At 70.2% G+C, this 50,026-nt stretch carries 43 protein-coding genes and 1 pseudogene; 25 read left to right on the top strand and 19 right to left on the bottom strand.

Annotated elements, in window-relative coordinates; translation table 11 throughout:
* Window positions 1-194: 194 nt before the first annotated feature.
* A complete protein-coding gene (locus KVA01_RS11160; protein WP_141270322.1) occupies window positions 195-1,727 on the bottom strand; it encodes a SulP family inorganic anion transporter in 1,533 nt (510 codons plus the stop codon).
* A gap of 253 nt (window positions 1,728-1,980) precedes the next feature.
* Between KVA01_RS11160 and KVA01_RS11155 the strand changes: the two genes are divergently transcribed.
* Entirely contained in the window at window positions 1,981-2,349 is a 369-nt protein-coding gene (locus KVA01_RS11155; RefSeq protein WP_141270320.1) for a MerR family transcriptional regulator, read from the top strand.
* A 308-nt stretch (window positions 2,350-2,657) separates the two neighbouring features.
* Window positions 2,658-3,847: pseudogene (locus KVA01_RS11145) on the top strand (IS3 family transposase).
* Between the two features lie 153 nt (window positions 3,848-4,000).
* On the opposite strand, the gene KVA01_RS11140 reads toward KVA01_RS11145, so the two are convergent.
* Window positions 4,001-4,615 carry a malonic semialdehyde reductase gene (locus KVA01_RS11140; protein ID WP_068469822.1) on the bottom strand — a complete coding sequence of 205 codons (615 nt, stop codon included), beginning with the start codon at window positions 4,613-4,615 and terminating at the stop codon, window positions 4,001-4,003.
* Window positions 4,616-4,737: 122 nt separating this feature from the next.
* On the opposite strand from KVA01_RS11140, the gene KVA01_RS11135 reads away from it, so the two are divergent.
* Both KVA01_RS11135 and KVA01_RS11130 read left to right on the top strand, forming a co-directional pair.
* Window positions 4,738-5,349 (top strand): LysE/ArgO family amino acid transporter, encoded by a 612-nt coding sequence (locus KVA01_RS11135; RefSeq protein ID WP_082810389.1) that lies wholly within the window; start codon window positions 4,738-4,740, stop codon window positions 5,347-5,349.
* Window positions 5,350-5,390: 41 nt separating this feature from the next.
* On the top strand, window positions 5,391-6,467 hold the full coding sequence (locus tag KVA01_RS11130; protein ID WP_141270318.1) for a polyprenyl synthetase family protein: 1,077 nt from the start codon (window positions 5,391-5,393) through the stop codon (window positions 6,465-6,467).
* Window positions 6,468-6,542: 75 nt separating this feature from the next.
* Here KVA01_RS11130 and KVA01_RS11125 read toward each other — a convergent pair whose 3' ends face one another.
* The 3 genes from KVA01_RS11125 to KVA01_RS11115 are packed head-to-tail and all read right to left on the bottom strand — an operon-like array spanning window position 6,543 to window position 10,378.
* Window positions 6,543-8,165 (bottom strand): dihydrolipoamide acetyltransferase family protein, encoded by a 1,623-nt coding sequence (locus tag KVA01_RS11125; RefSeq protein WP_141270316.1) that lies wholly within the window; start codon window positions 8,163-8,165, stop codon window positions 6,543-6,545.
* A gap of 3 nt (window positions 8,166-8,168) precedes the next feature.
* Window positions 8,169-9,179: an alpha-ketoacid dehydrogenase subunit beta gene (locus tag KVA01_RS11120; protein ID WP_141270314.1), complete on the bottom strand. Its 1,011-nt coding sequence runs from the start codon at window positions 9,177-9,179 to the stop codon at window positions 8,169-8,171.
* Window positions 9,179-10,378 (bottom strand): thiamine pyrophosphate-dependent dehydrogenase E1 component subunit alpha, encoded by a 1,200-nt coding sequence (locus KVA01_RS11115; protein ID WP_068469832.1) that lies wholly within the window; start codon window positions 10,376-10,378, stop codon window positions 9,179-9,181. Before KVA01_RS11115 ends, KVA01_RS11120 begins: the two co-directional genes overlap by 1 nt.
* 346 nt (window positions 10,379-10,724) lie before the next feature.
* Between KVA01_RS11115 and KVA01_RS11110 the strand changes: the two genes are divergently transcribed.
* The 3 genes from KVA01_RS11110 (at window position 10,725) to KVA01_RS11100 (ending at window position 13,619) form a co-directional block, all read left to right on the top strand.
* Entirely contained in the window at window positions 10,725-11,180 is a 456-nt protein-coding gene (locus tag KVA01_RS11110; protein WP_068469834.1) for an Lrp/AsnC family transcriptional regulator, read from the top strand.
* Window positions 11,181-11,412: 232 nt separating this feature from the next.
* Window positions 11,413-12,870: a tryptophan-rich sensory protein gene (locus tag KVA01_RS11105; protein WP_068469835.1), complete on the top strand. Its 1,458-nt coding sequence runs from the start codon at window positions 11,413-11,415 to the stop codon at window positions 12,868-12,870.
* A gap of 86 nt (window positions 12,871-12,956) precedes the next feature.
* Window positions 12,957-13,619, top strand: a complete 663-nt coding sequence (locus KVA01_RS11100) for a CPBP family intramembrane glutamic endopeptidase (RefSeq protein WP_233438867.1) — start codon at window positions 12,957-12,959, stop codon at window positions 13,617-13,619.
* A gap of 130 nt (window positions 13,620-13,749) precedes the next feature.
* Here KVA01_RS11100 and KVA01_RS11095 read toward each other — a convergent pair whose 3' ends face one another.
* On the bottom strand, window positions 13,750-14,445 hold the full coding sequence (locus KVA01_RS11095) for a TetR/AcrR family transcriptional regulator (RefSeq protein ID WP_068469839.1): 696 nt from the start codon (window positions 14,443-14,445) through the stop codon (window positions 13,750-13,752).
* A gap of 180 nt (window positions 14,446-14,625) precedes the next feature.
* Between KVA01_RS11095 and KVA01_RS11090 the strand changes: the two genes are divergently transcribed.
* From KVA01_RS11090 to KVA01_RS11075, 4 genes are all read left to right on the top strand, one after another.
* Window positions 14,626-16,128, top strand: a complete 1,503-nt coding sequence (locus KVA01_RS11090; RefSeq protein WP_231860658.1) for a DUF3533 domain-containing protein — start codon at window positions 14,626-14,628, stop codon at window positions 16,126-16,128.
* Between the two features lie 63 nt (window positions 16,129-16,191).
* Window positions 16,192-16,668 (top strand): DUF4870 domain-containing protein, encoded by a 477-nt coding sequence (locus KVA01_RS11085; protein WP_068469841.1) that lies wholly within the window; start codon window positions 16,192-16,194, stop codon window positions 16,666-16,668.
* A gap of 190 nt (window positions 16,669-16,858) precedes the next feature.
* Window positions 16,859-18,082: an NRAMP family divalent metal transporter gene (locus KVA01_RS11080; protein WP_141270308.1), complete on the top strand. Its 1,224-nt coding sequence runs from the start codon at window positions 16,859-16,861 to the stop codon at window positions 18,080-18,082.
* Window positions 18,079-18,870 (top strand): putative hydro-lyase, encoded by a 792-nt coding sequence (locus KVA01_RS11075; protein ID WP_231860659.1) that lies wholly within the window; start codon window positions 18,079-18,081, stop codon window positions 18,868-18,870. The genes KVA01_RS11080 and KVA01_RS11075 overlap by 4 nt, the downstream gene beginning before the upstream one ends.
* 49 nt (window positions 18,871-18,919) lie before the next feature.
* Here KVA01_RS11075 and KVA01_RS11070 read toward each other — a convergent pair whose 3' ends face one another.
* The 4 genes from KVA01_RS11070 to KVA01_RS11055 are packed head-to-tail and all read right to left on the bottom strand — an operon-like array spanning window position 18,920 to window position 23,773.
* Window positions 18,920-19,597 carry a GntR family transcriptional regulator gene (locus tag KVA01_RS11070; protein ID WP_068469845.1) on the bottom strand — a complete coding sequence of 226 codons (678 nt, stop codon included), beginning with the start codon at window positions 19,595-19,597 and terminating at the stop codon, window positions 18,920-18,922.
* Window positions 19,594-21,333: an acetyl/propionyl/methylcrotonyl-CoA carboxylase subunit alpha gene (locus tag KVA01_RS11065; RefSeq protein ID WP_068469848.1), complete on the bottom strand. Its 1,740-nt coding sequence runs from the start codon at window positions 21,331-21,333 to the stop codon at window positions 19,594-19,596. The genes KVA01_RS11070 and KVA01_RS11065 overlap by 4 nt, the downstream gene beginning before the upstream one ends.
* Window positions 21,330-23,018, bottom strand: a complete 1,689-nt coding sequence (locus KVA01_RS11060) for a 5-oxoprolinase subunit B/C family protein (RefSeq protein WP_141270306.1) — start codon at window positions 23,016-23,018, stop codon at window positions 21,330-21,332. Before KVA01_RS11060 ends, KVA01_RS11065 begins: the two co-directional genes overlap by 4 nt.
* A complete protein-coding gene (locus KVA01_RS11055; RefSeq protein WP_141270304.1) occupies window positions 23,015-23,773 on the bottom strand; it encodes a LamB/YcsF family protein in 759 nt (252 codons plus the stop codon). The genes KVA01_RS11060 and KVA01_RS11055 overlap by 4 nt, the downstream gene beginning before the upstream one ends.
* Before the next feature lie 167 nt (window positions 23,774-23,940).
* On the opposite strand from KVA01_RS11055, the gene KVA01_RS11050 reads away from it, so the two are divergent.
* Genes KVA01_RS11050 through KVA01_RS11035 form a run of 4 tightly spaced genes read left to right on the top strand, consistent with a single transcriptional unit; the run spans window position 23,941 to window position 27,094 of the window.
* A complete protein-coding gene (locus KVA01_RS11050) occupies window positions 23,941-25,119 on the top strand; it encodes an LLM class flavin-dependent oxidoreductase (RefSeq protein ID WP_055082078.1) in 1,179 nt (392 codons plus the stop codon).
* Window positions 25,120-25,173: 54 nt separating this feature from the next.
* On the top strand, window positions 25,174-25,920 hold the full coding sequence (locus KVA01_RS11045) for a CE1759 family FMN reductase (protein ID WP_055082081.1): 747 nt from the start codon (window positions 25,174-25,176) through the stop codon (window positions 25,918-25,920).
* A 5-nt stretch (window positions 25,921-25,925) separates the two neighbouring features.
* The gene (locus tag KVA01_RS11040) at window positions 25,926-26,447 is read left to right on the top strand and encodes a MarR family winged helix-turn-helix transcriptional regulator (protein ID WP_231860660.1); all 522 of its coding nucleotides are present in this window, start codon (window positions 25,926-25,928) and stop codon (window positions 26,445-26,447) included.
* A gap of 26 nt (window positions 26,448-26,473) precedes the next feature.
* Window positions 26,474-27,094 carry a GNAT family N-acetyltransferase gene (locus KVA01_RS11035; protein WP_068469874.1) on the top strand — a complete coding sequence of 207 codons (621 nt, stop codon included), beginning with the start codon at window positions 26,474-26,476 and terminating at the stop codon, window positions 27,092-27,094.
* Here the strand turns inward: KVA01_RS11035 and KVA01_RS11030 are convergent.
* A complete protein-coding gene (locus KVA01_RS11030; protein ID WP_055082106.1) occupies window positions 27,079-27,576 on the bottom strand; it encodes a GNAT family N-acetyltransferase in 498 nt (165 codons plus the stop codon). The two genes, KVA01_RS11035 and KVA01_RS11030, sit on opposite strands and share 16 nt — an antisense overlap.
* A gap of 104 nt (window positions 27,577-27,680) precedes the next feature.
* Between KVA01_RS11030 and KVA01_RS11025 the strand changes: the two genes are divergently transcribed.
* Window positions 27,681-28,004, top strand: a complete 324-nt coding sequence (locus tag KVA01_RS11025) for a YdeI/OmpD-associated family protein (RefSeq protein ID WP_141270300.1) — start codon at window positions 27,681-27,683, stop codon at window positions 28,002-28,004.
* Between the two features lie 12 nt (window positions 28,005-28,016).
* On the opposite strand, the gene KVA01_RS11020 is transcribed toward KVA01_RS11025, so the two are convergent.
* Window positions 28,017-29,285, bottom strand: coding sequence for an MFS transporter (locus KVA01_RS11020; RefSeq protein WP_141270298.1), 1,269 nt, complete (start codon window positions 29,283-29,285; stop codon window positions 28,017-28,019).
* Between the two features lie 77 nt (window positions 29,286-29,362).
* On the opposite strand from KVA01_RS11020, the gene KVA01_RS11015 reads away from it, so the two are divergent.
* Both KVA01_RS11015 and KVA01_RS11010 read left to right on the top strand, forming a co-directional pair.
* Complete coding sequence (locus KVA01_RS11015; protein ID WP_082810385.1) at window positions 29,363-29,812, top strand: acyl-CoA thioesterase; 450 nt, start codon at window positions 29,363-29,365, stop codon at window positions 29,810-29,812.
* A complete protein-coding gene (locus tag KVA01_RS11010) occupies window positions 29,809-30,723 on the top strand; it encodes an SMP-30/gluconolactonase/LRE family protein (protein ID WP_141270296.1) in 915 nt (304 codons plus the stop codon). Before KVA01_RS11015 ends, KVA01_RS11010 begins: the two co-directional genes overlap by 4 nt.
* Window positions 30,724-30,824: 101 nt before the next feature.
* Here KVA01_RS11010 and galK read toward each other — a convergent pair whose 3' ends face one another.
* From galK to KVA01_RS10995, 3 genes are read right to left on the bottom strand one after another with little or no spacing between them, the layout of a single operon-like run.
* Window positions 30,825-32,147: a galactokinase gene (gene galK / locus KVA01_RS11005; RefSeq protein WP_141270294.1), complete on the bottom strand. Its 1,323-nt coding sequence runs from the start codon at window positions 32,145-32,147 to the stop codon at window positions 30,825-30,827.
* On the bottom strand, window positions 32,144-33,298 hold the full coding sequence (gene galT, locus KVA01_RS11000; protein ID WP_068469858.1) for a galactose-1-phosphate uridylyltransferase: 1,155 nt from the start codon (window positions 33,296-33,298) through the stop codon (window positions 32,144-32,146). Before galT ends, galK begins: the two co-directional genes overlap by 4 nt.
* Window positions 33,295-34,098: a DeoR/GlpR family DNA-binding transcription regulator gene (locus KVA01_RS10995; RefSeq protein WP_055084508.1), complete on the bottom strand. Its 804-nt coding sequence runs from the start codon at window positions 34,096-34,098 to the stop codon at window positions 33,295-33,297. Before KVA01_RS10995 ends, galT begins: the two co-directional genes overlap by 4 nt.
* A gap of 281 nt (window positions 34,099-34,379) precedes the next feature.
* On the opposite strand from KVA01_RS10995, the gene KVA01_RS10990 reads away from it, so the two are divergent.
* The 3 genes from KVA01_RS10990 (at window position 34,380) to KVA01_RS10980 (ending at window position 37,546) form a co-directional block, all read left to right on the top strand.
* Entirely contained in the window at window positions 34,380-36,059 is a 1,680-nt protein-coding gene (locus KVA01_RS10990) for a sodium:solute symporter family protein (RefSeq protein WP_141270293.1), read from the top strand.
* 163 nt (window positions 36,060-36,222) lie between these two features.
* A complete protein-coding gene (locus KVA01_RS10985) occupies window positions 36,223-36,576 on the top strand; it encodes a hypothetical protein (RefSeq protein WP_141270291.1) in 354 nt (117 codons plus the stop codon).
* Complete coding sequence (locus KVA01_RS10980) at window positions 36,566-37,546, top strand: aldose epimerase family protein (protein WP_170221158.1); 981 nt, start codon at window positions 36,566-36,568, stop codon at window positions 37,544-37,546. The genes KVA01_RS10985 and KVA01_RS10980 overlap by 11 nt, the downstream gene beginning before the upstream one ends.
* Window positions 37,547-37,705: 159 nt before the next feature.
* On the opposite strand, the gene KVA01_RS10975 is transcribed toward KVA01_RS10980, so the two are convergent.
* The 4 genes from KVA01_RS10975 to KVA01_RS10960 form a co-directional block, all read right to left on the bottom strand.
* A complete protein-coding gene (locus KVA01_RS10975; RefSeq protein ID WP_055084502.1) occupies window positions 37,706-39,391 on the bottom strand; it encodes a dipeptide ABC transporter ATP-binding protein in 1,686 nt (561 codons plus the stop codon).
* A complete protein-coding gene (locus KVA01_RS10970) occupies window positions 39,391-40,491 on the bottom strand; it encodes an ABC transporter permease (RefSeq protein ID WP_055084500.1) in 1,101 nt (366 codons plus the stop codon). The genes KVA01_RS10975 and KVA01_RS10970 overlap by 1 nt, the downstream gene beginning before the upstream one ends.
* Window positions 40,484-41,410: an ABC transporter permease gene (locus KVA01_RS10965; RefSeq protein WP_141270286.1), complete on the bottom strand. Its 927-nt coding sequence runs from the start codon at window positions 41,408-41,410 to the stop codon at window positions 40,484-40,486. Before KVA01_RS10965 ends, KVA01_RS10970 begins: the two co-directional genes overlap by 8 nt.
* An 87-nt stretch (window positions 41,411-41,497) precedes the next feature.
* Window positions 41,498-43,135, bottom strand: coding sequence for a peptide ABC transporter substrate-binding protein (locus KVA01_RS10960; protein WP_055084496.1), 1,638 nt, complete (start codon window positions 43,133-43,135; stop codon window positions 41,498-41,500).
* Window positions 43,136-43,420: 285 nt separating this feature from the next.
* Between KVA01_RS10960 and KVA01_RS10955 the strand changes: the two genes are divergently transcribed.
* From KVA01_RS10955 to KVA01_RS10935, 4 genes are all read left to right on the top strand, one after another.
* Complete coding sequence (locus KVA01_RS10955; RefSeq protein ID WP_068469865.1) at window positions 43,421-44,194, top strand: TetR/AcrR family transcriptional regulator; 774 nt, start codon at window positions 43,421-43,423, stop codon at window positions 44,192-44,194.
* Between the two features lie 233 nt (window positions 44,195-44,427).
* Window positions 44,428-46,527, top strand: a complete 2,100-nt coding sequence (locus KVA01_RS10950) for a 3-hydroxyacyl-CoA dehydrogenase NAD-binding domain-containing protein (RefSeq protein ID WP_141270284.1) — start codon at window positions 44,428-44,430, stop codon at window positions 46,525-46,527.
* 25 nt (window positions 46,528-46,552) lie between these two features.
* Entirely contained in the window at window positions 46,553-47,794 is a 1,242-nt protein-coding gene (locus KVA01_RS10945) for an acyl-CoA dehydrogenase family protein (protein WP_068469868.1), read from the top strand.
* A gap of 75 nt (window positions 47,795-47,869) precedes the next feature.
* Entirely contained in the window at window positions 47,870-49,768 is a 1,899-nt protein-coding gene (locus tag KVA01_RS10935) for an AMP-binding protein (protein ID WP_233438866.1), read from the top strand.
* Window positions 49,769-50,026: the final 258 nt, after the last annotated feature.

Below are 50,026 nucleotides of genomic sequence, written 5' to 3'. Positions count from 1 at the left end.
AGTTTCATGAGCCTGACGCGGCGATCGAGATCGCCCAGCGGGTGCCCCGTGCTCTGGATATTGCGGGACATGAGGCTGTTGACGATCGATCTGGGCGTTGGCAGAGCCGGAGACGATTAAAGGCGTCGTGGGCACCGTCTGGTAGTGAGGTGACGCCTACGACGGACTACCTGGGACCGTGATGGTTTCCGGGGTCAGTGCCCGCCGGAGTTGAGCATCCCGGACATGCGCACGCGCATCCGGCGGCTGGGTTCGTTCAGCCCGACAATGCGCACGGTCTTGCCGTAGTGGCCGTACTTGTCGGTCACGGAGTCCACCGAAGCGACGGCGGAGGCGTCCCAGAGGTGGGAGTTGGTGAAGTCGATGACGATCGACTCCGGGTCTCCGTGGTAGTCGAACATCGTGTAGAGGTCGTTGGAGGAAGCGAAGAAAAGCTCCCCGTGCACAGTGTAGACGGCGGTGTCCTTCCCGTTGCGCTGCTCGATCGCGCGGTCGACGCTCACCAGGTGGGCGACCCGGCGGGCGAAGGCGACCAGCGCCACCAGCACCCCCACGATGACACCCAGGGCGAGGTTGTGGGTGGCCACGGTGACCACCACAGTGGAGAGCATCACCAGGGTCTCCGGGACCGGCATTCGCTTGAGGGTGGTGGGGCGGATGGAGTGCCAATCAAAGGTGGCCCAGGACACGAAGATCATGATCGCCACCAGTGCGGCCATCGGGATTAACCCCACGACGTTGCCGAGAGCGACCACCAGGATCAGCAGGAACACACCGGCCAGGAACGTGGAGATCCGGGTGCGGGCCCCGGAGGCGCGCACGTTGATCATGGTCTGACCAATCATCGCGCACCCGCCCATGCCCCCGAAGAACCCGGAGACGGTGTTGGCCACGCCCTGGGCCCAGGACTCGCGGGTCTTGTTCGAATGGGTGTCGGTGATGTCGTCGACCAGCTTGGCCGTCATCAGCGACTCCAGCAGCCCCACCAGCGCCATGGTCAGGGCAAACGGGGCGATGATCTGGAACGTCTCCAGGGTGAAGGGCACGTCGGGGAAAAACAGGGAGGGCAGGGACTCGGGCAACTCGCCCTTGTCGCCCACGTTGGGCACATCCATGCCCATGAGCACCACGATCGCGGTGATCACGATGATCGCCACCAGCGGTGCTGGCACCACGGTGGTGAGTTTGGGGAGCAGAAAGACGATGGCCAGCCCCAGGATGGTGAGGGGGTAGACGGCCCAGGGCACTCCGATGAACTCGGGCACTTGGGACATGAAGATCAGAATGGCCAGAGCGTTGACGAACCCGACCATCACCGACCGCGGGATGAAGCGCATCAACCGGGCGGCCCCGGCCAGGGCCAGGACGATCTGGAAGACCCCGGCGAGGATCACGGCAGCGATGAGGTAGTCCAGCCCGTGGGAGGCTACCAGCGGGGCGATGACCAGGGCCACTGCCCCGGTGGCGGCCGAGACCATGGCCGGTCGACCACCCAGGATGGAGGTGGTCATGGCCATGGTGAAGGCCGCGAACAACCCCACCCTCGGGTCGACCCCGGCAATGATCGAGAAGGCGATCGCCTCCGGGATCAGGGCCAAGGCGACCACGAGACCTGCCAGGACCTCGGTCTTGAGCCAGCGGGGGTTCTTGAGCGTGAGCCGGACGGATTGACGTTCCTCCGGCGTCGGGGCGGCGGCCGTGCCGGCCGCGGTGGTAACAGGGGGCATGAAACGACTCCTGGAGTGATGGGGGCGAGGACAAGGCGGGCTACGGGCGCCGCGCAGCATGTCGCACAAAATGACGAATTGACCGGGTACGACCAAAAGTCGGCTGGGCAGGCTTGGGCCGGAAGCCTCGCGGCAACCAAACTTGACGTCGCGGCAAGGTTCGCCCCAACCCTAACGCCGCGTTAGGGTTGGGGCAAAAGCGAACAGCATCGCTGTGACTGACGCCATGACAGACCAAGAAGGAGAGCCACGGATGCACATCGGGGAGATGGCGGAGAAGTCCGGGGTTTCTTCTCGTACCCTGCGCCACTACGAGGCCATCGGGCTGTTGCCCCCCACCGGGCGCAGCGAGGGGGGGTTTCGGATCTACACCGAAGAGGACCTGCGCCGCTTCCTCACGATCCGGCGGATGAAAGCCTTGAACTACTCAACTGCTGAAATGGGTCGGCTACTGGAGCTACTCGACATCGCCGAGGGTGATGCCCCGGAGGCCGAGCGGAGCAACGCCCGCGCCGAACTGGACGCGATGCGCGCCGACGCCCAAGCTCGTCGGGAGAAGTTGGCTCGCCAGGTCGAGCGTGCCGATGAGTTCTTAGGCATCCTCGACAACCGCCTCGGGTAGGTACGGCCGGTGCACCGAACCCAACGGCCTTTCAACGGGAGGTCATCGTCTTCGCTGTGCCCGCTCCCGGAGTAGTTGGCGCCTCATCGACCTCTTTCGTGGTCAGGAACTTGTTCATGGTTCATCGCAATACCCCACTGAGCGTGAAAGGACGGCACCAACTCATCGAGCGGTGCCGCACCCGCCCCATCCCCCACGTGGCCGCAGGGGTGGGCATCAGCCGGGCCTGCGCCTCGATGGGACTGCTGCACGGAGAGGTGTCACATCATCTGTGGTGCCTCAGAGCGCTGCAGGGAAGGATGTGGACCATGCCCGCTCCCTACCCTCAAGAGTTCCGTGATGACGTCGTGCGAGTCGCGAGGAACCGTGAACCTGGCCAGAGGCTCTCGGCGATCGCGAAGGACTTCGGGATCTCCGAGTCGTGCCTGACGAACTGGATGCGCCAAGCTGATGTCGAGGACGGTGCCCGTCCCGGCAAGACCCGTGACGAATCCTCCGAGCTGCGTGATGCTCGCAAGAGGATCCGGTTGCTGGAGCAGGAGAACGAGGTCCTGCGGCGCGCGGCCGCCTACCTCTCACAGGCGAATCTGCCGGGAAAAGGTTCTTCCCCCGCAAGCGGGAGGTGCCCTCACCGCTCGTGAGCGAGCTCGCCGGTGACGGGATCCCCGTCGCGGTGTCCTTGCGGGTCTTGAAGCTCTCCCGTCAGCCGTACTACCGGTGGCGCAAACACCGGGTCACAGCCTCGGAACTCCGGGCGGCGTATCGGGCGAACGCCCTGTTCGACGCCCACCGGGATGACCCGGAGTTCGGATCGCGGTTCTTGACCGTCGAGGCCCACGCGGCCGGCGAGGTGATGTGCGAGCGGACGGCGTGGCGGATCTGCCGCGACAACCAGTGGTGGTCGGTCTTCGGCAAGAAGCGTGGGAAGAACGGGAAGCGCCCCGGTCCCCCGGTCCACGAGGACCTCGTGAAACGCGATTTCGCCGCAGATGACGTCAACGAGCTCTGGCTCACCGACATTACGGAGCACTCCACGGAGGAGGGAAAGCTCTATCTCTGTGCGATCAAGGATGTCTTCTCCGGGCGGATCGTGGGCTACTCGATGGACTCCCGAATGAAGGCTCGTCTCGCGGTGAACGCGCTGGTCAGCGCGGTCACGCGTCGGGGTGAAGTGGCCGGTTGCATCGTGCACTCGGACCGGGGATCGCAGTTCCGCGCCAGGTCATTCGTGCACGCCCTGAACGAGCACCACCTGCTCGGATCGATGGGCCAGGTCGGGGCCGCGGGTGATAACGCAGCGATGGAGTCCTTCTTCGCGCTGCTGCAGAAGAACGTCCTGGACCGCCGCCGCTGGCGAACCCGCGATGAGCTGCGCATCGCGATCATCACCTGGATCGAACGGACCTACCACCGGCGCCGGCGGCAGGCCCGCCTGGGCCGGTTGACCCCCATCGAATACGAGACCATCATGAACCCGACCGTCACCCTGGCGGCCTAACCGCAACTGACACCTCTCCGTGCAGCAGTCCCCGGGGAAGTACAACTAGGCCGCGGCGTCGTCGTCCGAAGCGCGAGGAAGGCGAAAGAGAAGGGGCCCGGTGGCGAGCGATCTGCTCACCACCGGGCCCCTTCTGCTGGGCGCGTGTCCGCGTCAGAGGGTCTCGGCGACATCCTCGATGGCGAAACGCGGGTTGCGGTCGTACGCCGGGGCCACCGGGTGACCCACGTTGACCACCACGATGGAGTGCTTGCCGGTGCCGGCGAAGAACTCGGCGTCCACGGCCTGCGGGTCGAAACCGGTCATGGGCCCGGCGGCCAGGCCCACGGAGCGCACGGCCATGATGAAGTAGCCCACCTGGATGTGGGAGTTGGCCTTGCCGCTGGTCAGGCGCAGGTCCTCGTTCTCGTCGAACATGCCCTGCATCTTCGCGGCCTGCGGGCTGAACTCGGGGAAGTGCTCGTGCCAGTTCTCGTCGTAGGCGAGGATCGCGGTCAGGGGCGCCACGCGGGTCTTGTCCTGGTTTCCCGGGGCCATGTGCTGCACGAGGCGCTCGCGGGCCTCGGGGGACTCCACCCAGGTGATGCGCAGGGGCTGCGAGTTGAAGGCCGTGGGGCCCATCTTGGTGAGGTCGTAGATCGCGCGCTTCTGGTCCTCGGTCACGGCCTCGTCCGTGAAGTGGTTCGCGGTGCGCGCGCCGAGGAACAGGCGCTCGGCGTCCTCCGTGGAGATCGCCAGGGGCAGATCTTGCGTGGTCACGGTGGTCATGGGAATCCTTCCGTCGGGCCGGGTAAGTGTGTCACCCGAAATCTTTTCGTCGGAAACTATACCGACGTTGTGGCCCGTGGGGGACGGAATGTCGGCAAGCTCACGCCCGCCTGTACATTGCTCTGGTGACTTCTGCCTTCCTGCCCGGGCTCGTGACCGGCCTGGCGCTCATCGTGGCCATCGGCGCACAGAACGCCTTCATCCTCCGTCAGGGGATCCGCCGCCAGCACGTGGGGGTCGTGGTGGCCATCTGCATCGTCTCGGACGTGGTGCTGATCAGTCTGGGCACTGCGGGGATCGGCTTCGTGATCGAGCGGGTGCCGTGGTTGCTGGACGCCCTGCGCTGGGTCGGGGTGGTCTACCTCGCGGTCTTCGCGCTGATGTCCTTCCGGTCCGCGTTCCGCTCGCAGGTCATCGACACCACCGCCGACGACGCGCGGTCCCTGCGCGGCGTCGTCCTCGCCACCCTGGCCTTCACGTGGCTCAACCCGCACACCTACCTGGATGCGGTCCTCATCCTGGGGAACCTGGCCAACCAGCACGGCGGGCAGCGCTGGATCTTCACCGCCGGCGCGATCCTGGGCTCGGTGATCTGGTTCTGCACCCTGGGCGCCGGGGCGCGGGCGCTGTCCCACGTGCTCAACACCCCGCTGACCTGGCGGATCGTGGACGCCCTCGTGGGTGTGGTGATGCTGTTCATCGCGGTGCAGCTCGCGCTGATGCCGCCCGTCTGAGCGCTCACGACGCGGCGTGACGGGTGTGCTGGAATGGAACCATGACTCCCATCTCCTCCTACACCAGCAGCGGCACCGGGCGCAGGTCCCAGGAGTTCACCCCGGCCTCGGCCCTGCGGGGGTTCCTGGCGCACTCGGGGCGCAAGGCCGCGGAACTGAGCCCCGGCTACGAGCGCGTGTGGGAGCGCATCGCGCGCACCACGGAGGCCGGCCGCGGCCTGCAGCAGGAGCTGGTGATGACCTCGGTGGAGGCCTACCCCGCTCGCCCCACGCGGCCCGTGCTCAACGCCGTGGCCGCCGCGTTCGAGCTGCTGCACACCGCCATGGTGCTGCGCGCGGAGGCCGGAGGGCTGCGGGGTGTCGCCCGTGCGGCCAACGCCGTGGATGCTGAGTCTGCGGACCCCACGGACCGTGACGGCTCCCGCGCGGACCTCACGGCGGCCGCCGGCGACCTCGCCCTGACGGGTGCCTACCGCCTGATCGCCACCTCCCGCGCCCCGGAGACGCGCATGCTCAAGCTGCTCGAGATCCTGGACGAGTCCGTGTTCCACGCGGCCGCGGGGGAACGGCTCGTGGCCGAGCTCTCCCGGCGCACGGAGCCGGTGCCGCACGACAAGGCCCTGGACGCGATCCGCCTGGCGATCGCCGTTCCCTGCTACGAGGCGCCGCTGCGAGCCGGTGCAGTCCTGGGTGGCGCGCCCACCGCGCACGTGATCGCCCTGGGCAGCATCGGCCGTTCCCTGGGCATGGCCCACGAACTCAGCGGCGAGCTGCGGGCCGCCGCCGGCACTCGGGACGAGGCGGAGTACGAAGGCTCGGTCTCCTCCTCGCCCGTACTGCACCCGGACCGCTGCACCGTGACGGGCGTCCTCGTGGAGGCCGGAGAGCACGGCCCGGCGTGGCAGAACCTGCGCGAACGTGCGGCGCGGGGCCCCCTCGACGCCGACGACGTCGCCCGGGCCCGCGACCTTCTCGACCGCTCCGGCGCCGCCCGCTCGGTGGCCCGGATCGTCGACACCTCCGTGCGTCGCGCCAAGGACACGATGGCCGCGACCGAGCTGCCCGCGATCCTCGAGGACGGCCTGCTGGCATGGCTCGAGCGGGAGACCGCGGTCTGAGACGTATTCCCCTGCGGTAATGCAGGGCGGATGGCGGCCGGGCATCCAACGCCCCGGTCGCCGCCCCCAGCCATCTCAGATCTGCGTGAGCGCCCGCATGGGGTTCTCGATGCAGTCCGCCACGAAGCGGATGAAGCCGCCCGCAGCACCCCCGTCGCACACGCGGTGGTCGAAGGCGATGGTGATCGTGGTGACCTTGCAGACCGCGAGCTCGCCGTCCACGACCCACGGCTTGTCGATGATCCGTCCGATGCCCAGGATCGCGGCCTCGGGGTGGTTGATGATCGGGGTCGCACCGTCGGTGCCGAACACGCCGTAGTTGTTGAGCGTGAACGTGGAGCCACTGAGCTGGGCCGGGCTGGCCTGGCCGGAGCGGGCGACGTCGATCACCTCGCGCATGGCGGCCGTGAGCTCCACGGCGCTGAGCCGGTCCGCGTTGCGCAGGTTCGGCACCATGAGCCCGCGCTCGGACTCCACCGCGATGCCCAGGTTCACGCCGTCGAAGCGCGCGATGGTGCGCGAGCCGTCCTCGGCGGTGTCCAGGCGGGTGTTCAGCTGCGGGTACTTCCGCAGCCCGGCGAGCGTGAACCGTGCGATCAGCGCGAGCAGGCTCGGCGTGCTCTGCGGCTCCTTCGCCTTGAGCTCGGAGCGTAGGTTCAGCAGCTCGGTCGCGTCCACGTCCACCCACACGGTGGCCTCGGGGATCTCCGTGCGCGAGCGGGTCATGGCGTCCGCGATGTGCTTGCGCACGCCCTTGACGGGTTCGCGGGACGCCAGGGCCAGCCCGGTGCGGGAGTCCACCTCTCCGGAGGACGACGACGCCGCGGTGCCATCCGAGCCCTGCCCGGCTCCACCCTGCCCGGCACCACCCTGCGCGGCACACTCCTGGGTCGCCCCGCCCTGAACGGCCGAGGCCGTCGAGGCAGCGGAGACCCCGGTGCCAACGGGTGCACCCGTCGTCTCGGGACCCGGCGCCGTGGGCGCCGCAGCGGCCAGCCCCGTGGGGGCCGGCCCGGCGGCGTCGGCGCGCATCCGCTGGTCGTCCACCTGGTTGATGGCGGCCAGCACGTCCTTGCGCATGATCAGTCCGCCCGGCCCGCTGCCGGGGACGGCGGCGATGTCCAGGCCGTGCTCGCGCGCGAGCTTGCGCACGAGTGGCGAGATGACGGTGGGCGCGAGCCGCGGGGAAGCGGTGAGGGCGTCGTGGGTGTGCGCCGCGGCCCCCGTAGGGGTGGCACCGGAGGCTTCGGCACCCGCGCCGCGCTTGCGGCGGCGTCGTCGTGAGGAGGACGCCGCGGAGGTGCCGTAGCCGATCAGCACGTTGCCGGAGGACTCCTCGGCCTCGTCCACGGACTCCTCCGCCGACGGCGTGGTGCCTGCGAGCTCCTCCTCGCGGTAGCTCGCCGCGTGCTCGGAGCCGGTGGCTGCGGAATCCGCGGGGCCGTTCGGGGCCTCGACGCCGTCCGACACCGAGACCAGAGGCTGCCCCACGAGCAGGGTGTCGCCCTCGGCGCCGTGCAGCGTGTGGACCACGCCCTCGAACGGGGTGGGCACCTCCACGGCGGACTTGGCGGTCTCCACCTCCACGATGGGCTGGTCCATGGTGACGGTGTCGCCCTCGGCCACGAGCCAGCGCAGGATGTCCGCCTCGGTGAGGCCTTCGCCCAGGTCGGGCAGGTTGAACACGTTGATGCTCACGGGTCAGTCCTCCCACTGCAGGTCGTCCAGCGCGTCCAGGATGCGCTCGGAACTCGGGATGTGGTGGTGCTCGAAGGACGGAGAGGGGTAGGGGATGTCGAACCCCGTGGCTCGCAGCACCGGCGCGGCGAGCGAGTGGAAGCAGCGTTCCTGGGTGCGCGCGGCGATCTCCGAGGCCACGGACGCGAAGCCCTGGGCCTCGGCGACGACGACGGCGCGCCCGGTCTTGCGCACGGACGCCGCCACGGTCTCGTCGTCGTAAGGGACCACGGAACCGAGGTCCACGACCTCCACGGACATCCCGTCCTGCGCGGCCTCCTCGGCCGCGGCGAGGCACACCGGGACGGACGGGCCGTAGCTGATGAGGGTGGCGTCCGTGCCCTCGCGGGCGACGACGGCGTGGCCCTCCCGGGTGGGCAGGCTCCCGTTCTCGTACTGCTCGCGCAGCTCGTCCAGGTCCACCTGGGCGGTGGACCAGTACAGCCGCTTGGGCTCGAAGAACACCACGGGGTCCGGCGAGTCGATCGCCTCGCGCAGCATCACGTACGCGTCCCGCACGGAGGCCGGGGTGAAGACCTTCAGCCCGGGGGTGTGCGCGTAGTAGGACTCGGAGGAGTCGCAGTGGTGCTCCACGCCGCCCACACCGCCGCCGTAGGGGATGCGGATGACCAGGGGCATCGTGAGCCTGCCGCGCGTGCGGTTGTGCATCTTGGCCACGTGCGAGGCCACCTGCTCGAACGCCGGGTAGGCGAACGCGTCGAACTGCATCTCCGCCACCGGGCGCATGCCGTTCATGGCCATGCCCACGGCGGTGCCGATGATCCCGGACTCCGCGAGCGGGGTGTCGAAGCAGCGCTCACGGCCGAAGCGGGCGGTCAGCCCGTCCGTGATGCGGAAGACGCCGCCCAGCGTGCCCACGTCCTCGCCGAAGACCACGACCTCCGGGGAGGCCTTCATGGCGTCCGCGAGCGCGGTGTTCAGCGCCTTGGCAAAACTGACTTTCGAGACGCTCATCACGCCTCCTCTCGGGAGAGTTCGTCGGCCAGCCGCGCACCCTGTTCGCGCAGCTGGGGGGTGGGCTCGTGGAACACGAAGCGGAAGAGGTCCTGCGGGTCCAGCTCGGGCTTGTCCGCCATGGCCTCGCGCAGCCGCTTGGCCATGGCCTCGGCGTGGTCTGAGATCCGCTCGGAGGCGTCGTCGTCCAGCGCGCCCTGGTCCGTGAGGTAGCGCTGCATGCGGGTGATCGGGTCCTTGGCCACCCACTCGCTGACCTCGTCCCGCTCGCGGTAGCGGGTGTCGTCGTCCGCGTTGGTGTGCGCCTGCATGCGATACGTCATGGCCTCCACGAGCAGGGGGCCGCCGCCCTGGCGGCACAGCTCGATGCCGCGGCCCAGCACGGAGAGCAGTGCCGCGAGGTCGTTGCCGTCCACGCGTTCGCTCGCCATGCCGTAGCCCACGCCCTTGTGGGCCAGCGACGGCGCGCGGGTCTGCGAGGACAGTGGCACGGAGATCGCATAGCCGTTGTTCTGCACCAGGAACAGCACGGGAAGCTGGAACACGGCCGCGAAGTTCAGGGCCTCGTGGAAGTCCCCCTCCGACGTCGCCCCGTCACCGCACATGGCCAGCGTCACCGTGTTCTCCCCGCGCAGCTTCGCGGCGTGGGCGACGCCCACGGCGTGCAGCAGCTGGGTGGTCAGCGGGGTGGCCTGGACGGAGACCTTGTACTTCTTGGGGTCGTAGCCGCCGTGCCAGTCTCCGCGGTAGGTGCTCATGACCTCGAGCGGGTCCACCCCGCGGGACATCACGGCCACGGAGTCGCGGTAGGTGGGGAACAGCCAGTCGTCGTCCTCGAGGCACAGGGCGGCCGCCACCTGGCAGGCCTCCTGGCCGTGGCTCGAGGGGTACACGGCCATGCGGCCCTGCCGCACGAGCGCCATGTTCTGGTCATTGATGCGCCGGCCCACCACGAGCTTCTCGTAGGCGTCCAGCAGGCGGGCGTCGTCCGGCATGGGGTACTCGTGACCGGGCTCCTGGCCCTGCTCCGACTTCGGCACGGCGGTGCCGTCCGGGTTCAGCAGCCGGATCTCGGAGCTCGCGGGCAGCATGTACTGCTCGGGGGTGATCCCGAAGTTCTTGGAGGCCTCCACCGCAGGGTTCACGGGTGAGGACTTCTCCCGGGCGGCGGACTCGCCGGTGGGGGTGGGCTCGCTCATGGGGCGTCCCTTTCTTCTGTGGGTGGAACTCGGTGGCGTCCGCCGTGGATGCCGGGCATCCCGGGGCGCGGGGCAGCGCCGTGGGACCGGGACCGCTTCAGACGCGTCGTCCGGTCAGTATGAGCAGTCGTCGCGCTCCGTCTCCACGTCCGGGGGGAACTGTGGACGGAATGTGCATCCTGGTGAGGATCGTGGACAATGTGATTCAGAGTGAGCCACATCATGCTGCTTTGTCTGGTGCATCACATTGAGGGGTTGAGCGCTGCGGTCGGCGCGGGCCCACGTGCTGTCCTCGGAGGGCCGGTGGAGGGCTGACCAGAGGCTCACCAAGGAGAGGAGTCACCCCGTGGCGGAACAGAAGCGTCCCGTGCTGGACGAGACCGACCGGCGCATCTTGGCGGAGCTCACCAGGGACGCCCGCCAGTCCGTCACGGCGCTCGCGGCCACGGTCCACATCTCCCGTGCGCACGCCTACGAGCGCATCCGGCGGCTCCACGAGCAGGGCGTGATCCTGCGCTACACCGCCGTGATCGATCCGGCCCGCGCCGGACTCGAGGCCTCCGCGTACGTCACCCTGAGGCTGCGGCAGAACACGTGGCGCACGCTCGAGGCCAAGCTGCGCGAGATCCCCCAGGTGCAGCACATCGCGCTCGTGGGCGGAACCTTCGACGTCATGCTGCTCGTGCGGGCCCGGGGCAACGCAGAGCTGCGGGACGTGATCTTCGACCGCATCCAGCCCATGCCCGAGGTCGTGGACACCCAGACCTTCCTCATCTTCGAGGACGTGGACGCGCGCGGTTGAGGCGGGCGCCCAGCCTGGTATGCGACGGCACGACGGCGCCCGCGTGCCGCGGCGTCGTCGAGCCGTCTGCGGCGCCGTGGAGCCACCGGCCCCCGGGCGGACCGGCTGAGCCGGGCTGCAGCTCGCCCGCCCCTGCGGAATGCTCAGTGGGCTGACATACTGGCAGGGCCTCGAACGGTTCGGGACCCCGGCACACGGTGCGGGGACGTCACAGGAAGCGCGGCACCACATCATGACGGAGAACGCACAGCTGGCACTGGTCACGGGGGCCACGGGTTACATCGGGGGCCAGGTGGCCCAGGAGCTGCTGCGGCGCGGGTGGCGGGTGCGCCTGCTCAGTCGCAGCGCGGAGAAGGTGCGCGGGCTCGAGTGGGGGAACGCCGTCGTCGGCCCCAGCGAATCCGCAGGGCCCGGACAGGCCGAGGTGGTCGAGGGGGATGCCTCCTCCGCCGAGGACGTCGCCGAGGCTCTGGAGGGCGTGGACGTCGCCTGGTACCTGCTGCACTCCATGGGTGACTCCTCGGACTTCGTGCGCGAGGAGGTCGAGATGGCCGAGACCTTCGGGCACGCGGCCCGTGAAGCTCGTGTCGGCCGCATCGTGTACCTGGGCGGACTGCACCCGCAGGACGAGGCGGTCGAGGACCTCTCCGACCACCTGCGGTCCCGCGTGGAGGTGGGGCGTGCCCTTATGGACTCGGGCGTGCCCACGGCAGCGCTGCAGACCGGCGTGGTGATCGGGGACGGCTCCTCCTCCTTCACCATGATCCGCCACCTCTCGGAGCGGCTGCCCGGCGCCGTCGCACCGCAGTGGGTGCGCAACCGCATCCAGCCGATCGCGGTCAGGGACGTCGTGCACTACCTGGTGGGTGCAGCTGACCTGCCGCAGGACGTGAACCGCACGTTCGACGTCGGTGGCCCGGAGGCCATCGAGTACGCGGAGATGCTGGACCAGTACGCGCGGGCCGTGGGCAAGGGGCGGCGGTTCATGCTCACCGCTCCCGTGACCACGGCATCGCTTGCGGCCCGGTGGATCGGGCTGGTCACTCCCGTGAGCTCCAAACTGGCGCGTCCGCTGATCGGGAGCCTGCAGCACGACACGGTCATGCACGAGCGGGACCTGGACGACTACATCGGTGCCCCCGAGGGCGGCCACACGTCCTTCGCGGAGGCGGCGCGATCCGCTGTCGCGCACGTGGACACCCACCGGTGGTGGCGTGTGGTGCTCGGGACCTCTGCGGCAGTGGCCACGACGGCCGTCGTGGGCTCGGTCGCGAGCGCGCCGGACACCCGGTGGTACAAGAGCCTTCGCAAACCCGCGTTCCAGCCGCCCGCGTGGTTGTTCCCCGTGGCGTGGACCGCGCTCTACGCGGACATCGCCGCGGTGGGCTCCCTGTCCATCGCAGATCTCGGGGAGCAGGGGCGAACCCGGGAGAAGAGGGCCTACATTGCGGCGCTCGGCGTGAACCTGGTGCTCAACGCCGGCTGGAGCGTCCTGTTCTTCGACCGCAAGCGGCTCACAGCGGCGTCCGTGGAGTCCGTCCTGCTCGCGGCGAGCAGTGCGGACCTCGTCCGGCGCACTGCCAAGGTCTCCCCGGAGAAGGGTGTGGTGCTGAGCCCCTACGCGGCCTGGACGGGTTTCGCGTCCGTGCTGAGCACCACCATCCGGGCCATCAACCCCCGCCGTCGCTGACACCGAGGTCACCTCACCGTCCCACCCGGCAGTGGCGCGGTGAGGGCGTTCCCGGCGGGCTCTGCCGCCGGATGGAAAGGAGTTCCGTGACGGATCACCGCCTCAGTCCCTACGGGGACACCACTGCGGCCACCCGCAGGCGCACCGCGTGGGCCGTGGCTGCCACGGGCGTCGTGGCCGCGATGTGCCTCGCCTGGTCTCTGCGGATCCCCGCGGGTGACCCGTGGTTCTACCCCGCCACGTTCATGCTCGCCGGCGTATACATTGCGGGGAGCTCCGTGGCGGTGCGCATGACGGGCGAACGCCTCCCGTGGCGGGTGACGCCCCGGGGTGTCCGTGACGCCGTTCTCGGGGGTCTCGCGCTCGCCGTGCTGTTCGTGGCGGGCGGGTTCATGGTGCGCTTCGTCCCGGCACTTGCAGGACCGGTGCACGAGCTGCTCGACCACGCGCGGGTGGGCGGACTCGGCATGGTCGCTCTGACCACCGCGGTCAACGGCGTCGCCGAGGAGACCTACTACCGCGGGGCGCTGTGGCGGGTGCTGCCGCGCGGACGCCGGATCCTGGTGACCACCGTGGCCTACACGCTCGTGACCTCGCTCGCCGGGATCCCGCTGCTTGCGCTGGCCGCCGCGGCCCTCGGGGCGCTCGTGGGCTGGTTGCGGGAACGCACGCGCTCGCTGCTGCCGTGCGTCGTGGCGCACCTGATCTGGTCTCTGACAATGCTCTTCGTCCTGCCCTCCGTGGTCTGAATCCTGGCTCGACGCCGTACGGCCGGGTGAGTGCGCCACGGCGTCGCCCCGCCCGTGGCGGCACCGGGCGCGGCCGCGTCGGCCGCGCGGCCGCGTCGGCCGCGCGGCGTCGTCGTCCCCGCGGGAGCCCTCAGGCGGGCCGGGTGAAGGCGAGCCAGATCGTGGGGATGGTGTGGTGGGGACCGTGCCCGGCGCCGCCCATGGCCATCTGGTCCGTGAGCTGCCCGGAGTAGCTCGTCACGAGGATCCGTGCCATCTCCCCGGCGGGCACCACGAACTTCAGGTGCTGGCTCTCGGCCACGCGTCGCAGGGCGTGCTCGATGGCCTCGTAGATGCGCTCGCGGATGGGGGCGATGGCCGTGCGGGTCACGGGGGACCGGAACGCCGCGAGGAACAGCTCCACGCGCAGGGCCTGCTGCTGCACGTTGGCCACGCTGTCCGTGACACCCTCGATGATGCGCGTGACCACGTCCGCCACGTCCAGTCCGGAGTTCAGCCACTGGTCCAGCTCGGAGTCCAGGGTCTCCACGAGCTGCGTCGCGAGGTCGTCGAACGCGGCGACCGCGAGCTCGTGCTTGGTCTCGAAGTTGGAGTAGAAGGCACCCCGGGTGAAACCGGCCGCGGCGCAGAGGTCGCTCACTGAGGCACCCTCCACGCCCTGCTCGGCGAAGACTGCGGGGGCCGTGCGAATCAGTTTGAGGCGGGTTGCGGAGCGTGAGCGGCGGTCCCCCGGTACGGGCTGCGGTGCGTTGTCAGCGGTGAGCGGGGGCGGGGCCCCCTCGACCCGGGTGGCCTGTGCGTGTTCTGCTGGTGTCTGATTGCTCACGGATCCAACGTCCTCGTCGCGACTGTTCGATACATGAGTGTATCGTGTTTCCAGACTTCAATACATTCGTGCATTCCTCGCTGTCAGGAGAACCCTGTGTCACTCAAGCACGCACCCGCCCACGGCCTCCGGGCCCGGCTCGGCGACCCCTTTTCACGCCCTCTCTTCTGGCTGCTTCCCATGCTGGCCATCATCGCGGTGGGGGTGATCGGAACCGCGCTGTACCTGGGTGGCCTGTCGAGCCCCGACAAGCACTTCAAGGACTTCCCCATTGCCGTCATCAACCAGGACAAGGGGGCGAAGGTCGCGCAGACGGACGGGAGCGTCAAGGAGCAGAACCTCGGCACGGACCTCGTGAAGGAGTTCGCGGACAAGGCCGCCGAGGACGACAAGATCGACCTGCGCCAGCTCACCTGGGACGAGGCCACCGAGCAGCTGGACCGCGGGGAGCTCTACGCCGCGGTGCTGATCCCGGACAGCTTCTCCGAGGACACCGTGAGCCTCGTGGAGGGCTCCCTGACCTCCGGCAACGCCGCGCGACCGGAGGTCAAGGTCTACACGGACCCGCAGGCCGGCTCGCTGGGCACTCGTCTGGCCACGAGCGCCGTCGAGCCCGGTGTGCGGCAGGCCAGCAAAAAGGTGGGCGAGCAGCTCACCGCCTCCATCGGCCCCGCTGAGAAGCAGGCCTACGACAAGGTGCTCCAGCAGCTGCAGGAGAGCCAGCAGGCTCAGCAGCAGCAGCTCTCGCGCTCCGCGGCGCAGGGTGGGCCCGCTGTGCAGCAGTTCGCGCAGCAGGTCCAGCAGGCGCAGGCGGGTTGGGTCGAGCAGATCGCCAAGGAGCTCTCCCCGACCGTCAGCTCGGTGGCCAAGGAAACCCTCGCGGATCCCGTGCAGATGGTTTCCGAGCCGTACAAGGAGCTGCAAGAGGGCACAGCGCTCGGCATGAGCGCCTTCTACTACTCGATCCTGCTGCTCGTGGTCGGCTTCTCCGGCTCCGTGGCGCTGAACCTGCTGATGGACGGCCGCATGGGCATGGCCCCGTTCGAGATGGGGCCGGTCTTCAAGGACTACACCCGCGCCGTCCTGCCCCGCCCGGTGGGCTTCCTCATGAAGTGGCTGACCTTCGTGGTGGCCGCCGCCCCCGCCTCCGCGCTGATGATGTGGGTGGCCTCCGCAGTGGGCATGCCCGTGCCGCACGGCCTCGCCGTGTTCCTGCTGGGGTGGCTCGCGATGTCCGTGGTCTCGGCGATCGTCCTGGCGCTGATCGCCGTGGGTGGCAGCGTGGGCATGCTGCTGTGCCTGATCTACCTGGTGTTCATGGGTCTGCCGTCGGCCGGTGCCGTGGTGCCGCTGCAGGCGGTGCCGGACTTCTTCCGGGCGATCGCTCCCATCGAGCCGCTGCACCACATCTTCAGCTCGATGCGCGCGTGCCTGTTCTTCGACGCGGATCCGCAGGCCGGTCTGACCTCCGGTCTCGTGGGCCTGTTCGTGATGCTGGTGGTCGCGCTCCTCGTGGGTGTGCTGGGCGGCTGGCTCTATGACCGCTTCGCCGGCCTGCGCGGCGGTGAGGGTCGCGGCAAGCACAGCGCCGAGGACACGCACCGAGACCACCGCGACGGCGGGGAGCACCCCCAGCGCGAGAGTGGGGATAACCCCCATGCTTCGCACGCCGCCCACGCCTAGGCTGGAAGCACAGACTGCACACCGGCCGGCACACGACGGGTCGGAGGACCCAGGGAGAAGACCATGAGCTACGAACCGCAGCAGCCCCGCCCGGACTACCGTTCCGAGGGCGGCAGGGGGATCGGCGGCCCGGACCCCCACGTCTCGCAGTACCAGGGAGCCCCTCGCACGGGTTCCTCGGGGCCACAGGACGACGAAAAGACCGTGGCCGTCCTGACCCACCTGGCCGGTCCCGTGGCGGCGCTGGTCTCCGCGGGCTGGCTGGGCTTCGTGGGCCCGCTCGTGGTCTGGTTCATCTACAAGGACAAGAGCCCGTTCCTGCGCGGCGCCGCGGCGGGGGCGTTCAACTTCAACGTCACCCTGTGGCTCGTCAACGTGGCCGGGTGGATCTGCATCTTCACCGTGATCCTGCTGCCCCTGGGTGTTGCGCTGATCATCGCGTACTGGGTCATGCTGCTCGTGTGCCACATCATGGCCGCCGTGAAGGCCGGCCGCGGTGAGGTCTACCGCTACCCCATGCAGCTGCCCATCCTGCACTGATTCCACGACGACGCCGCCGGCCGCCCTGCGCGGCCCGGCGCCGGTTCGCGGACGCCGCCCCGGCACGGAACACTCCGTGCCGGGGCGGCGTCTTTGTTCAACAATCCATTGGTGGATTGCTGAACAACCTGTAGAGTGCTCACGACACCCGCAGTGTGACTCTGCTCACGCGACCCCCTTGGAGGGATCCATGACCGACGTCCCCGCCGCAGCTCGCCCGAAGGACCGCACGGGCTCGCACCGCACCGCCCTGCTCGGTGCCATGTTCCTCATGGCCACGAGTGCGATCGGCCCCGGCTTCATCACGCAGACCACGGTGTTCACCGTGCAGCTGGGCGCGGCCTTCGCGTTCGCGATCCTGCTCTCGATCCTCGTGGACATCGCGGTGCAGCTGAACGTGTGGCGCGTGATCGGTGTTTCGGGGCTGCGGGCGCAGGAGCTCGCGAACAAGGTGCTTCCCGGGGCCGGGTACGTGCTCGCCGTGCTCGTGTTCGTGGGCGGGGCGGTCTTCAACATCGGCAACATCGCCGGGACCGGACTGGGCCTGAACGCCATGCTGGGTCTGGACCCGAAGCTCGGCGGGGCGCTCTCGGCGGCCCTGGCCATCCTGGTCTTCCTGTCCAAGCGGGCGGGGCTGGCACTGGACCGGATCGTCGTGCTGCTCGGTGCGGTGATGATCCTGCTCATGCTCTACGTGGCGGTCGTCGCCGCGCCGCCGGTGGGGGAGGCCCTGAAGAACACCGTGCTGCCGGAGAAGATCGACGTCCTGGTGGTGACCACGCTGATCGGTGGCACCGTGGGCGGCTACATCACGTACTCCGGGGCCCACCGCATGATCGACTCCGGCGTCAGCGGCGTGGAGCACGTCAAGGAGGTCAGCCGCAGCTCGGTGCTCGGCATCCTGGTCACGTGCGTCATGCGGGTGCTGCTGTTCCTGGCGATCTTCGGCGTGGTCGCGGGCGGCGTGACGCTGGCCGGGGACAACATGGCGGCCCAGGCGTTCGGGGCGGCCGCGGGGGAGATCGGCCTGCGGATCTTCGGTGTGGTGCTGTGGGCGGCGGCGCTGACCTCCGTGATCGGGGCGGCGTTCACGTCCATCTCGTTCGTGACCCGCTCCGGCGGGAGCCCTCGCACCCGCAACCTGCTCACGGTGGCCTTCATCCTGGTGTGCGCGGTGCTGTACCTGGTGCTGGGCAAGGCTCCCCAGACACTGCTCATCTTCGCCGGCGCCTTCAACGGGCTGATCCTGCCGTTCGGCTTCGCGATCCTGCTGTGGATCGGATGGCGTCGTCGCGACCTGCTGCACGGCTACCGGTATCCCGCATGGCTGCTGGTCGTGGGCGTACTGGCGTGGCTGCTCACGGTCTACCTGGCGTGGAACTCCCTGGCCGGTCTCGCGAAGCTCTGGGGGTGAGTGCGGTGGCCGACGTCGTCCTCTCCCCTGCGCAGGAGCGCGAGCGGTTCCGGGGTGGTCTCGTGCGGTCCACCGCGGGGCTGGCTCCCGGCCACGCGCAGGCGAACCTGATCATCGTCCCGCGCGAGCTGGCGTTCGACGTCCTGCTCTTCGCGCAGCGCAACCCCAAGCCGTGCCCCGTCCTGGGTGTCCTGGACGCCGGGGAGACCACGGGCCCGCTGCTGAGCGGCGGGGACATCCGCACGGACGTGCCGCGCTACGTGGTCTACGAGGACGGCAGGGAGGTGGCCCGTCCCACGGACATCACGGCCTTCTGGCGCGAGGACCTGGTGACCTTCATGCTGGGCTGCTCGTTCACGTTCGAGGGCGCACTGCAGGCGAGCGGCATCCCTGTGGCGCACGTGGACCAGGGCGTGAACGTCCCCATGTACCGCACCTCCCGTCGCTGCGAGCCGGCCGGTTCCCTCTCCGGACCGCTGGTCGTGTCGATGCGCCCCATCCCGGCGGACCGCGTGGCGGACGCGGTGCGGATCACCTCGCGCTACCCGGCTGTGCACGGTGCCCCGGTGCACGTGGGGGACCCCGCCGCGCTCGGCATCGGTGACCTGGGAGCCCCGGACTTCGGCGATCCCGTGAGGATCGCCCCCGGCGAGATTCCGGTTTTCTGGGCGTGCGGCGTCACGCCCCAGGCGGCGGTCATGGAGTCCCGCCCGCCGTTCGCCATCTGCCACGCCCCCGGTCACATGCTCGTCACGGACGCCCGGGACGCGGACTACCAGGTGCCCTGAGCCGGGGCGACGCCGCGGGGCCGGGTCCCTGCGGCGGCTCACCGGCCGGTCAGCCCAGCTGCTCCAGCACCTCGTCCCGGGCGTTCTCCAGGGACCGCCGCAGCAGGCGCGCCGCGGCCTCCCGGTCGCCGGTTCCGAGGGCCTCGAGCACCTCCGCGTTGTCCTGCGCGTAGCGCGCATGGAAGCCGCTGTCCCCGGACATCGCGTGGAAGACGAGACGCATGCGCGCGAGCATCCGGTCCATCTCGGTGAGCAGGGTGGCGGAGCCGGCGGCCGCGACGAGTTCGCGGTGGAAGCGCTGGTTGGCGTCGGACATGCCGGGCACGTCCCCGGCGGCCACGGCGTCCAGGGCGGTGGTGACGACACTGCGCAGGCGCCCCACCGCGGCGTCGTCGAGCTCTCCCCACAGCAGCGCCTCGGGTTCGAGGACGAGGCGCGCGGCGTAGAGGTCTCGGACGTCCTCGGCGGTGGGCTCGGCGACGGTCACGCCGCGGTGCGGGACGCGGCGCACGAGGCCCTCGGCGGCGAGCATCGAGAATGACTCCCGCAGGGTGTTGCGCGAGATGCCCAGCTCCGCCGCGACCTTCTGCTCGGAGAGCTTGGCGCCCGGGGGCAGGACGCCGTCCGCGATCATGCCGCGCAGCCGGCCGGCCGCATGGGCACCAGCCTGGGCCTCGTGCCCGACCCCGCCGGACGGTCCCGGAACGTTCGCGGCCGGGGCACTCACGCGATCTCCCCGAGCCGCTGCCCGGCGCTCACCGCGGAGCCCTCGGCCACCTCTGCGCGGTGCAGGGTGCCGGAGCGGTGTGCGCGTACGGGTGTCTCCATCTTCATGGCCTCGACCACGAGCACGGACTCGCCCTCGGTGACTTCCTGGCCGTCCTCGGCGAGCCACGTGACCACCGTGCCGTTCAGGGGGGCGGTGAGTGCGGCGTCGTCGTTCCCGGACGACGTGGACGACGCCGCGGCGGCCCCCGCCTCCGCGGCACCGCCCCCGCGCAGCAGGGCCTCCGCCAGCTCCGCGGGCAGCCCCACGCGCACGGCCCGGCCGTCCACGTCCAGGGTGAACGTCGTGCGCCGCCCCGCGTCCGGTGCGAGGTGCGGCGAGGCCTCCAGGTCCGGCGTGAACTCGTCCTCGATCCACGTGGTGTAGACGCTCAGCCCCTCCGGGGAGGTGAACGCGGGCTCGTCCATGACCGCCCGGTGGAAGGGGAGCACGGTGGGCAGACCGCGGATCGTGATCTCCCGCAGCGCGGCCCGGGCCCGGACCACGGCCTGTTGCCGGTCCTCGCCCCACACGACGAGCTTGGCGAGCAGCGAGTCGTACTCGGCAGGCACCACGGAGCCGGAGCGCACGCCGGTGTCCACGCGCACGCCCGCACCCGTGGGCGGCTCGAACGCCTCTACGGCGCCGGGCGTGGGCAGGAATCCCAGCGCCGGGTCCTCCGCGTTGAGGCGGAACTCGAACGCGTGACCGTGCGGGGCGGGGTCCTCGGAGGTGCTCAGGGGCAGGCCCTCGGCCACCCGGAACTGCTCGCGCACCAGGTCCACGCCGGTGGTCTGCTCGGTGACCGGGTGCTCCACCTGCAGCCGCGTGTTGACCTCCAGGAAGGAGATCAGCCCGTCCGGGGCCACGAGGTACTCCACCGTGCCCGCCCCGGTGTAGCCGGCCTCGCGGCAGATCGCGCGGGCGGACTCGTGCAGGGTGCGCCGCTGCTCGTCCGTGAGGAAGGGCGCGGGGGCCTCCTCCACGAGCTTCTGGTGTCGCCGCTGCAGCGAGCAGTCGCGCGTGCCGACCACGACCACGTGGCCGTGGGTGTCCGCGAGCACCTGGGCCTCCACGTGGCGGGGACGGTCCAGGAAGCGCTCCACGAAGCACTCCCCGCGGCCGAACGCGGACGTGGCCTCCCGCACCGCGGCGTCGAACGCGGACTCCAGCTCGTCCAGTTCGCGGGCGATGCGCATCCCGCGGCCGCCGCCACCGAACGCGGCCTTGATCGCGACGGGCAGGCCGTGCTCCTCCGCGAACGCGCGGGCCTCGGCGGCGTCCGCGACCGGGCCGTCCGTGCCCGGCACGAGCGGCGCCCCGGCACGCACGGCGATCTCACGGGCCGTGACCTTGTTCCCGAGCGCTTCGATGACCTCCGGGGAGGGTCCGATCCACGTGAGTCCCGCGCTGACGACGGCGCGCGCGAAGTCCGCGTTCTCGGACAGGAACCCGTAGCCGGGGTGCACGGCGTCCGCACCCGAGCGTTCGGCCACCGCCAGCACGGCGGGGATGTTCAGGTAGGTCTCCGCGGAGGAGGAACCGTTCAGGGCATATGCCTCGTCGGCCATGTGCACGTGAAGGGCGTCCGCGTCCGGCTCGGAGTACACCGCCACGGAGGCCAGCCCCGCATCCGCGCAGGCGCGGGCCACGCGCACGGCGATCTCCCCGCGGTTGGCGATCAGAACCTTCTTCATGCGGTGTCTCCTGACGGGGTGTCGGACGGGGATGTCTCTCGGACCGGGGGCTCCGCGGCGTCGTCGTCCCGGACGAAGCACACCGCGGCGCCGGGAGCGAGCTGCGCGGCGAGCGGGAGGTCCTCCGGGGCCACCACCGCGATCACCGGGTAGCCGCCGGTCACGGGGTGGTCCGCGAGGAAGAGGACGGGCACGCCCGAGTGCGGCACCTGCAGCGACCCGGCGGCCACGCCCTCGCTCGCGAGCTCCTCCGGGCGTGCGCGCTCCAGGCGCTGCCCGCCGGCGGGTTCCTCGAACCGCACGCCCACACGGTTGGAGTCGCTGCCCACGCGCCACGTGCGCCCGGTCAGGACCGCGAGGGAGCCGGCGGTGAACCAGTCGTCGCGGGGGCCGAGGCTGATCCGCAGGGACACGGCCCCGTCACCGTCCGGGACGGGCGTGGCGGGCGCTTCGGGCAGGCCGACGGCGCGGCGCGGCGCGGCGCCCACGGGCAGGTTCTCGCCCGCGGCGAGCGGGCGGGGGCCGATCCCGGACATCACGTCGCTCGAGCGGCTGCCGAGCACCTCGGGGACGTCGACGCCGCCGCGCACCGCGACGTAGCAGCGCAGCCCGGCCACGGGTGTGTCCAGCGTGAGGCGCTCGCCGTCGTAGAGGGCGAACGGTGCGCAGAACGGCGCCGACCGCGTGTGCTCGCCGGAGGCGTCGGTGATCGTGGCGGTCACGGGCGCCCCGGCGAGCGCGAGCACGTGGTGCCCTCGGGCGGTGAGGCTCAGCCCGCCCAGGAGCACCTCCAGGACGGCGCGGTCCTCGGGATTGCCCACGAGTCGATTGGCCTGCGCGGCGGAGGGCCGGTCAGTGGCTCCGGAGGCGACGACGCCCAGATCGCCCAGCCCGGGACGGCCCAGGTCCTGCACGAGCGTCTGCGTCCCGGGGTGATCGACCGTGAGGGCGTGGGGAGCGGCGGTCTCCGGCGCGATGACGGCTCCGGCGGCGTCGTCGTCGGCCACGGACACCAGCTCCCGCACCGCCCGGTATCGGACGGTGTCCCCGGGGCGGATCAGCGTGGGGGACTCGCGCGTCTCGTCCCACAGGACGGCGTCGGTGCGTCCGATCAGCTGCCAGCCGCCCGGCGAGCGGCGCGGGTAGACCGCGGAGAACGTGCCCGCGAGCGCCACCGAGCCCGCAGGAACAGCCGTACGGGGGGTGTCCCGGCGGGGGACGTCCAGGGGGTCGCCGGGTGCCACGAGGTACACGAAGCCGGGGGCAAAACCGCCGAAGGCCGCGGTCCACGCGGTGCCGGTGTGGGCGTCGACCACGCCCTGCTCGCTCAGGCCGGTGAGCCGGGCGACCTCCGCGAGGTCCTCGCCGTCGTAGACCACCGGGATCTCCACGGTCTTGCCCTGGGCCTCGGCGGAGGCGGCCGGGTGCACGGAGTCGATGGCGTCCGCGGCCGCCCGCGCAGCTCTCGCCGAGACGAAGGAGACGAGCACGGTGGCGGCCGCCGCGAGGACGTCCGTCTGGCCGGGGAAGGGGTGCGCCGCGAGGTGGGCGTGCCAGCGCGTGACCTCGGGCAGGCTCCCACAGTCCAGGAGGAACGCCTTGGTGCCCGCCCACCGCACCGCGGGAGAGGCCGGGGCGCCGCCGGACGGGCGGTGGCCCTCCGCGGGGAAGGGACCGCTGCTCATGCGAAGGACCGGACGGTGACGCCGGCGTCCTCGAGGCCGCGGCGCACCTCGGCGGCCATGGCGGCGGAGCCGGGGGTGTCCCCGTGCACGCAGATGCTCTCGGCCGCGATCCGCACGGTGGAGCCGTCCACCGCCGTGAGCGTGCCGTCCTCGGCCAGGCGGACCATGCGCCGCGTGACCTCGGCGGCGTCGTGCAGCACGGCACCCTGCTCGTTGCGCGGGACCAGCCGGCCGTCCGGGGCGTACCCGCGGTCCGCGAACGCCTCGGGGACGCCGCGCAGCCCGGCGCGCCCGGCCTTCTCCAGAGCCACGGAACCGGGCAGCAGCAGGACGGGGAGGTCTCCGCCGAACGCGGCGACGGCGTCCACCACGGCCTGGGCGTGCGCCTCGTGGTGGACGATCGTGTTGTAAAGGGCGCCGTGGGGCTTCACGTAGCTCACGCGGGTGCCCGCCCGGCGCGCCACGGCCTCCAGCGCGCCCATCTGGTAGAGGACGTCGTCGGCCAGCTCGGTGGGGGAGCAGTCCAGGAAGCGGCGGCCGAAGCCCGCGAGGTCCCGGTAGGCCACGTGGGCGCCCACCGTGACCCCGGCGGCGACGGCGTCGCGGCAGGTCTGCGCCATCACGGTCGGGTCCCCGGCGTGGAAGCCGCACGCCACGTTGGCGCTGGAGACCGAGCGGAAGATGGCGGCGTCGTCCCCCATGTGCCAGGCACCGAAGGACTCGCCCACGTCGCTGTTCAGATCCATGACCGTCATGCGTGACCTCCGTCTCACTGTGTTGGTCTCCAGCATGCCCGATGGGGCGCAGATTGTTCAACAATCCGGCCCGGAATATTTCGAACCCCCCGCTCCTTACACAGGTACTTCAAATTTGAAGTAGATGACAGTGGCGGGCGCAGGCCCCGTCAGAGGAGGGACGCACGATGCAACTCGGAATCTTCACCATCGGGGACGTGACCACGGACCCCACCACGGGAAAGACCCCCACGGAGCACGAGCGCATCAAGGCCACGGTGGCCATGGCCAAGAAGGCCGAGGAGCTCGGCATGGACGTCTTCGCCACCGGTCAGCACCACAATCCGCCGTTCGCAGCCCCGGCCAACCCGCCGGTGCTCATGGGTGCGGTGGCCGCGCAGACGGAGAACATCCAGCTGAGCACCGCGACCACCCTGATCACCACCACGGACCCGGTGCGCATCGCGGAGGACTACTCGTACGCGCAGCACCTCGCGGACGGCCGCGTGGACCTCACGCTCGGCCGCGGCAACACCGGCCCCGTGTACCCGTGGTTCGGCAAGGACATTCGCCAGGGCATCCCGCTGGCCGTGGAGAACTACCAGCTGCTGCACAAGCTGTGGCGCGAGGAGAACGTGAACTTCTCCGGGCGCTTCCGCACGCCGCTGCAGGGCTTCACCGCCACGCCGCGGCCCATGGACGACGTCCCACCGTTCGTGTGGCACGGTTCCATCCGCTCCCCGGAGATCCCGGAGCAGGCCGCCTTCTACGGTGACGGTTTCTTCCACAACAACATCTTCTGGAACAAGGAGCACACCGAGCGCATGGTGGCGTTCTACCGGCAGCGCTACGAGTACTACGGCCACGGCTCCGCGGACCAGGCGATCGTGGGTCTGGGTGGGCAGGTGTTCATGGCGAAGAACTCGCAGGACGCCGTCCGCCAGTTCCGCCCGTACTTCGACAACGCGCCGGTGTACGGCCACGGGCCGTCGCTCGAGAGCTTCATGGAGCAGACGCCGTTGACGGTGGGCTCGCCCCAGCAGGTCATCGAGCGCACGCTGTCCTTCCGGGACTACGCCGGTGACTATCAGCGGCAGCTGTTCCTGGTCGACCACGCCGGTCTGCCCCTGAAGACGGTTCTGGAGCAGATGGACATGCTCGGGGAAGAGGTCTTCCCGGTGCTGCGCAAGGAGTTCGACGCGCTGCGCCCGGCGCACGTGCCGCAGGCCCCGACCCACGAGTCCCTCGTGGCGCGCCACCTGGCGGGCAAGGACCCGATCCCCGGTGGTGGTCCGGACTCGCAGGCCGCCAAGGACCGTGCGGCGAAGGCCGAGGCCGCCGAGGCCGCGCAGAAGGACTCGAAGTAGGCCCGTCCTCGCACGGGGACAGACAGAAGAAGCAGTACGTGAGGAGAGTGCAGCATGACTGATCGACGGAGCATCGCGGTGGTGACCGCGGGACTGTCCGAGGACGCGTCCACCACGCGGCTGGCCCGCGCGATCGGACAGGCCGCGGGCGACGTCGTGGTCCGCGGCGGCGGCGAGGAGCCCGAGGTGCGCCTCGTGAACCTGCGGGACATCGCCCACGGGATCACCGATGCCATGCTGACCGGCATGGTGCCCGAGCCGGTGCAGGCGGCGATGGACGCCGTGCTCACCGCGGACGCGCTGGTCGCGGCCACCCCCACGTACAAGGCGAGCTACTCCGGGCTGTTCAAGGAGTTCTTCGACCTCTTCGACGAGGGCGCCCTGGAGAACCTGCCCACCGTGGTGGCCGCGACCGGCGGCTCCCCGCGCCACTCCCTCGTCCTGGACACCGCCCTGCGCCCGCTGTTCAGCCACCTCAAGGCGCTCACCCTGCCCATCGGGGTGTACGCGGCCACCGAGGACTGGGCGGACGCGTCCCTGCAGGCGCGCATCGAGCGGGCCGGGGCGGCGCTCGCCGGCATGCTCGGGGCCGGGGCGCCGGGGCACGACGCCGCCGGGCCGGGTCCCGCGGACGGCACCGGATCCGGGGCCACGGGGGACGGCGGCTCCGCCGCGGACGATGCCTCCACGGAGTCCGTGGGGGCCCGGCGGAACGCGCCGTCGCGCCCGGATCGTTCCGCGCGGGACGAGTTCGCCGCGGTGCCGAACTTCGAGGACCTGCTGGCGGCGGTGCGAGGATGAGCTCCATGCCTTCAGAACCGCGCCAGCCCGAGGACCGTTCCGAGCCGAGCGCCGCGCGGGCGACCACCCCGGGGTCAACCACCGGCGCGGAAGGGGCCGATCGCTGGGACACGTGGCGGCTCTACTTCGAGACCACGGCGCGGCTGACGTCCCGGGTGGAGGAGCGGCTCAAGGCACAGGGCTGCTCGCTCATGGAGTACCAGCTGCTCCTGCTGCTCCACGAGGCTCCCGGGCGCTGCCTGCGCATGGGTGAGCTGGCCCGCCGGATGGTGTTCTCGCCGTCGCGGCTGAACTACCAGGTCAAGGTGCTGGGCGAGCGGGGCTGGGTGCAGCGGCGTCGTGCGCCCGGTGACGGCCGCGGTTGGGAAGCCGCGCTGACCGTCGAGGGCGCGCAGGCGTTCCGGCGCCTGCGCCCGGACCACGCGCGGGACGTGGAGGAGCTCTTCTTCGCCGCGCTCACGCAGGACGACGTCGCCCGGCTGGGAGACATCATGGCTCGCCTGGCGCGGGGGCTGGGGGAGGGGTGACGGTGGGGACGTTCTACGATCACTCCATGAGTGAGCCCACCCCGTTCGCCCGCCAGCCCACGTTGACCGGTGAGCTGGTGACCCTGCGCCCCATTCGTGCGGAGGACGCGGACCTCGTCGATGCGCTGCTCCGTGAGGACCCAGAGGTCGCGCGACTCACGGGAAGCCTGCACTCCAGCACCGAGGCCTACGAGGGGCCACCCCTCGACCGGCTCCGTGAGATCTACGGGCAGTGGGCTGTGGCGGAGGACCGCCTCGTCCTGGCCGTCATCGACACCGCGAGCGGTCTGCTGGTGGGAGAGGCGGTGCTCAACGACTGGGACGAGGGCAACCGCTCGTGCGGTTTCCGCATCCTGGTCGGCGCGCCGGGCCGGGGGCGTGGACTCGGGACGGAAGCCACGCGGCTGATCGTCCGGCACGGGCTGGAAACCATGGGGCTGCACAGGATCACCCTGGAGGTGTACGACTTCAACCCTCGCGCCCGCCACGTGTACGAGAAGGCAGGGTTCCGTCACGAGGGCACGGGTCGGGAGGCCCTGCTGTTCGACGGTGAGTGGATCGACGTGCACTACATGGGGATCCTCGGTGGGGGTCTGGCGACGCCGGGAGAACGTGGCGGGGGCCGCAGCCCTCAGCCGATCCAGTAGCGACGGGTCGGGCGGCCGTTCCCGTCCGGGACCACGTTCTCCAGCACCCCGCCACAGGCCTCGATGGTCGCGGCGGAGCCCGCGTTGTCGTCGGCGCATGTGACGAGCACCCGCTCCACGCCGGCCGTGTTCAGCCGTTCCACCGACTGCCGCAGGATCTCCGTGGCGTAGCCTCGCCGTCGGAACGCGGGGCCCACGCCGTATCCCACGTGCCCGCCCACGCGGCGCAGGTAGTCGTTGAGCTCGTAGCGGATGGACGTGCGGCCCACGATCTCGCCGTCCACCTCCGCGAGCAGGTAGTCCGCCCGGACGAACCCCGGAGGCAGGTCCTCTCCCCGGGACGCGCGGTCCACGGCCGCCAGCACCTCGGGCCACGTCCCCTCGTCCAGGACGAACGAGAAGTCGTCGCGCAGCAGTTGCTCGTGCAACGCGCGGACCGCAGACTCGTCCTCGAGAGTGGGGCGTCGCAGTGTGAGCGTCATGGCCCCATGGTGGCACGCTCGCACCTGGTGCCTCACCCCGTCACGTGGCACACTTCCGGTGTCGAGATCCCCCCGACAGTCCCCACCACGGCAGGGAAAGCACCGTGAGCGACACCCCGCAGACGACGACGCCCGCGCCCGGAAGCGCGCCCAGCGCCGCGGCGTCGTCCCCCGCCCTCCCCGGCGGCGTGGTCCACGAGCTGCCCGCGGACCTCGCGGCGTCCCTGCTCGCCGATCCGCCCACCGCGCAGCTGTGGCGCGGTCTCACCCCGCTGGGGCGCAATGAGTTCGTGTGCTGGGTCGAGGACGCCAAGAAGCCCGAGACCCGCGCCCGCCGCATCCGGCGCACGGGCGAGGAGATGCACGAGGGCAAGCGCCGCCCGTGCTGCTGGCCCGGCTGCAAACACCGGGAGCGCACGGGGCGCTGATCTCGGCGCGGTTCAGACGGTTGTGGCGGGGGCCGAGCCCGGCCGCCTGGACCGCAGCGCGAGAACCGTGGTCGTGGCCACCAGCACGAGTGCTCCCGCGCCGAGACCCGAGAAACCCACGAGCCCCAGCATCGGACCCGCGAGCGCGCCGCCGGCCGCACCGCACAGGTTCATGACCAGGTCGGAGGTGCCCTGCAGCGCCGGGCGGTCGTGGGCGGCCACGGACTCGGTGACCATCGTGGAGCTGGAGACCGTGGAGGCGGACCAGCCCAGGCCCAGCAGGATCAGCGCGGTGAGCACGAGCGGCTGGCTCTCCGCACCCCACCACGTCAGTAGCAGCGCGGCCGCCAGGAGCACCTGGCCCACGAGCACCGTGGTGGCGCGCCCGGTCCTGTCCGCGAGCCAGCCGAACACGGGCGAGAGCGCGTACATGCCCGCCACGTGCAGGGACATGGTCAGCCCCACCACGGTCAGGGTGGCGCCGTGGGTGGTGAGGTGCACCGGCGTCATGGACATCACGCTGACCATGACGGCGTGGGAGATGCCCACCACCAGCACCGCGCGCCGTGCCGCGGGAACGGTGCGCAGCAGCGCGAGACCGCCCGCAGGACTCGGGCGGTTTGCCACCGAACCGCCCCGGGACAGGGCGGTCTGCAGCGGGTCCGGGCGCAGCCCCACGAAGTAGATCAGGGCGCCCAGCGCCTGCGCGCACATCGCGATCACGAACCCGCCGGTGAACTCCGGCAGCCCCAGGGCCCGCCCCAGCGACTCGCTCGGCCCGAAGAGGTTGGGCCCCACCACGGAGCCCACGGTCGTCGACCACACGATCAGCGAGAGGTCTCGCGCCCGCGTGCGCGCCGGGGCGATGTCCGTGGCCGCGAACCGCGACTGCAGGTTCAGGGCCGTGCCCGCGCCCAGCAGGCCCATGCCCGTGAGTAGCAGCAGGAAGACGCCGGCGCTTGCGGCCACCAGGATCACGGCGGCGCCGAGGATTGCCACGAGCGCCCCGGAGGTCAGGGACAGCCTGCGGCCACGACGCCGCGCGAGCCGGGTCAGCGGCACGGCCAGCAGCGCCGCGCCCAGGGTGTTCATCGTGGCCGCGAGTCCGGACAGTGAGCTGTTGCCGGACACCTCGGTCACGAGCAGCGCCCCCAGCGCCAGGGTGGCTCCGGTCCCGAGACCGCTCATCACCTGCCCCAGCGCCAGCACGGAGAGCACTTTTCGCTGCAGGCGGGCGTCGGCCTCGGAGGAGACGGGGTCGGGCGGGGGCTGCGGGGTCATGGGGCCATCATGACCCACGGAGCGGGGACGACGACGTCGTTGCCCGCCCCCGCGCCTCCCCGCATAGAGTTGGACGCATGGAACAGCCAGGGGACATCACGTTCAGGACCCGGAAATGGGTGAAGCCCGAGGATCTCAACGCGAACGGGACCCTCTTCGGGGGCTCGCTGCTGCGGTGGATCGACGAGGAGGCCGCGATCTACGCGATCGTGCAGCTGGGCAACCGGCGCGCGGTGACCAAGTACATGTCCGAGATCGAGTTCGTGGCCTCCGCCGTGCAGGGGGACATCATCGAGATGGGCCTGACCGCCACGGCGTTCGGGCGCACGTCCCTGACCATGCGGGCGCAGGTCCGCAACGTCATCACGGGTGAGCTGATCCTGAGCATCGACAAGATCGTCTTCGTGAACCTCGGGGAGGACGGTCAGCCCACCCCGCACGGCTACACGGAGATCACGTACGACCGCGACCGCATCCCCACCCCCGAGAGCACCACCCCCGAGAGCCCCAGGAGGCCGCAACCGTGAACCGACTCACCGCCCAGAGGATCACCCCGTCCTGGATGTACCACGCGGAGGGCCCGTGCTGGAGCTCGGAGTGGTCCGGGCTCGCGTGGGTGGACATGCTCGCCGGGGACGTCATGACGTTCACCCCGGAGGACCAGCCGCGCCGTCAGCACCTGGGCGCGGTCGCCGCGTGCGTCCGCCCGCGCGAAGGTGGCGGGCAGGTGGTCGCGGTGGAGCGCGGTGTCGTCGTCACGGACCGCTCCGGCACGGTCGAGGGCGAAGTGACGCTGTGGGAGACCCCGGACGTCCGCATGAACGAGGGCGGGATCGCACCGGACGGCTCCTTCTACGTGGGCTCCATGGCCTACGACCAGGCCGAGGGTGCGGCGACCCTCTACCGGATCGCCCCGGACCTCGCGTGGCAGCCGGTGCTCGAGGGCGTGACCATCTCCAACGGGATCGCATGGTCCCCGGACGGCACGCTCGCCTACTACAACGACACCCCCACGCACGAGGTCTCGGTCTTCGACTGGACCGCCGAGGCCGGGCTGCACAACCGCCGCACCTTCGTGGCACCCACGGTGGACGACGACGCCGCGGCCGCCGCCACGGACCCGGGCGTCACGTATGAGCCGGGCAGCGTGACGGCCAACCCGGACGGACTGACGGTGGACTCGGAGGGCGCGGTGTGGACCGCGCTCAACGGCTCCGGCCAGGTCCACCGCTACCTCCCGGACGGGACCCTGGACACCGTGGTCTCGGTGGGCGCCGAGCAGGTCACGGCGTGCACGCTGGGCGGCGAGGACCTGCGGACGCTCTACATCACGACGTCGCGCGAGAACCTCCCCTCGGACGTCCATCCCACGGCGGGCTCCCTCTACTCCGTGCGCGTGGCGGTGCCCGGGCAGGTCACGCGGGCGTTCGCGGGCTGACCTACGCGGCGGCACGACGAAACCCCTGGCTCCCCGCGAAGGGGAGCCAGGGGTTTCGTCATGGGCGTCGCTCCGGCATTGAGTGCCCCGACGTCCTGTGGTCAGGCCTCGCGCCGCGCCGGGCCGGACGGTGTGGCCGTGAGGAACACCGGGGGCGCGTACCCTGCGGCGTCGAACGCGGCGGCCACGGCTTCGGCCACGCGGTCCACGTCCCCGTGCCGCACGAGGGCGATGGCCGAGCCGCCGAACCCGCCCCCGGTCATCCGGGCGCCCAGCGCACCCGCCCGCTGAGCGGCGAGGACAGCGGTGTCCAGTTCGGGGCAGGAGACCCGGTAGTCGTCGCGCAGGGAGGCGTGGGACGCGTCGAGCAGCCCGCCCAGGCGCTCCCACACCGCGTCGGAGGGAACCCGGGAGGCTGGGTCCGCGAAGAGCTCCTGGCACTCGCGCACCCGCACCATCTCCGACCACGCATGGCGCAGCAGGGGCGTCAGCTCCTCGGTGCGGGCGGGGGAGATCTCGGAGGTGTTCCCGCGCGTCCGCCGGTCCCAGCCGGCGAGCAGTTCGGCGAGCGCCTCGGCGGAGGGCTCACCCTCGAAGGCGTCCCGCAGGGTCGGGACTCCCAGAATCACGCGGGCCTCCTCGCAGCCCGCCCGGCGCGCCGCGTACTGGCCGTCCACGAGCCGGTGCGGTGCGTTCGTGTCGATCACGAGCAGCGCGAGCCCTGCGGCCGCGAGGTCGATGTCCACGGGGGCGACCGAGAAGTCGCGGCAGTCGATGCTCAGCACGGACCCGGCCTCCGCGCGCAGGGCGATGGACTGGTCCATCCCACCCGTCGAGGCACCCGCGATCTCATTCTCGGCCCGCACGCACGCGGCGGCGAGTCGGCGGCGCCCGTCGGAGGCGTCCGTGAGGTGTGGGCGCTGAGGGTCCATGGCGGACGCCGCGTGGTCCACGGCCAGCGCGACGGCGCACTCCAGGGCCGCCGAGGAGGACAGCCCCGCTCCGAGGGGGACCGTGGAATCCACGGCGAGGTCCAGACCGAGCCGCGGCGCGGCGTCGGCGGCCACCAGAGTTTCGCGGAGCATGGCCCACGGCACGCCGACCACGTAGGGGAACCATCCCGTCCCCGCCGTACCCGGTCCCACCTCAGCGAGCGCGGCGCGGGGTGTGTCGGCGGCCTGCGCGGAGACGGCGCGGAAGACGTCGTCCCCGCGGGCCCCGACGGCCACGAACGTCCGCTGCGGGAGCGCGAGGGGCATGACGGTGCCCCCGCTGTAGTCCACGTGCTCGCCGAGCAGGTTGACCCGGCCCGGTGCGGAGAACACCGCGTCCGGGGCTCGGCCGTAGGCGGAACGGAACAGGGCGGTGGCGTCCTCGACCAGCTCGCGGTCGGGCCGCTCGGGGGACCACACGGGAGTGCTCACGCCGCGACCTCCCGGAACCGCGCCGCGATCCGCTCGGGGGTGGTGTCGTTGATCCACGCGCCCAGCCCGGACTCCGCGCCCGCGAGGTACTTCAGCTTGCCCGGCGCCCGCAGCAGCGAGAAGACGTGCAGCCACATGCGGGAAATGTCCTCCCCGCCCGCCGTGGGGACCTGGTGCCACACGGAGATGTAGGGCATGCGCTCCACGCCGGGGAAGAACCGGTCCAGCCTGCCCAGCAGGTCCACGTAGAGGCGCGTGAGCTCGTCCTTCTCGCGGTCCGTGAGCACCGTAAAATCGCGCGCGGCACGGCGCGGCACCACCATGAATTCCACGGGCCACTTGGCGGCCCAGGGCACATAGGCGACCCAGTGGGGGCTCTGAGCGATGACCCGGTCGCCTGCCTCGAGCTCGGCGTCGAGCACCGCCTGCAGCAGGTCTCCCCCGGTCTGCTCGCGCCACTCGGCCGCCCGACGCTGCACCGCCGTGGTGTAGGGCGGAAGGGCCGAGAACCCGTAGATCTGCCCGTGGGGATGGTGCAGCGTCACCCCGATCTCCTCCCCTCGGTTCTCGAAGGGAGCCACCTGCACCACGTTCTCGAGGGCCTGCAGCTCGCGGGTGCGGTGGGTCCAGGCCTCCACCACGGTCCGCGCCCGGTCGGTGCCGAGGGTCGCGAACGAACCGTCCTGATCGGGGGTGAAGCACACGACCTCGCACCGCCCGGCGGGGGTGGTCTCGTGGAACAGGGGCTCGTCCCGCAGCGTCTCGAGGGGGCCCTGCAGGGAGGGGAAGCGGTTCTCGAACACGACCACGTCGTAGTCCGGCTCCGGGATCTCGGACGCCACGGTGCCCCGGCCCGCGGGGGCGAGGGGGTCCTCGTCCGCCGGCGGCAGGAAGGTGCGGTTCATGCGGTGCGCGGCCAGCGCCACGGGGTCCCCGGTGAGGGGGTCCGTGCGGATCGCGGCGGCATCGTGCGGGGGAAGGGAGCGGGCCCCGAGAGGGCGCGGATCATGGATCCGCCGGGTCTCGGTGCCGGAGAGGTAGGGCTCCGTGTCGTCGAAGAAGATGATCTCCCGCTGGTCGGCCAGCCGCCCGCGGGTGACCCGCACGGGATGTGCTTCATTGGTGGCGGGGAGCGCAGGGTCCGTGCTCATGGTGCGACGATCACCTCGTTGACGTGGTTCTTCAGGAATTCGTGGGCGGGGTCGGTGAGTCCGCCGTCGGTGACCGCGGTGTCCACGGCGTCCCAGTGGGCGAAGCCGCTCAGTCCCGTGAGACCCCACTTGCTGGCGTCGAAGACGGCCGCCACTGTGTGTGCCGAGCGGATCAGGGCACGGTTGGTGCTCGCCTCGTCCGGGTTGGGCGTGGACAGCCCGCGGGGGTCCGCGCCGTGGGTGCCCAGGAACAGCAGGTCCACGTGGAGTTCCGCGAGCGCGGCGTCCGCGATCGGACCCACCAGTGCGTCCGAGGGCGTCCGCTGGCCTCCTGTGAGCAGGACCCGGGAGGGCCGGGTCACGGCGTGCACGCCGGCCCCGGCGTGGCCGTCGCCGGCGCGGAAGAACTCGTCCGCCACCGGCAACGAATTGGTGACCACGGACAGGTCGTGGAGATCGGCACGTCCCGTGAGGTGGCGAGCCAGGCGCAGACACGTGGTGCCACCCGAGAACGCGAGGGACATGCCGGGCTCGACCAGCCGGGCGGCGGCGGTCGCGATGGCCTCCTTGGCCTGGGCGTGCAGCCCGGACTTCTCGGCGAAGGCCGGTTCCAGGGCGGAGCCCACGGCCTCCGCACCGCCGTGCACCCGGTTGAGCAGCCCCTGCTCCTCGAGGTCCGCCAGGTCCCGGCGCACGGTCATTGCGGAGACGCTGAGCAGCTCGGCGAGCTCGTGCACGTGGGCGCTGCCCCGGACCTGGACCTCGTGCAGGATCTGCTTCCTGCGCTGTTCCGCGAGCATGCGGGCTCCTTCGCTCGATGACGACGCCGTGGCTGCCGGTGCCGTGGGATCCGTGGCCTCCACGGGTCCTCGTGGACACTGCGACGGTATGGGCCCAGTATCGCACGAAACAAACAAAAACGAACAGCGCTTGCTCGGAGGCCCGCGGGCAACTTTCCGCGACACCCTGAGAAAAAGGTGGTGTGCACCACGAACCTGCGAGTAGTGTTGCGCGCAATAACGATCAAGAACGAACAACTGTGAACGCAGCGTTCCGAACGCAATCCGCTAGGAGCCGAGCAATGGTGCTTGCCGCCGCCACCGCCAGCAGCCTCAGGCTGTCCCTCTCGTGGGTGGACTACCTGATCCTCTTCGTCTACTTCGCCGCCGTGATCGGCATCGGCCTGGCCGCGCGCCGCCGGGTGCGGACCAGCATGGACTTCTTCCTCTCGGGCCGCTCGATGCCGGCGTGGATCACCGGGCTCGCGTTCGTCTCGGCGAACCTGGGCGCCACCGAGATCCTGGGAATGGCCGCCAACGGTGCAGAGATCGGCATGTCCACGCTGCACTACTACATCATCGGCGCGGTCCCGGCCATGGTGTTCCTGGGTCTCGTGATGATGCCGTTCTACTACGGCTCGAAGGTCCGTTCCGTGCCGCAGTTCATGCTCAAACGGTTCGGGCGTCCGGCGCACCTCGTGAACTCCCTCGCGTTCGCCGTGTCGAACGTGCTCATCGCGGGCATCAACCTCTACGCCATGGCGATCATCATCGAGGCCATGATCGGGTGGCCGCAGTGGGTGGCCATCCTGGTCTCTGCGGGCTTCGTGCTGCTCTACATCACCCTGGGCGGGCTCTCCGGCGCCATCTACAACGAGGTCATGCAGTTCTTCGTGATCATCGCCGGCCTGGTGCCGCTGACCATCGTGGGCCTGCACCGCGTGCACGGCTGGTCCGGGCTGAAGGATGCCCTGCTGAACACCGAGGGCATCTCCCGGCTGCACCTGTCCGCGTGGCAGGGCACGGGCATCGGGAACGTCACCAACCCCATCGGTGCCAACTGGCTGGCCATCGTGCTGGGCCTGGGCTTCGTGCTGTCCTTCGGCTACTGGACCACCAACTTCACGGAGGTGCAGCGGGCGTTCTCCGCGAAGAACATGTCCGCCGCCCGCCGTACGCCCCTGATCGGAGCGTTCCCCAAGCTGTTCATCCCGTTCATCGTGGTCATCCCCGGCATGATCGCCGCGGCCACGGTGGGCAACCAGTTCGCGGACGGGACGCTCGAGTACAACCACGCGATTCCCAAGCTGATCCAGATGTACCTGCCCTCGGGCGTGCTGGGTGTGGCCGTGACCGGCCTGATGGCCTCGTTCATGGCAGGCATGGCGGCGAACGTGTCCAGCTTCAACACCGTGTTCACCTACGACATCTGGCAGGAGTACATCAAGCCCCGCATGCCGGATGCCCACTACCTGACCGTGGGGCGTGTGGTCACCGCCGTGGGCGTGGTGATCGGCATCGGCACGGCGTTCCTGGCGTCGCAGTTCGGCAACATCATGACGTACATGCAGACGCTGTTCTCGTTCTTCAACGCGCCGCTCTTCGCCGTGTTCATCCTCGGGCTGCTCTGGAAGCGGATGAGCCCGGCGGCGGGCCTGTGGGGCTACATCGCGGGCATCGTGGCGCCCACCGTAGTTTGGATCGCCTACCTCAACGACGAGTCGCTGTTCGGTTCGGCCACGGCCGAGACCATGTACGGCGCGATCGCCTCGTTCGTCACTGTGATCGTGGTCTCGGTGCTGGTGACGTTCGTGACCAAGCCCAAGCCGGTCGAGCAGCTCAGCGGCCTGGTCTACGGCGTGGGCACGATCAACGTGACGGGCGACGCCGTGGCGGGTGACGCCGCCTGGTACCGGTCCCCGGCGCTGCTGGGCACCGTCGCGCTCGTGCTGTGCGTCCTGCTGTACCTGCCCTTCCTCTGACATCCGGCCACCCGGCTACCTCGACCCCACCCTGGACGCCCCGGAATCCGAATGGCGGCCACTGGCCACAGCGGGCCGTGGGCCGAGCGCGGACAGGGTGGACGACGTCGTACGAACCCCTCCGCCCGCTCGGCGCGGTCGGAGATCTGACAGGAGAGACAAGATGAGCAACACCAGTGAGACCTCGCCGCAGCGGGTGCACCTCAGCGAGGAGGAGAAGCGGGACCTGGTCCGTCACACCCGCCGGACCGACCTGCGCCGGATCATCGGCGCCCTGTTCGTATTCTACGGCGTGGTGGTCACGCTGACCGGGGTCGTGGACCCCGCGGCAGATGTGGCCAAGACCGGCGGGATCCACATCAACCTGTGGACCGGGCTGTCCATGCTCGTGGCGGGCGTGCTGTTCTTCGTGTGGGACCGGTTGTCCCCGGTCCCGGAGCGGGACATCGTCGAGAGCGCCGAGTTCGAGGAGATCCACAAGGCGGAGGGTGCGGGGGAGATCGACCGTGGGGTCTGACCCGGGATCGACGGGCACCGTCGACGACGACGTCGTCGCGGTGCGCACCGTCAGCGGGCCCGGGGGCACCGCCGTCGTCGCCCGGCGCGGGGCGGCCCTCGCCTCGTTCCATGACCCGAGTGGCAACCACCTCGTGCTGCCCACCGAGCCGAACTCGGACGGGTCCGACTGCTCGGGCGTGGTCCTGGCACCGTGGACCAACAGGATCAGGGACGGGCGCTACACCTTCCACGGCACCACCCGGCAGCTTCCCCTCACGGAACCGGAGCGGGGTGCTGCCGCGCACGGCCTCGCCCTGCGGCGGGACTGGCAGTGGGATGTGCAGGCGTGCACGGCGCAACGGGTGGTGCTTCACCTGGACCTGCTCCCGGAACCGGGCTATCCCCACGCCCTGCGCCTCACGTGCTCGTACGCCGTGGACGAGCACGGGCTCACCGTGACCGTGGCCGCTCGCAACCTCGGCCGGGACCCGGCACCCTACGTCGTGGGAGGCCACCCCTACCTGGTCCCGCCCACGGCGCCGGAGAGCACGGGGCGCAGGGCGGCCGCGGATGGGTGGACGCTGAGCGTTCCCGCGGACGTGTACCTGCGGACCGACCCCGAGCGGCTGCTGCCCCTCGAGATCCTGCCTGTGGCGGGGTCCCGCGAGGACTTCCGCGGCGGACGCGCTCTGCGGGAGATCGCCCACGACGTCGCTCTCGGCAGCCTCGCGCGTGAATCGGACGGCACCGTGAGGTGCAGTCTGACGGGTGAGGGCGGGACCACGACCGTGCTGACGTGCGGCGAGACCGTCCACTGGATCCAGGTCTACACGGACGACAACGGCATGAATGGTGTCACTCGTCGCGCCGTGGCGGTCGAGCCCATGAGCGCCCCGGCGGACGCATTCAACTCGGGGCAGGGCCTCGTCGTTCTCGGACCGCATGAAGAGCACCGCGTGTGGTGGCGGATCGGGTCGGAAGGGGGTTAGATCGGCCGCGGCACGACGAAACCCCTGGTTCCCCGCGAAGGGGAACCAGGGGTTTCGTCATGGGTGCCGCGCCGCCGTTCCGGGCCACCGGGTGGTCCCGGAAGGGCCGGTGGAGCCAGCCGGGGAACCGGGCCGATGAAACGGCCCGGTTCCCCGTGGTCACACGGCGTTGATGAGACCCGCACCCGGGATGGCCGCGAGCAGCTGCCGGGTGTAGTCGGTCTGGGGGTTCTCGAACACGAAGTCCGTGGACCCCGTCTCCACCAGTTTGCCCCTCTGCATGACGCACACGTTGTCCGCGATCTGGCGCACCACGGCGAGATCGTGCGTGATGAACAGGTAGGTCAGACCCAGGTCCTGCTGCAGCTCCGCCAGCAGGTTGAGGATCTGCGCCTGGACGAGCACGTCCAGGGCGGACACGGCCTCGTCGCAGACCACCAGCTCGGGGTTCAGTGCCAGCGCGCGGGCGATCGCCACGCGCTGACGCTGGCCGCCGGAGAGCTCGTTGGGGTAGCGCGCCAGCATCGACTGCGGCAGCGAGACCTGGTCCATCAGCTCACGGACCTTCTTCTCCCGTTCCTTCGCCGAGCCGACCCCGTGAACCTTCAACGGCTCCTCGATGGTCCGGTAGATGTTGTACATCGGGTCTAGGGAACCGTACGGGTCCTGGAAGATGGGCTGCACGCGGCGGCGGAAGGCGAACATCTCCTTGCCCCGCAGCGTGGACACGTCCTGACCGTCGAAGACGATCGTGCCGGAGGTGATGGGTTCCAGCCCGAGCATCATCTTGGCCACGGTGGACTTGCCGGAGCCGGACTCGCCCACCACCGCAGTGGTCGTCCCCCGCGGGATGGCGAAGGAGACCTTGTCCACCGCCGTGAAGTCCTCGGTGCGACCCCAGGAACCCCGGAGCTTGTAGACCTTGGTGAGGTCCTGGACCTGCACGAAGTCCTTCTTCAGGGCGGCCTGCATCGAGGTCTTGGGGTGCTCGGCGAGCAGGTCGTCGGTCTCCACGCCGGTGGCACGGGCCACCTCGATGCGCCGGGACGCGAGCGACGGCGCGGACTCCACGAGCTTTTTCGTGTACGGGTGGCGCGGGTTGCGCAGCAGCTGCAGGGCGGGCCCCGCCTCCACCACGCGTCCCTTGTACATCACCACGACCTTCTGGGCACGCTCCGCGGCGAGACCCAGGTCGTGGGTGATCAGCAGCACCGCGGTGCCGAGCTTGTCCGTCATCGTCTGGAGGTGGTCCAGGATGGTGCGCTGCACGGTCACGTCCAGCGCGGAGGTCGGCTCGTCCGCGATCAGCAGGCGGGGCTGGCAGGACAGGCCGATCGAGATCAGGGCGCGCTGGCGCATGCCGCCCGAGAACTCGTGCGGGTACTGCTTCGCGCGCTTCTCCGCGTCCGGCAGGCCGGCCTGGCTGAGCACCCGGGCCACGTCCTCGTCCTTCGCGGGCAGGCCGTTGGCCTTGAGCGTCTCCCGGACCTGGAAGCCCACCTTCCACACGGGGTTCAGGTTGGACATCGGGTCCTGCGGGACCATGCCGATCTGGCTGCCGCGCAGCTTGACCTTCTGCTTCTCCGTGGCGTGGGTGATGTCCTGGCCGTCGAAGATGATCTGGCCGGCGTTCACCCGCCCGTTGGACGGCAGCAGCCCGATCGCGGCCAGGGCGGAGGTGGACTTGCCGGAGCCCGACTCACCCACGATGGCCACGGTCTCCCCGGGCATCACGGTGAAGTTGGAGTCCTGCACGGCCTGGACCTCGCCCGTGGCGGTGGTGAACGCGATCCCGAGGTCGCGCACCTCCAGCAGGGGGCGGTTGTTCTCCTGGGACATGCTCATCACTTCTTCCGGGCCTTGGGATCCAGCGCGTCACGCAGCGCGTCGCCGAGCATGATGAAGCTCAGGACGGTCAGCGAGAGCGCCAGGCCGGGCCAAAATACGGGCATCGGGTTGGAGCGGAAGGCGTCCTTCGCGTCCGAGATGTCGTTGCCCCAGCTCATCATGCTGGGGGGCAGACCGATGCCGAGGTACGAGAGGGTGGACTCCGCGACGATGAACGTGCCCAGCGAGATCGTGGCGATCACGATCACCGGCGCCATCGCGTTGGGGATGATGTGGCGCATGAGGATCCCCAGCGAGGAGACGCCCAGGGAGCGCGCACTGACCACGTAGTCCGCGTTGCGCACCTCCACCACGGCCCCGCGCATGATGCGGGCGATCTGCGGCCAGCCGAAGAGCACGAGCACCATCACCAGGGTCCAGACCCCGCGGTGTGCCTTGAAGAACGGCAGCTGCATGACCACCAGGGCGCCCAGGATCAGCGGCAGAGCGAAGAAGATGTCACCCAGGCGGGCGAGCACGGCGTCGATCCAGCCACCGAAGTAGCCGGCCAGGGCGCCGATGATCCCGCCGATGACGACCACCCCGATGGTGGTGAACAGACCCACCATCAGCGAGGCCCGGGTTCCGGCGATCACGCGGGAGTAGACGTCGCAGCCCTGGGCGGTGAAGCCCATGGGGTGCCCCGCGGACGCCTTGCCGTTGGAGTTCTCGAGCAGGCACTGGGAGGCCGCCGCGGAGGGGTCCTGGGTCCAGAAGAGCTGCGGGAACAGGGCCACCACGATCACCAGCACGATCAGCAGGGCCGCGATGATGAACGTGGGCTTCTTGCGCAGCTGGCGCCAGGCGTCGCGCCACAGGCTGATGGGCGCACCCTCCGCGGAGCGGGAGTCCGTGGCCGTCACGGGGGTCTCCGCGATGTCGGCGACGAAATGCTCCATCATGATCCCGGTGCTGACACCGCCCAGGTCCTTCTGGTGCGAGCCGGCCGGGGTGTCGGCGGTCTCCCGCACCTCCCGCATGGCGGCTTCGTGGGCGCGGGCGTCGGGATTCAGGTCCCCGCCCGCGGCGTCGTTGTTCTCGAAGGTGTTCTCAGGCATAACGGATCCTCGGGTCGAGCCAGGCGTACAGGAGGTCAACCAGCAGATTGGCCACGCAGAAGATGATCACCATCACGGAGACCACCGAGACCACCATGGGCGCGTCCCCGAGGGTCAGCGCCTTGTACAGCTGGTTGCCGATGCCGGGGACGTTGAAGATGCCCTCGGTGACGATCGCGCCACCCATCAGCGCACCCAGGTCCATGCCCAGGAAGGTGGCCACGGGGATCATGGAGTTGCGCAGGATGTGCACGCGGATCACGCGCCCGCGGGTCAAGCCCTTGGCGGTCGCGGTGCGCACGTAGTCGGCGCTCGCGTTCTCCGCCACGGCGGTGCGGGTCAGGCGCAGCACCTGGGCGAAGGAGACCAGGCCCAGCACGATGCCGGGGAGGATCAGGTCGCTCCAGTCCGCGGCGCCGGAGACGGTGGGCTTGGCGAGCCCCCACTTCACGCCCACGAAGTACTGCATCACGAAGCCGAGCACGAAAATCGGCACGGCGATCACGATCAGCGAGAGCACCAGGATGGTCGAGTCGAACCAGCCGCCCTTCTTTAGCCCCGCGTAGAGACCGAAGATGATGCCGAAGACGGCCTCGAAGACGAGCGCGATGATGGCCAGGCGTACGGTCGCGGGGAACGCCCCGGCGAGCACGTCGCTGACCTCGCGGCCGGAGAAGTTCACACCGAGGTCGCCGGTGAGGAGACCTCCGATGTAGCTGAAGTACTGCACGAAGAACGGGTCGTTCAGGTGGTACTGCTCGGTCAGGGCGGCGGCGACACCGGGCGTGCAGCCCTTGTCGCCGCACAGCGCGGCCAGCGGATCACCGGGGGTCATGAAGACCAGGAAGTAGACGAGCAGCGTGGCGCCGAAGAACACGGGGATCAGCTGCAGCAGTCTTTTGACCAGATACCAGGCCAAGAGTTTCTCCTCTCAGGAGACGTGAGGACAGGGAGACACCGGGCTCCGGCGTCTCCCTGTCCTCACGTGTGCAATGGGGTCAGGAGATTACTTGGCGGTCTTCTCGACCTTGTAGTACTCGGGCACACCGTTCCAGCCCGTGTCCACGCCGGTCACGTTCTCGGACCACGCGGTGTTGGCCTGGCTGTACCAGAGCGGGATCGAGGGGAGGTCCTTCAGCAGCGTGGAGTCGGCCTCCTTGAACTTCTTCACCCCGTCCTCGGTGGTCTTGGCCTCGAGGCCCTCGTTGAGGAGCTTCTCGAACTCGGGGTTGTCGTAGCGCGCGTCGTTGGAGGACGCACCCTTCGAGAAGGTGGGGGCCATGAAGTTGTACATGGACGGGTAGTCGGCCTGCCAGCCCGAACGGGTGGCGCCGGTGAGCTCGCCGGCCTTGGCCTCGGTGCGCAGTTCCTTGAAGGTCGCGTAGGACTTGCCCTCGGCCTCGACACCCAGGTTGTTCTTGATCTGGTTGGTGACCGCGTCCACCCACTTCTTGTGTCCGCCGGCGTCGGCGTTGTACGCGATGGTGAGCTTCTCGGACTTGTTGTAGGGCTGCAGCTTCTCGGCCTCGGCCCACAGCTTCTTGGCCTTCTCCTTGTCGAACTTGGTGTTCTCGGAGTTGGGCAGGTCCGCGGTGTAGCCCTCGACGGTCGGGGCGGTGAAGTCCGTGGCGGGGGTGCGGGTGCCGTTGAAGATCACCTTGGTGACCTCGTCGCGGTCGATGGCCAGGGACAGGGCCTGGCGGCGCAGCTTGCCGGCCTCGCCCTTCCAGTTGTCCAGGTACTCGGGGACGGCCAGGGACTGGATGCCGGCGTAGGGCTTGTCCGAGAAGCGGTCCGTGAGGTCGGACTTGTAGTTGCCCAGGGCACCGGTGGGGACCTGCTGCAGGACGTCCAGGTTGTTGGAGATCAGGTCCTGGTAGGCGGTGTCCGGGTTCTGGTACAGCTTGAAGGTGATGCCGCCGTTCTTGGGCTTCTCCGGGCCGTCGTAGTCGTCGTTCTTGACCAGGTCGATGCTGGTGTTGTGCTGCCAGGCGCCGTCCTTGGCCATCTTGTACGGCCCGTAGCCCACGGGGTTCTCACCGAAGGCCTTGATGTCCTTGAAAGCGGTGGAGGGCATGGGCGCGTAGGCGGTATAGCCCAGGCGCTGCTCGAAGTCGGACTGCGGGGAGGTGAGCTTCACGGTGAAGGTGGTGTCGTCCACGACCTTCAGGCCGGACATCTTGTCCTCCTTGCTGCCCTCGGCGGAGACGGCCTCGTAGCCCTCGATGGGCTCGAAGAAGCTGGCGTTGGCCTGCGCGTTCTTGGCCGCGGCGCCGAAGTTCCAGGAGTCGACGAAGCTCTGCGCGGTGATCTTCTCACCGTTCGTGAACTTCTTGTCCGCCTTGAGCTTGACGGTCCAGGTCTGGTTGTCCTTGGACTCGATGGAGTCCGCGAGGTCGTTCTCGACCTTGCCGTCGGAGGCGTAGCTCACGAGGCCGTTGAAGAGCTGCTCGACGACCACGCCGCCACCGTTCTCGTTGGTGTTGGTGGGGACCAGCGGGTTCTGGGGCTCCACGGTGTCCGCGGTGATGACGGCGCTGCCGTCGGCGGAGCCGTTGGAGTCACCCCCCCCGCCGCAGGCGGTCAGGGAGATGGTCGCCACTGCGGCGACACCGAGGGTCTTGGAAATGCGCGAGTAACGCATCTGGCCTCCTGAAAACGAGTGGAACGGGGGCTTGTGATGCCAGCGTCCGGGAGTTCGAGTGGATGTGAAGACGTCCGGTAGTCGATATCCCGGCGTGTGAGCTGGGATACCGCTGAGTGTAGTCCACAGCATCCTGACCTTCGTGCCCATTTGCGACCCGCTGCGGTGTCGGGTCGGCACTGTGACGCCGGGTGTCCGAGGGCTCTGCGACCGGGGACCGTGCGACTGCGTCTCATTGCGGCTACCCTCGTGTGGACAGCCCAGTGGCGTTCAGGAGGAGGTCCCATGGGACAGGCAGGGCTGAGCCCGGAGGACGCGGTGACGCGTTCCATCCGTGTGCTCGCCGACGAGGGGTACCTGGAGACCACGGTGGAGCAGCTCGCCCACGCCGCGGGGATCAGCCGGGCCACGTTCTTCCGCAAGTACGGCAGCAAGGAGGACATGGTCTTCGCGGACCACGCCGCCACCCTGGAGCGCCTCGACCTGCTGCTGCAGCGCCCGGGGCTCACTCCGCAGGCCGGGCTGGTCGAGGGCGCCCGCCTGGTCTTCCGCCACCACTTGGACCACCCGGAGCGGGCCGTGGCCCGGCACGACCTGCTGCAGAGCGTGGAGTCGTTGCGGGACCGCGAGATCGCCATGTCCTCCCGTTACGAACGTGTCTTCCAGGCGTTCCTCCGCCGTGCGCTGCCCGGTTCCGCGGACCGCCGGGTCACCGCTGTGGCGCTCGCCGCCTCGACCGTGGCCGTCCACAACGCGTTCCTGCGCACGTGGTTGCGCGACCCCGGTCCCGCGTCCGGCGAGCAGCTCGTGGCAGCGCTGAGCGAGCGTGTCGCGTGGCTGTGCTCGGCGTTCGGGGTGGGGGTCTCGAGCACCGCCCGAGGATTCCCCGCGGATGTCACGTTCCTGCCCCCGGAGATTTCCGTGGAGTTCGACGACGACGCCGCGCGGCGGCGCTCCGGGGGCCCGTCGCCCGTCGTCGTGGTCGTGCCGCAGGGCGCGGACCCCGCCGTCGTGGCCGAGCGCACCGCCCGTTCCGTGTACGAGGCGCTGAAGTCCTAGCCCGGCGCGGAGGAGTGCGGTGCGGGGCTGTTCGGCATGCCGGCGGTCTCCCTGGCTGCCCCTCTGCGCCGCCCCGGCCTGCCTCGGGATCCTCGGCTGTGACCGGGGCCTGCCGTGCGTCGTGGGGACCGTTGGGTGGGACGCCATGTCTTGACGTGAGACTGCGTCTCAGGGCAGACTGAGCCGCAGAAATGTGGGCCACACCACCCCTCGCAGACACACAGGAGCGCAGCGTGAGCGAACAGTCCTTCCCGTCCACCGTCACCATCACCGTGACCCAGCAGGTGCTGCCCGGTCGGGAGGAGCCCATCGCGCTGGTGTCGCTGGACTCCACCGCCCCCAACGGCCTGGTGATCTGGGGCTCCGCCGCCATGCGGGACCTGCAGCGCGAGCTCGCCGCGATCGACACCTCCCAGGTGGAGGCCGTGGTCGTCACCGGCAACACCAAGTCCTTCGGCGCGGGCGCGAACCTCAAGGAGATCCGCGCCGCGCAGCTCAGCGGCACGTCGGACGAGTACGTGGGCTCGGGCCACGACGCCTTCGGGATCCTCGCGGAGATGGACGTCCCCACCTTCTCGCTCATCACCGGCGTGACCCTCGGCGGGGGCCTGGAGCTCGCGCTGCACACGGACTACCGCCTCTCCACCTCCGGCAAGGCGCCCATGGGGCTGCCGGAGTGCCACCTCGGCTTCTTCCCCGGGTGGGGCGGCGTCTACCTGCTGCCGCACCTGGTCGGTGCTGAGGCGGCGCTGAACGTGATCGTCACGGACTCCATGCGCGGCAAGAACCTCAACCCGGCCAAGGCCGCGGAGATGGGTCTCGTGGACGCCGTCCTGGACGGCGCCCCCGGCGCGTCGGAGTGGGACGCCGCATGGCAGAACTGGGTTGTCGAGGCCCTCGAGGGCAAGCACGAGCCCCGCCGCACCACGGACGACGCCCAGACCTGGGACGCCGCCGTGCAGAAGGCCGCCGCCAAGGCGGAGAAGGCGTGGCACGGTGCCGCCCCCGGCCCGGTCGCGGCCATCGAGCTCGTGGGCCGTGCGCGCACCGAGTCCCGCGAGGCCAACGGTGCCGCAGCCGTCGAGGCCTTCACGAAAATCGTGCAGTCGGAGCAGGCCCGCGCGTCCCTGTACGCGTTCGAGCTCGTGAGCGCTCGCAGCAAGCAGGCGGCCAACGTCCCGGACGCCACCGTTCGCCCCCTCAAGAAGGCCGCCGTGATCGGCGCGGGTCTCATGGCGGGCCAGCTGGCATCCCTGCTCGCGCAGGGTGCCGGCATCCCCGTGGTCATGACGGACCTGGACGACGAGCGCCTCGAGGCCGGTGTGCAGCGCACCCGGGAGCGCTTCCTGGCCCAGGCCCAGAAGGTCCGCATGAGCGAGGAGAAGGCCCAGCAGCTCGGCGCACTGATCACCGGCGCCAAGGATCCCCAGGACCTCGCGGACGCGGACTTCGTGATCGAGGCCGTGTTCGAGGAGATGGACGTCAAGCGCCAGGTCTTCGCGCAGTGGGAGCCGGTCATTAAGGAGGATGCGATCCTCGCGACCAACACGTCGTCGCTGTCCATCACGGAGATGGGCCGGGACCTCAAGCATCCCGAGCGGCTCGTGGGCTTCCACGTGTTCAACCCCGTGGAGGTCACCCCGCTTCTGGAGATCATTGCCGGCGAGAAGACCGACGACTCCACCCTGGCCACCGCGTTCGACCTCGCCGCGAAGATGCGCCGCGTGGCCGTGCGTGTCCAGGACGCCCCGAGCTTCGTGGTCAACCGCGTGCTGACCCGCATGTTCGACGAGATCGGCCGGGCCATGGACGCCGGGGGAGACCCGGAGGCCGTGGACCACGCGCTGGACCCCATGGGCCTGCCCATGACCCCGCTGCAGCTGCTCGACTTCGTGGGCCCCGCGGTCCTGGTGCACATCACGCACACCATGAACGCCGCCTACCCGGAGCGCTTCACGCTCTCCCCGTGGCTCGACGCCGTCGCGGACGCCGGACTGCGCAACACCCTGCCGCCGCGCGGGGAGACCTCGGAGACCTACCTCGCCGAGGGGGCACAGGAAGCCCTGCGCCGCACCCGCGACGAGAAGGGCGTGGCGGACCGCACCGACGACGGCGCGGATGGCCAGCTGCTCGCCCGCGTCCAGGACGCGCTCGCGGAGGAGATCGGCCACATGCTGGACGAGGGCGTCGTCGCCACCGCACGGGACGTGGACCTCTGCATGATCCTGGGTGCCAACTATCCGTTCCACATGGGTGGCATCACCCCCTACCTCGACTACACGGGCGCCTCCGAGCGCGTCCGCGGGCAGCGCTTCGACGCCGCCCAGCAGTGACCCCTTCGACCACTGAGGACTGATCATGAGCAACGAGAACACGGCCCCCGCCACCCAGACGTTCCCCGTGGGCACCATGGAGCCGGAGTACACCCTGACGGAGGCTCTCGACACGGACGAGGCCGGCACGTTCGCGGACATCTCGGACGAGGACCGCGAGCACTGGATGCGCGCCCGGACGTTCGTCCAGGAGGACGTTCTGCCGGTGATCGGCGAGTACTGGGACCGCGGCGAGTACAACTTGGACCTCGTCGCCCGCATGGGTGAGCTGGACCTGCTGCGCGACGGCGTGGACGTCCCCGGGCTCCCGCCCATGTCCAAGCTGGCGGCCGGACTGGTCAGCATGGAGCTCTCCCGCGGTGACGGCTCCATCTCCACCGTTGCCGGTGTGCAGGGCGGGCTCGCCATGCGCTCGATCGCCATGTGCGGCAGCGACGAGCAGAAGAAGCGCTGGCTCCCGGACATGGCCGCCGGCAAGCTGCTCGGCTCGTTCGCGCTGACCGAGCCCACGCACGGGTCCGACTCCATCGGCCTGGAGACCTCGGCCGTACCCGTCGAGGGCGGCTACGTCCTCAACGGCGAGAAGAAGTGGATCGGCAACGGCTCCATGGGCGGGATCACCGTCGTGTGGGCGCGCAGCAGCGAGGACGGCAAGGTCCGCGGCTTCGTGGTGCCGCAGGACTCCGAGGGGTACACCGCCACCACCATCACCGGCAAGCTGTCCCTGCGGGCGATCCACCAGGCGCACATCCGCATGGAGAACGTCTTCGTGCCCGAGGAAAACGTGCTTCCGAAGGCGCAGTCCTTCAAGGACACCTCGGCAGTGCTGTTCGCCACGCGCATCGGAGTGGCATGGGCCGCCGTGGGCCATGCGCAGGCCTGCTACGAGAGCGCGGTGCAGTACGCGGCGCAGCGCGAGCAGTTCGGCCGGAAGCTGGCGGCGTCGCAGATCGTCCAGGAGCGCCTGGCCCGGATGCTGAGCGAGCTCACGCAGATCCAGACGCTCGTGATGGCCATGGCACGCAAGGAGGAGGCGGGCACGCTCACCGGCCCCCAGGCGTCGCTGGCCAAATTCACCGCCACGCGCACGGCCCGGCAGATCGCCGCGAACGCCCGCGACCTGTTGGGCGGAAACGGCATTCTGCTGGAGAATCGTGTCGCGCGTCACTTCGCGGACGTGGAGGCCATCCACACCTACGAGGGGACCGAGACCGTCCAGGCGCTGATCATCGGCAAGTCGATCACCGGGATCTCCGCCTACAACTGAGCTGTTCACCACTGAAGCGGCCCACCGCTGAGCCGCCTCGGCCGTCCAGCCAGGCCCCGAACCTCCAGGAGCACCATGTTCGCCAACACCGAGCCGCTGACCCCGCTGCGATTCCTGGAGCGCAGCGCGGAGGTCTTCCCCCGCCGCCGAGCCGTCGTGCACGGCGTGCGGGAGTGGACCTACGAGCAGTTCGAGCGGGACGTCCGGCGCTTCGCGACCGCTCTCCTGCCCATTCTGGGCAGTGAGGACCTGCGCGCCGACGACGCCGCGGGGCCGGGAGGACCGGGCCGGACCGGTTCCGCGGCGCCCTCGACGCCGGACCCCGAGGTGGGCCACGCCCACCTCGGGGCCGGTGCTTCTGGTCTCGTGGCAGCCCCCGACGCTGCGCAGACGCACGACTCGGCAACTCGCGTCGCGACGACGGATCCCCGGAACGGCGTCGGCGCGGAGGACTCGGGTCCCGACGCTCGCGGGGGTCACGCCGCGGATGCAGCGGGCGAGGAGTTCCTGGGCGCGGAGCTGCTGGACCGGTCGTGGCCCACGGTGGCGGTGGTCGCCCCGAACGTGCCGGCCGCCCTCATGGCGCACTATGCCGTGCCCGCCGCCGGGGCGGTGCTGGTGCCGCTCAATCCGCGTCTGAGAGCGCGGGAGCTGAGCTACATCCTCGAGCACTCCGAGGCGAAGGTGGTCCTCGCGGACGTCTCCGTGCTCGACACCATGGCCGAGGCGCTCGGGAACCGGACGGGAGTCACTCTGGTCCAGATCCCCGACGAGCAGGCGGGCTTGCCCGCCGTGCGCGACGGGGCGGGGCAGGGCGTCCCCACGTTCGAGGAGTTCCTGGACGTCGCACCGCTCGAGGCGACCGGGGCGGCAAACGGGGCGGGCGGCGTCGTCGGCTACGGCGTCATGGACGAGAACGCGCCCATCACGCTCAACTACACCTCCGGCACCACCGGCCGCCCCAAGGGCGTGCTCTACGCGCACCGCGGGGCGTACCTCAACAGCTTGGGCGAGGTGTTCCACAACGGCTTCACCGGAGACACCCGCTACCTGTGGACCCTGCCCATGTTCCACTGCAACGGGTGGTGCACCACGTGGGCCGTCACCGCGGCCGGCGGCACCCACGTGTGTCTGCGCGCCGTGCGTGCGGACGACATCTGGCGTGCGTTCGACGAGCAGGGCATCACGCACCTGTGCGGGGCACCCGCCGTGTGCTCGGTGATCGTGGACGCGCAGGAGGCCCACCCGCTCCAGAAGCCCATCCGCATCACCACGGCGGGGGCGCCGCCGGCACCCAGCATCATCGAGCGGCTCTCCACGGCAGGCTTCGACATCGTCCACGTGTACGGGCTCACGGAGGTCTTCGGCCCCATCACCATCTGCGAGCCGCAGGAGGAGTGGGCCGACCTCTCCCCGGCGGAGCGGGCGCAGCAGATGTCCCGGCAGGGCGTCGCGATGATCCAGGCGGAATCGGCACGGGTGGTGGACCCGGAGATGGTGGACGTCCCGGCGGACGGGGAGACCCTCGGCGAGGTCGTGCTGCGCGGGAACAACGTGATGATCGGCTACTACAAGGACGTGCCGGCCACGCGGAAGGCGTTCCAGGGCGGCTGGTTCCACACCGGGGACCTCGGGGTCACGCATCCCAACCACTACATCCAGCTACGGGACCGGGCGAAGGACATCATCATCTCGGGCGGGGAGAACATCTCGTCCATCGAGGTGGAGCAGGCGCTCTACTCCCACCCGGACGTCCTGGACGTCGCGGTGGTGGGCGTTCCCCACAAGAAGTGGGGTGAGCGCCCGGTCGCGCACGTGGTCCGGGCGAGCGGGTCCAGCGTGAGCGAGGAGGACCTCCGAGAACACGTGCGCTCGCAGCTGAGCGGGTTCAAGGTGCCGGACACCGTGACGTTCAGCGACGAGCTCCCGCGCACCGCCACGGGCAAGGTGCGCAAGAACCTGCTGCGCGGCTGACCTCGCCGGACGCCGTTTTGCGCGCTCCCGCGGCCGCGTGTAATGTATTCCGAGTCGCCGCAAGGACAGGCAGCCAAGAGCTGGTCCGGCAGGTCGGCAAGCCTCCCTCCCCGAACAGGTGAGCAACAGCGCGTGAACGCGAGGTTGCGAACCGGACGAGGAACGGATAAGCTAGTCGAGTTGCCAACAGGACAGCGAAAGAGCTTCCGAATCGCGGCAACGCAAACTTCCAATCCGAAGTCCCGCAAGGGACTCAGA

It is taken from the genome of Kocuria varians (assembly GCF_006539885.1).
Taxonomy (GTDB): Bacteria; Actinomycetota; Actinomycetes; order Actinomycetales; family Micrococcaceae; genus Kocuria; species Kocuria varians.
This window is presented reverse-complemented; position numbering and strand designations above follow the sequence as displayed.

What these genes read in the sequence shown, in the direction of transcription:
- KVA01_RS11160 (WP_141270322.1), bottom strand. Translation starts at nt 1,727, where the DNA reads ATGCCCCCTGTTACCACCGCGGCCGGCACGGCCGCCGCCCCGACGCCG.
- KVA01_RS11155 (WP_141270320.1), top strand. Translation starts at nt 1,981, where the DNA reads ATGCACATCGGGGAGATGGCGGAGAAGTCCGGGGTTTCTTCTCGTACC.
- KVA01_RS11140 (WP_068469822.1), bottom strand. Translation starts at nt 4,615, where the DNA reads ATGACCACCGTGACCACGCAAGATCTGCCCCTGGCGATCTCCACGGAG.
- KVA01_RS11130 (WP_141270318.1), top strand. Translation starts at nt 5,391, where the DNA reads ATGACTCCCATCTCCTCCTACACCAGCAGCGGCACCGGGCGCAGGTCC.
- KVA01_RS11120 (WP_141270314.1), bottom strand. Translation starts at nt 9,179, where the DNA reads ATGAGCGTCTCGAAAGTCAGTTTTGCCAAGGCGCTGAACACCGCGCTC.
- KVA01_RS11115 (WP_068469832.1), bottom strand. Translation starts at nt 10,378, where the DNA reads ATGAGCGAGCCCACCCCCACCGGCGAGTCCGCCGCCCGGGAGAAGTCC.
- KVA01_RS11105 (WP_068469835.1), top strand. Translation starts at nt 11,413, where the DNA reads ATGACGGAGAACGCACAGCTGGCACTGGTCACGGGGGCCACGGGTTAC.
- KVA01_RS11090 (WP_231860658.1), top strand. Translation starts at nt 14,626, where the DNA reads ATGCTGGCCATCATCGCGGTGGGGGTGATCGGAACCGCGCTGTACCTG.
- KVA01_RS11085 (WP_068469841.1), top strand. Translation starts at nt 16,192, where the DNA reads ATGAGCTACGAACCGCAGCAGCCCCGCCCGGACTACCGTTCCGAGGGC.
- KVA01_RS11080 (WP_141270308.1), top strand. Translation starts at nt 16,859, where the DNA reads ATGACCGACGTCCCCGCCGCAGCTCGCCCGAAGGACCGCACGGGCTCG.
- KVA01_RS11065 (WP_068469848.1), bottom strand. Translation starts at nt 21,333, where the DNA reads ATGAAGAAGGTTCTGATCGCCAACCGCGGGGAGATCGCCGTGCGCGTG.
- KVA01_RS11060 (WP_141270306.1), bottom strand. Translation starts at nt 23,018, where the DNA reads ATGAGCAGCGGTCCCTTCCCCGCGGAGGGCCACCGCCCGTCCGGCGGC.
- KVA01_RS11055 (WP_141270304.1), bottom strand. Translation starts at nt 23,773, where the DNA reads ATGACGGTCATGGATCTGAACAGCGACGTGGGCGAGTCCTTCGGTGCC.
- KVA01_RS11050 (WP_055082078.1), top strand. Translation starts at nt 23,941, where the DNA reads ATGCAACTCGGAATCTTCACCATCGGGGACGTGACCACGGACCCCACC.
- KVA01_RS11045 (WP_055082081.1), top strand. Translation starts at nt 25,174, where the DNA reads ATGACTGATCGACGGAGCATCGCGGTGGTGACCGCGGGACTGTCCGAG.
- KVA01_RS11040 (WP_231860660.1), top strand. Translation starts at nt 25,926, where the DNA reads ATGCCTTCAGAACCGCGCCAGCCCGAGGACCGTTCCGAGCCGAGCGCC.
- KVA01_RS11035 (WP_068469874.1), top strand. Translation starts at nt 26,474, where the DNA reads ATGAGTGAGCCCACCCCGTTCGCCCGCCAGCCCACGTTGACCGGTGAG.
- KVA01_RS11030 (WP_055082106.1), bottom strand. Translation starts at nt 27,576, where the DNA reads ATGACGCTCACACTGCGACGCCCCACTCTCGAGGACGAGTCTGCGGTC.
- KVA01_RS11020 (WP_141270298.1), bottom strand. Translation starts at nt 29,285, where the DNA reads ATGACCCCGCAGCCCCCGCCCGACCCCGTCTCCTCCGAGGCCGACGCC.
- KVA01_RS11015 (WP_082810385.1), top strand. Translation starts at nt 29,363, where the DNA reads ATGGAACAGCCAGGGGACATCACGTTCAGGACCCGGAAATGGGTGAAG.
- galT (WP_068469858.1), bottom strand. Translation starts at nt 33,298, where the DNA reads ATGAGCACGGACCCTGCGCTCCCCGCCACCAATGAAGCACATCCCGTG.
- KVA01_RS10995 (WP_055084508.1), bottom strand. Translation starts at nt 34,098, where the DNA reads ATGCTCGCGGAACAGCGCAGGAAGCAGATCCTGCACGAGGTCCAGGTC.
- KVA01_RS10990 (WP_141270293.1), top strand. Translation starts at nt 34,380, where the DNA reads ATGGTGCTTGCCGCCGCCACCGCCAGCAGCCTCAGGCTGTCCCTCTCG.
- KVA01_RS10985 (WP_141270291.1), top strand. Translation starts at nt 36,223, where the DNA reads ATGAGCAACACCAGTGAGACCTCGCCGCAGCGGGTGCACCTCAGCGAG.
- KVA01_RS10975 (WP_055084502.1), bottom strand. Translation starts at nt 39,391, where the DNA reads ATGAGCATGTCCCAGGAGAACAACCGCCCCCTGCTGGAGGTGCGCGAC.
- KVA01_RS10970 (WP_055084500.1), bottom strand. Translation starts at nt 40,491, where the DNA reads ATGCCTGAGAACACCTTCGAGAACAACGACGCCGCGGGCGGGGACCTG.
- KVA01_RS10960 (WP_055084496.1), bottom strand. Translation starts at nt 43,135, where the DNA reads ATGCGTTACTCGCGCATTTCCAAGACCCTCGGTGTCGCCGCAGTGGCG.
- KVA01_RS10955 (WP_068469865.1), top strand. Translation starts at nt 43,421, where the DNA reads ATGGGACAGGCAGGGCTGAGCCCGGAGGACGCGGTGACGCGTTCCATC.
- KVA01_RS10945 (WP_068469868.1), top strand. Translation starts at nt 46,553, where the DNA reads ATGAGCAACGAGAACACGGCCCCCGCCACCCAGACGTTCCCCGTGGGC.
- KVA01_RS10935 (WP_233438866.1), top strand. Translation starts at nt 47,870, where the DNA reads ATGTTCGCCAACACCGAGCCGCTGACCCCGCTGCGATTCCTGGAGCGC.